Genomic DNA, 57,448 nt, shown 5'->3' with positions numbered 1-57,448 from the left:
CGAGCAATTTCAGGGCAGCTATGAAATGCGCGGGTATACCACGCGTAAAGAGAGCTTTGTCTGTTCTTTTGATGCGGAAGGGCAGTTTTTACACCTCTCCATGCGCTAACGCGCCTGCGTTATAGCTGACCAGTGCGCTTGCTGCACTGGCTTAACGTCTTATTTCCCAATTTTCCCTAAACAAACCCGTTTCGTACTGTATATCTTGCAGTCAGCGGGTATACTGATCGCTTCCATTCAAAACACACGTATCCAGCACGAAATACTATGCAAAAGTTTGATACCAAGACCTTCCAGGGCCTGATCCTGACATTGCAGGATTACTGGGCTCGTCAGGGCTGCACCATCGTTCAACCTTTGGACATGGAAGTTGGCGCCGGCACTTCACACCCAATGACCAGCTTACGTGCGTTGGGGCCAGAACCGATGGCAACAGCCTATGTGCAGCCATCTCGTCGTCCGACCGATGGTCGTTATGGCGAAAACCCAAACCGCTTACAACACTATTATCAGTTCCAGGTAGTGATTAAACCTTCTCCGGACAATATTCAGGAACTGTATCTCGGCTCCCTGAAAGAGCTGGGCGTGGATCCAACTATTCACGATATTCGCTTCGTGGAAGATAACTGGGAAAACCCGACGCTGGGTGCCTGGGGTCTCGGCTGGGAAGTGTGGCTGAACGGCATGGAAGTGACGCAGTTCACTTACTTCCAGCAGGTTGGCGGTCTGGAATGTAAACCGATCACCGGTGAAATCACCTACGGTCTGGAACGTCTGGCAATGTACATTCAGGGCGTAGACAGCGTTTACGACCTGGTCTGGAGCGACGGCCCGCTGGGTAAAACCACGTACGGTGACGTGTTCCATCAGAACGAAGTGGAGCAATCCACCTATAACTTCGAATACGCGGATGTGGACTTCCTGTTCACCTGCTTCGAGCAGTACGAGAAAGAAGCGCAGCAACTGCTGGCGCTGGAAACGCCACTGCCGCTGCCAGCCTATGAGCGTATTCTGAAGGCCGCCCACAGCTTCAACCTGCTGGATGCCCGTAAAGCCATCTCCGTGACTGAACGTCAGCGCTACATTTTGCGTATTCGCACGCTGACTAAAGCCGTTGCAGAAGCTTACTACGCATCCCGTGAAGCCCTTGGCTTCCCGATGTGCAACCGAAATAAATAAGAGGCGGCCATGTCTGATAAAACTTTCCTGGTGGAAATCGGCACTGAAGAGCTGCCACCAAAAGCCCTGCGCAGCCTGGCGGAATCCTTTGCTGCGAACGTAACGGCTGAGCTGGATAACGCTGGCCTGACGCACGGTAAAATCGAATGGTTTGCTGCTCCGCGCCGCCTGGCGCTGAAAGTGGCGAATCTGGCTGCTTCTCAGGCGGATCGCGAAGTTGAAAAACGCGGCCCGGCAATTTCCCAGGCGTTTGACGCCGAAGGTAAGCCGAGCAAAGCGGCAGAAGGCTGGGCGCGCGGTTGCGGTATCACCGTTGACCAGGCCGAGCGTCTGACAACCGATAAAGGTGAGTGGCTGCTGTATCGCGCGCACGTGAAAGGCGAAAGCGCAGAAGCGCTGCTGCCAAACATGATTGCGACGTCGCTGGCTAAACTGCCGATCCCTAAACTGATGCGCTGGGGTGCGTCCGACGTGCACTTTGTGCGTCCGGTTCACACTGTGACCCTGCTGCTGGGCGATACCGTTATTCCGGCAACGATTTTGGGAATTCAGTCCGACCGCGTGATTCGCGGCCATCGCTTTATGGGCGAGCCGGAATTCACCATCGACAATGCCGATCAGTATCCGCAAATCCTGCTTGAGCGCGGTAAAGTCATTGCTGACTACGAATTGCGTAAAGCAAAAATCAAAGCGGACGCTGAAGAAGCGGCACGCAAAATCGGTGGTAACGCCGATCTGAGCGAAAGCCTGTTGGAAGAGGTGACCTCTCTGGTCGAATGGCCAGTGGTTCTGACGGCGAAGTTTGAAGAGAAATTCCTCGCGGTTCCGGCTGAAGCGCTGGTTTACACCATGAAGGGTGACCAGAAGTACTTCCCGGTTTACGCGAATGACGGCAAACTGCTGCCGAACTTTATCTTCGTGGCGAACATCGAATCCAAAGATCCGATTCAGATTATCTCCGGCAACGAAAAAGTGGTGCGCCCGCGCCTGGCAGATGCGGAGTTCTTCTTTAATACCGACCGCAAAAAGCGTCTGGAAGATCACCTGCCGCGTCTGCAAACCGTGCTGTTCCAGCAACAGTTGGGTACGCTGCGCGACAAGACTGACCGCATCGCGGAGCTGTCCGGCTGGATCGCCCGTGAAATCGGTGCCGATGTGAATCACGCTACCCGCGCAGGCCTGCTGTCCAAATGCGACCTGATGACCAACATGGTGTTCGAGTTTACTGACACCCAGGGCGTGATGGGCATGCACTATGCGCGTCATGACGGCGAAGCAGAAGATGTGGCCGTTGCGTTGAACGAGCAGTATCAGCCGCGCTTTGCGGGTGATGACCTGCCGTCTAACCCTGTTGCGTGTGCTGTCGCGATTGCCGACAAAATGGACACCCTCGCGGGTATCTTCGGTATCGGTCAGCATCCGAAAGGCGACAAAGACCCGTTTGCGCTGCGTCGTGCCGCACTGGGCGTGCTGCGCATCATCGTTGAGAAAAACCTGTCTCTGGACCTGCAGACTCTCACCGAAGAAGCGGTGCGTCTGTACGGTGACAAGCTGACCAACGCAAAAGTAGTCGATGACGTGATCGACTTTATGCTGGGCCGCTTCCGCGCCTGGTATCAGGACGAAGGTTATACCGTCGACACCATTCAGGCGGTTCTGGCACGTCGTCCGACCCGTCCGGCAGATTTCGATGCGCGCATGAAGGCGGTTTCGCATTTCCGCACGCTGGAAGCCGCGTCAGCACTGGCTGCGGCTAACAAACGCGTATCCAATATTCTGGCGAAATCCGACGAAACGCTGAACGAGCGTGTTAACGCCGCGACCTTGAAAGAGCCGGAAGAAATTGCGCTGGCACTGCAGGTAGTGGTGCTGCGTGACAAGCTGGAACCGTTCTTCGCTGAAGGGCGTTATCAGGAAGCGCTGGTGGAACTGGCCGAACTGCGTGAAGTGATTGATGCCTTCTTCGAGAAAGTGATGGTGAATGTTGAGGATAAAGATCTTCGCATTAACCGTCTCTCTATGCTCGAGAAACTGCGCGAATTATTCCTGCGCGTCGCGGACATTTCGTTACTGCAGTAATTCGTGTCACGTTAAAAAACCCGCCTCTGATGGCGGGTTTTTTTATGATTAAACGCGTTGAGGCAAATCTGTATATCCTGGATTAACCGGCGAAATATGTGGTGTTATAAGACGTTATAAACACAAACCCCCGCAATTGCGGGGGAAGATAACAAGCATTTTTTTAAATCACTACGCGCTAAGCGTTGGGGTCGCCTGTATCAGACGCATCAGCTTTAACTCGGTCATAGAGGGTTTAACACGTTTCGATTCCCACTCTTTCACCGTCGCGACACTGACACCCATTTCTCTTGCGAAATCAATAGGCTTCAGCCCTGTCCCTTTGCGCAACTGCTCAAATTCTGTAAAGGGATTGGATTTTTGGGTCAGGATAACGGTTTGCGACAGATCCTTAAAAACGATTTGTTCCAGGCTGGTTAACAGCTCAAACATTGTATCTTTAGATTCCATTAAGAACTCCTCATAAATCACACAACAGGATCATGAACTTCATAGAGCTTGTTAAGAATAGCTCTTAAAGGAGGTGAGGGATCGTCACGGGTGTGATTAATCGTGCGGTAAGTATTGCCTTGCTCGTTTCAGCAAAGCGGATAGTTATGCTAATTACCTGATTAATCATAAGCAGGCTTCGTATGGTATTTTTTTGTAAATCGTCAGAAAGAAAGTGGCAATAGCCGTTTTGCATGAAAAGAGTATCTTGCGCGGCTGACCTGGACTATTCTTGTCAACGTCAGGCACGCCAGTGCCAGTGTGTGCTTTTTGGGTGAAAGGAGTAATAAAATGGCGACAGGAAAGTCCTGCTCTCGCTGGTTCGCGCCTGTTGCGGCGTTGTTGATGGTAGTTAGCCTGAGTGGGTGTTTTGATAAAGAAGGCGATCAGCGCAAAGCGTTTATCGATTTTCTTCAGAATAACGTGATGCGCAGTGGTGAGCATTTACCAACGCTGACTGCGGATCAGAAAAAACAGTTTGGCCCCTTCGTTTCCGATTACGCCATCCTTTATGGTTATTCACAACAAGTGAATCAAGCAATGGATTCAGGCCTTCGTCCCGTTGTGGATAGCGTCAATGCGATTCGTGTCCCGCAGGATTACATGACTCAGCGCGAGCCTCTTCGCCAGTCTAACGGTGCGCTTGGCGTGTTGAGCCAGCAATTGCAGAATGCAAAAATGCAGGCTGATGCGGCGCGATCTGCGCTGAAACAGGGTGAAGACCTGAAACCTGTATTCGATAAAGTGTATGAGAAAGTGGTGACTAAGCCTTCTGATGCGATGCAGCCGTTGATTCCAGCCGCGCAGATTTTTAGTCAGCAACTGGCACAGGTGGGTGATTTTATCTCTCAGCAGGGTACCCAGGTGAGTTTTGTCTCTAATGGCATCCAGTTCCCGACGTCTCAGCAAGCCAGTCAGTACAACACGCTGATTGGGCCGCTAGCCTCGCAGCACCAAGCCTTCAGCCAGGCATGGAGCTCGGCGGTCACGGCCACCGAATAAATAAAAGCCTCGCAGAATGCGGGGCTTTTTTTATTAATTACAAAAATAATGCTTGTCATTCGAGTACCACCCAAGTATAACTATGTTCGTCGGTTTGTTCACAGACCTAAAGCAGTTTAGTTAAGCAGTCCAGATGAGTTATCTTAGATACCCTTCGTAGTGACCCTTCCTCTATCGCTTAAAAATCTGTAACACATTCCATCATCGCGCCGGAAGGCAAAACAAATATTTAAAAGGTAAAATCTATGTCTGGTAAAATGACTGGTCTGGTAAAATGGTTCAACGCTGATAAAGGTTTCGGCTTCATCACTCCTGACGATGGCTCTAAAGATGTATTCGTACACTTCTCTGCTATCCAGAACGAAGGCTACAAATCTTTGGACGAAGGCCAGAAAGTTTCCTTCACCATCGAAAGCGGCGCTAAAGGCCCAGCAGCTGGTAACGTTGTAAGCCTGTAAGCTTCCAACTCAGCAGCAAAGAATTTAAAAACCCGCCTCTGGCGGGTTTTTTTCGTTTAGGCGTTAACGTGTGGATTCACACAGTTTTTCTCAACGTTGCCGTTGAGAGCGTTGATCAGATTATCCACGGCAGTAGCGGCCATGTTGTAGCGGGTTTCATGCGTGGCGGACCCAATGTGCGGCAGGGCAACGACATTCGACATTGTCAGCAGCGGGGAATCAACCGGCAGCGGCTCTTGCTCAAACACGTCCAGACCGGCGGCGTGGATCTCACCCTTTTGCAGTGCCTCAATTAACGCTTTCTCATCGACGACCGGCCCACGACCGGCATTAATGAAAATCGCCGATTTCTTCATTTTCTCAAATTCTGCTTTACCGATCAGATGATGCGTCTCGTCCGTCAGCGGCAGGATCAGGCAAACATAGTCAGCTTCCTTTAGCAGCGTCTCTAACTCGCAGTAACGCGCCTCGAAACGCTCTTCCGCTTCGCTGTGATGACGGCGGGCGTTGTACAGAATCGGCATGTTAAAACCGAAATGCGCGCGCTGGGCTAACGCCAGCCCAATACGCCCCATCCCGACAATCCCCAGCGTTTTGCCATGCACATCCACACCAAACCAGTCGGGACCAATACTTTTCGTCCATTCGCCCGCTTTTACACGCTCAGCAACTTCTACCACCCGACGCGCCGTGCTCAGAACCAGCGCCATCAGCGTATCTGCGACCGTTTCGGTCAGCGCATAAGGCGTGTGCATGAGCAGGATTTTGCGTGTGTTGAGGGCATCAACGTCAAAATTATCGTAACCGACTGAAATGGTGGACGTCGCACGAAGCTTCGGCATTTTTTCCAGCAATGCGGTATCCACTTTTTCGCTTGATCCCAGTAATCCTGCTGCGCTGGCGAACGCGTCAGCATGCTCCGCGACGGTCTCTGGATTAAGATTCTTCACCTGGGTGACGGTGAAGTGCTCCTCAAGACGTTTTTGCAGATCGTCGGGCAAGGCTTTATACAAAATGACGGACGGCTTCATGCTAATCTCCGTTGATGTTAAAGGGTTCAGGCGTGGCGTGCGCCAGCAGGGACATGTTGATTATTAGCAGGCTTAACAATCAAAGTAAGCCACACTGAAGCGAAAAGTGCCACCCCCATAAAAATGTACGAGGCGGACGGGCTGCCGGTCGAGCCGTTCAGATAACCCACAAACCACGAGCCAAAGAACGACCCCAGCGCACCCATGCTGTTGATGAGTGCCATCGCGCCGCCCGCAACGTTACGCGGAAGCATCTCGGGAATGATGGCAAAGAAAGGGCCGTAAGGCGCATACATCGCGGCGCCCGCAATCACCAGCAGGGTGTAAGAAATCCAGAAGTGATCAGGCCCAACCGCCCATGACCCAATAAAGGCAAATGCGGCAATCAGCAGCAGCGGCCAAACGAAAAGCTTACGGTTTTGCAGTTTGTCAGATGCCCATGACACCACAATCATCGCGATAGTCGCTGCCAGATAAGGCACGGATGACAGCCAGCCCACTTCCACCATGCCAAGGTTTTCTCCGCCGCTGCGAATGATGGACGGCAGCCACAGCACAAATCCGTAGACACCAATACTCCACGTAAAGTACTGCATACACAGTAGTATCACGTTGCGGGAGCGGAACGCTTCGCCGTAGTTACGTACCGGTTTCAGCCCCTGTTGCTCTTTCTCCAGTTCCGCCTGAAGCGCGGCTTTTTCACTTTCGGAGAGCCATGTCGCCTGAGACGGTTTATCTTTTACCAACACCCACCAACAGAAGGCCCAGATAATCGCGGGGATCCCTTCAATGATGAACATATGACGCCAGCCGAACGATTGAATCAGGTAGCCAGAGACCACGGACATCCACAGTACCGTGACCGGGTTACCGAGGATCAGGAAAGTATTGGCGCGCGAACGTTCGGATTTGGTAAACCAGTTGCTGATATAAATCAGCATTGCCGGCATCACGGCGGCTTCGACCACGCCAAGAATAAAGCGAATGGCGGCGAGTGCCGGAATGTTGTTAACCATGCCGGTTAGCGACGCACAGGCTCCCCACAGAATCAGGCACACGAAGATCAGTTTGCGTACGCTGCGGCGTTCGGCATAAATCGCGCCCGGGATCTGGAAGAAGAAATAGCCCAGGAAGAACAACGCGCCTAAGAGAGAAGAGACCCCTTTGGTTATGCCCAGGTCTTCGGTGATCCCTGCGGCGGAAGCGAAACTGAAATTCGCGCGATCGAGATACGCCAGGCTGTACGTGATAAACACGATCGGCATGATGTACCACCAGCGTTTGACTGCATTGGTCGATTTGTTCATAGACTTGCCTCTGTTGTTGAGGTGACTTCCGCCGCTGTATGTAGGGTACGCGGGGCTGTGTTTTTAATTAGCGGTGGTGAGGATTTATTCCCCTAATGCTTCCCGCGTCGGTAATCCTTCGCTGTCGCCCTGAACCTGAATGGCGAGCGAGCCAATTTTGTTACCGCGGGCGACGGCCTTAGGTAACGTTTTCCCTTCGAGTAACGCGCTTATCACCCCGACAGCGAAACCATCGCCAGCGCCGACGGTATCGACCACATTCTCGACGTTTATCGCGGCAACGGTCCCTTGTTCACCTTCTGCCGTCTTGAACCATGCGCCATCGGCTCCCGTTTTCAGCACCACGGCTTTCACACCTTGATTTAGATAAAAATCGGCGATGGCTTCGGGGGAATGCTCTCCGGTCAAAATCATCCCTTCTTTTACACCAGGCAAAACCCAGTCAGCCTGGAAGGCGAGGTGATTGAGTTTACTGATCATCTCGGCCTCACTTTTCCACAGCACCGGACGCAGATTGGGATCGAAGGAAATCGTCTTACCCTGCGCTTTCATGGTGCTGGCAGCCTTGTCGAGCAGTTCATACGAACTGCACGACAAGGCCGCCGCGACACCGCTCAAATGCAGGTGTCGTGCCGACGAGAAATAATTAGGGTGATAATCGGCAATAGAAAGATGGCTGGCCGCCGAGCCTTTACGGAAATACTCCACAATGGGATCGGTTCCATTTTCAACTTTGGATTTTAACTGGAAACCCGTGGCGAAACGGCTGTCGAGCGTGACGCCAGCCGCGTCGATACCCTCTTTTTTGAGCGAATCCACGACAAACTGACCGAAGCTGTCGTCGCCTACGCGGCTGACCCAGCCGACGTTCATACCCAGGCGCGCCAGTCCGGTCGCAACGTTGAGTTCGGCGCCTGCCACGCGTTTGATAAAGTGCTCAACGGCGCGCAACTCACCTGTTTCAGTGGCAACAAACATCGCCATGGCTTCACCGATGGTGATGACGTCCAAAGTCTTAGACATGGCGTGGCTCCTCGCGCAGCAGGTTGACATAATGGCGGGTCACCGCGGCTAAATCCGGACCTTCCAGCGGGAATTCGATACCGCGCGGCGCATCCGCGGGAAGTTGATCCAGAAGCGCCATCCAGCGTGCATCGGCGTTATCCGGCGCGACAGCGCGGTAGTGTTGATTATGCGGGATTGCCGCTTTGACGTGGATATAGCTCACGGCAGGGGCCAGAAGACGTGCGGCTTCTTCAGGCGAATCGCCCACCCACAACCAGTTACCCGTATCGAAGGTCAGCGTGACGGGCAATTGCATTACCCGACAGGCCGCTTTGAATCGCTGCATGGGTGCCAACTGGCCACAATCGGTTTGATCGTTTTCGACCACCAGCGCCATGCCGCTGTCATTGAGTAATTCACGTAGCGCTTCCAGCGGCTGTTTATCACGGAAATGGCCCAGAGAAACCTTTAACCACAGGGCATTCAACGTGTTGGCTTCAGCAAGATAACGCGGCAGATCCGGGTTAAGCGTTCCATCGGGCATGAGCAATGCGGCTGGCGCGGAGTAACAGGCCAGCAAGCCAAGCAGCTCGATAGATTGGGCCAGCATCGGAAGGGTTTGCAGCTCTTGCTCGCTGAACAATTCGCGACGTATTTCGACGCCATCTGCGCCACCCGCTGCGATGACGGGCAACATGGCCCGCTGACCGCCTGCCTGACGTACCTGATCCGCACCGTATGCAGCGGTCACGACGATAATTTTTCTGCCCATTGGCTAACTCTCCTTCGTAGCTGATAGTTATCACGCTAGATGGAACCGGTTCCAAAGGAAAGCCCAGGGTGTTGAATTTATGATCGCCATCACGAAGGGGATTTAGCGGGACGTGGAACCGCGCACGATCAGCTCGCCAGAGAAAACTTGCTCGCGAACGGCGTCCGTCATGCCTTCAATACGGCGCACCACCTGTTCTACGGCGGCATAGCCAATCTGCCAGGTCGGCTGTTTTAGCGTGGTGATTCCTACGCCCGCGAGCTCAGCCCATTCCAGTTCGTCAAAGCCTAGCAGGCCGATATCGCTGCCCCAGTGCAGGCCAATCCGTTTGAGGGAGCGCGCCACCTGGAGCGTGAGTGCGCCATTGGCAGAAATCACGGCTTTACGCATTCCGCGATGGCGGGTGTGAAATTGACGCAGCGTGTTATCCATCTGGTCGGCTTCATGCAGTGGGATTTCAGCATTCTCGGCGATCACGCCGGGATAACGCGCCAGGGTCGCACGAAAAGCGCTGAGGCGATCGCGACGGGTATTGACCATTCCCAACGGTTCGCTCATAAACAAAATCGCTTCAAAACCCTGCTCTATGAGGTGTTCCGTGGCGGTCGTGGCGGCCTGAGTGTTATCCAGCCCGACGACATCGCAGGCAAATTCCGGGATTTTGCGGTCAATGAGTACCATCGGAAGCGCAGACTGCTGAAGACGGTTTAGCCCCTCTTCGCGCATACCCACGGCATTAACCACGATACCTTCCACCTGATAGCTGCGCAGCAGGTCGAGGTAGTGCAATTCCTGATTCAGCTCGTTATTGGTATTACACACCAGCGGCGTGAAGCCCTTTTCACGACACGCGGCTTCGATACCGCTCAGGACATTGACGGAGTAGGGATTGGTAATATCGGCGATAATCAGGCCGATGAGGCGAGTACGACCATGCTTTAGCCCGCGAGCCATGAGGCTTGGTCGATAATCGAGTTCGGCAATAGCCTGTTCAATACGGGCCAGCAGCGCGTCGGAAAGCAGGTGTTTCTCGCCATTCAGATAGCGTGAAATACTGGTTTTACCGGTTTTTGCGGCTTTCGCCACATCGCTGATGGTGGACCGTGTTGATTTGCTCATCGCTGATTTCTCTGAATTAAGTGAGAACACCTTAACGTGAAAATCAGCGATGGCAAGTGCTTCATATCGGATGATACAGGCGGCGGAGGCCTCATCCGCCCCTCTCCCAACGGGAGAGGGAAAAACAGTAAACTTACTGAATCGGACTGAGGGTGATCTCGACGCGACGGTTCTGCGCTTTGCCTTCTGCCGTGTTGTTGCTGGCGATTGGATTTGCCGGACCCATCCCGCTGGTGCGGATGCGGTTGGCGGCCACGCCCTGGGTGATCAGCGAGCTGGCGACGGAGTCCGCACGCTGCTGAGACAGGCGCATATTCAGATCCTGGCTGCCGGTGCTGTCGGTGTATCCGATCACGTTCACCGCGGTTTTGCTGTACTCTTTCAGAACCATTGCGACGCCCGTCAGGGTATTCGCCCCTGCAGGTTTCAGCGTGGCGCTGCTGCTGTCAAAGGTCACATTGCTTGGCATGTTCAAAATGATGTTGTCGCCATTTCGCGTCACGCTCACGCCAGTTCCCTGCATTTTGTCACGCAGTTTTGCTTCCTGAACATCCATGTAATAACCGGCACCGCCGCCCAGTGCCGCACCGGCAGCTGCACCAATCAGCGCACCTTTGCCGCGATCTTTTTTGGACGAGGAGAGCGCGCCAACACCGGCACCAACCAGTGAGCCGATACCTGCGCCAATGCCGGATTTACCCGCTTCACGCTCGCCGGTGTAAGGGTTTGTTGTGCAGCCAGAAACAGCCAGTGCGCCACTCACCAGAGCGGCAATAACCAATACGCGTTTATTCATCTTATTTCCTTAATCCTTTTTATTCTTTGCCACGACGGACGTGGCGGTTGATTATGACGCCCAGTTATGCAGAAAATTCCGGGGATAACTCTGAAATTTGTGTCAAACCATAAACGACCTCAAAGAAGGCCGTGAAACCTGCAACAGGCAACCCAGGAGCGCACGCTTTGACCACCTCAATAAAAACCATTCTGACCGCAGCCCACTGGGGGCCGATGCTGGTTGAAACCGACGGCGAGAACGTGCTGTCTTCACGCGGGGCGCTGCCCACTCATCATCCCAACTCATTACAAACCGCGGTGCGCGATCAGGTACACAGTAAAACCCGCGTGCGCTGGCCGATGGTGCGTAAAGGTTTTTTAGCCTCGCCGGATAATCCGCAGGGCGTGCGTGGGCAAGATGAATTTGTGCGCGTGAGCTGGGACGATGCGCTGGCGCTCATCCACGGACAACATAAACGCATCCGCGACAGCTACGGCGCGTCGTCTATCTTTGCTGGGTCTTACGGCTGGCGCTCTAACGGCGTGCTGCATAAAGCGGCGACGCTGTTGCAACGGTATATGAGCCTGGCGGGCGGCTACACTGGGCATCTGGGCGATTATTCGACCGGGGCGGCTCAGGCGATCATGCCGTATGTCGTGGGGGGCAATGAGGTGTATCAGCAGCAGACGAGCTGGCCGCTGGTGCTGGAGCATACGGACGTCGTGGTGTTGTGGAGCGCCAACCCGCTTAATACGCTGAAGATCGCGTGGAACGCCAGCGATGAGCAGGGCATTGCCTATTTTGACGCGCTGCGTAAAAGCGGTAAGCGGGTGATCTGCATCGATCCTATGCGTTCCGAAACCATGGATTTTCTCGGGGAGAGCGCCGAGTGGATCGCGCCGCATATGGGCACAGACGTCGCGATGATGCTGGGTGTGGCGCATACGCTGGTGGAAAACGGCTGGCATGACGCCGAATTCCTGGCGCGCTGTACGACCGGATTTGAACAGTTCGCCGCTTACCTGACCGGTAAATCTGACGGAGTGGCGAAAACCGCTGAATGGGCCGCAGAGATTTGTGGCGTTGATGCCGCTAAAATCCGCGAACTGGCGGCGTTATTCCATCAAAATACCACCATGTTGATGTCTGGCTGGGGTATGCAGCGTCAGCAGTTTGGCGAGCAAAAACACTGGATGCTGGTGACGCTTGCCGCGATGCTCGGCCAGATTGGTACGCCGGGCGGCGGTTTTGGCTTGTCGTATCATTTTGCCAACGGTGGGAACCCGACTCGTCGTGCGGCGGTGCTTGCCTCGATGCAAGGATCTGTGCAAAACGGGATTGATGCTGTCGATAAAATTCCGGTCGCACGCATCGTAGAAGCACTGGAAAAACCAGGCGGTTTTTATCAGCACAACGGCATGGATCGGCATTTCCCGGATATTCGTTTTGTCTGGTGGGCGGGCGGCGCAAACTTTACCCATCATCAGGATACTAACCGCCTGATTCGCGCCTGGCAGAAGCCAGAGCTGGTGGTCATTTCAGAGTGCTTCTGGACCGCCGCGGCAAAGCACGCAGACATCGTGTTGCCAGCGACCACCTCATTTGAGCGTAACGATCTGACCATGACTGGCGATTACAGCAATCAGCACATGGTGCCGATGAAGCGTGTGGTCCCCCCGCGTGACGAAGCGCGTGACGATTTTGAGGTGTTTGCAGCGTTGAGTGAGTTGTGGGAGCCGGGCGGTCGCGAGCGCTTCACGGAAGGCAAAACGGATCTGCAATGGCTGGAGACGTTTTACCAGATTGCCGGGCAGCGCGGTGAATCACAGGGCGTAACGTTGCCGCCGTTTACAGAGTTCTGGGAAGCGAATGCCATTTTTGAAATGCCGGAGAGCGAGCAGAACGCGCAGTTTGTCCGTTTTGCGGATTTCCGCCGTGACCCGCAGAGTCATCCGCTAAAAACGGAAAGTGGCAAAATCGAGATCTATTCGCAGCGTATCGCCAGTTTTAACTATGCCGATTGCCCGCCCCATCCGATGTGGCTTGAGCCCGACGAGTGGCACGGCAATGCGCAGCCGAAACAGCTACAGGTGCTGTCCGCGCATCCGGCGCATCGTCTGCACAGCCAGCTTAACTACTCGTCATTGCGCGAACAGTATGCCGTAGCGGGACGTGAGCCAATCACCTTGCATCCGGATGACGCCAACGCGCGTGGAATTGCCGACGGCGATGTGGTGCGGGTCTGGAACGCACGCGGACAGGTGCTGGCGGGAGCGGTGGTCAGCACGGGAATTAAACCTGGCGTGATCTGTATTCATCAGGGCGCGTGGCCCGACCTGGATCGCGATGAGGGCGGGATCTGTAAAAATGGCGCGGTGAACGTGTTAACCAAAGATCTCCCCAGCTCGAAGCTGGGGAATGGTTGCGCGGGAAATACGGCGCTGGCCTGGGTGGAGAAATATCAGGGACCGGAACTTACGTTGACGGCGTTTGATCCGCCTGCCAGCTCATAATCCACGTCGGGTGCTGAGTCTCTTCCTGCCAGGCGCTGTCTTCAATGCGAAAACCCTGAGCATGGTAGAAATTCACCGCCCGACTGTTTTTTTGGTAAACCTCAAGGCTTAAGTACGGGTACGCCTGCTGAACATGCTGAATCAGCGCGTGCCCGATCCCTTTCCCCAGATGGGGAGTGGCGACAAACAGCGCACCGATAAACTGTAACTGCATGACGCTGATAAAGCCTCTGACTTCGCCAGACTCTTCCCAAACCCACGTTTCTGCTGACGGCAGGTAAGCATCACGGACCAGCGCTTCGCTTTCAACCCAGTACTGCGCATCGATAAACGGATGCGCATCGGTGGTACTTTCCAGCCATAAACTCAGCAGCGGCGCGGTGTCCTCACTTTGCCATTTGCGAATCATGTTGTCCTCCAGGATGGCAGAAGCAGCCCGTCACATGATCGTTGACCAAGCCGCACGCTTGCATGAAAGAGTAGCAAATTGTGGTGCCAACAAATTTGAATCCACGTTTTTTCAACGCTTTAGAAAGGGCATCGGATGCAGGCGTGGAGGTGTCGATTTCAGCCAGCGTCGCAGACTGGGTGATCTTCGGTGTATGGTCGACAAACGACCAGACAAAATCTGAAAAAGGTTCGCCGTTTTCTTCCATCGCCAGGTAAGCGCGTGCGTTGCCGATAATGGCCTGAATTTTACCGCGATGACGGATGATACCGGCGTCCAGCACCAGTCTTTCGACGTCTTCTTCCGTCATCGCTGCCACGCGTACCGGGTCGAAATGATGGAAGGCGTTGCGGTAATTTTCCCGTTTTTTCAATACGGTAATCCACGATAATCCCGCCTGTTGGCCCTCCAGGCAGATCATCTCAAAGAGATTCTTGCCGTCTTTTTCCGGCACGCCCCACTCTTTATCGTGATAATCGATATAAAGCTGATCCTGGCTTACCCATCCGCAACGTTGCATAGGTTATTTCCCTTATTGATTGTGAATCCGTAAATATTCAGCCAACCTGGCTTGACGTGAGTGTTAAAAAGACAATATTTAATTAAGGGTTATGCCCTCATACCTCTTCTTAAACAATGACAAATATCGCCGAACTCGGCTCTTTCTGGAGTCGCTTTGATGATGATAAAAAAAATCAGTGGTCGCCATGCTGCTTCTGGCCTGGTGGGTGTATCAGTCTGCGTGTTTTTTTGTAGCACAGCCTCTGCCTGGCAACAGGAATATATCGTTTCAGATGCGCAAAGTCATACGACAGAACGCTATACATGGGACGCCGATCACCAACCGCGGTATGACGATATTCTCGCGGAGCGAATTCGCTCTTCGCAGAACGTACCGGGGCTGGCCCTGAATATGCCGGATAATTACCCGGCGGAATCGGCGAGCACCTTGAGCGTGGGGTTGAATATGCCTGTCACCCGGAATACCACAACCGGGCCGGTGGCGGCGTGGCATTACGATGGCTCAACGCAAATGATGTACAACGAGTTTGGTGATAACGGCAGCCCAACGTCGCTCACCGATCCGCTCTGGCACGCCAGCGTCAGCACGCTTGGCTGGCGGGTGGATACCCGTGTGGGCGATTTACGGCCCTGGGCGCAGGTGAGCTATAACCAGCAGTTTGGCGATAATCAATGGAAATCCCAGTCCGGAATGAGCCGACTGCCTACGTCCATGCAGTATAACAACTGGATGGACGTGACGGTGGGGGCCGACGTGCTGCTGTATCCCCATCTGGCGGCGTATGCGTCGCTTTCCCAGGCGGAGAGTACGATGACCGGCGAGGACTATCTTTATACTCTTGGCGTGAGTGCGAGATTCTAAAATCATTACTTCTGCTAACGCTTCTTTAACATCTTAAGTACAATCACAGCAGGGACTGTGGCGATAGCAGTCACTAACAAATGCACGTTACGCAATCCGGCAAGGTCATTCATTCCTGATTTCAGGCATTTCATTCCGTCTCTACTGCATTTCATGCCGTTTCTCCCCTGGCAATAAAGGGATTTGTATATCGTTGTCTGCAGCGAATTCCCTTAATTTCTCTTGCAGGACAACTGCCATGAACACATCAACCTATAACCGTACTCGTTGGCTGACACTCTTCGGCACCATCGTGACGCAATTTGCGTTGGGATCGGTTTATACCTGGAGCCTGTTTAACAGCGCGCTGTCCGACAAACTGGGCGCACCAGTTAGTCAGGTGGCTTTTTCCTTCGGCTTGCTGAGTCTAGGGTTAGCGATTTCGTCTTCCGTCGCCGGTAAATTGCAGGAGCGTTTCGGTGTTAAGCGCGTGACCATGGCCTCCGGAATTATGCTGGGCGTGGGCTTCTTCCTGACCGCGCATTCCAACAGCCTGATGATGCTGTGGCTCAGCGCGGGCGTGCTGGTCGGTCTGGCGGACGGTGCGGGCTATCTGTTGACCCTGTCCAATTGCGTGAAATGGTTCCCGGAACGTAAAGGGTTAATCTCCGCATTCTCAATCGGTTCTTACGGGTTGGGTAGCCTCGGTTTTAAATTCATCGACTCGCATTTACTGGAATCTGTCGGTCTGGAAAAGACGTTCATGATCTGGGGCGCGATTGTGCTGGTGATGATTCTTTTCGGCGCTACGCTGATGAAAGATGCGCCTCAGCAGACCGTCAAAACGGTGAATGGCGTGGTGGAAAATGACTTCACGCTGGCACAGTCCATGCGTCAACCACAGTACTGGATGTTGGCCGTGATGTTCCTGACCGCCTGTATGAGTGGCCTGTATGTCATCGGTGTGGCGAAGGATATTGCGCAGGGGATGGTAAAACTGGATGTGGCAACCGCAGCCAATGCAGTGACGGTCATTTCCATTGCTAACCTGTCGGGCCGCCTGGTGCTGGGTATCCTGTCTGACAAAATCTCGCGTATCCGTGTCATTACCATGGGGCAGGTCGTATCGTTGGTCGGTATGGCCGCGCTGCTGTTCGCGCCTCTGAATGAAATGACCTTCTTTGCCGCTATCGCTTGCGTTGCCTTTAACTTTGGCGGAACCATTACCGTGTTCCCGTCTCTGGTGAGTGAGTTCTTTGGCCTGAACAATCTGGCGAAGAATTACGGCGTGATTTATTTAGGGTTTGGGATCGGCAGCATTTGCGGCTCGCTTATCGCGTCGCTGTTCGGTGGCTTCTATGTGACTTTCTGCGTGATATTTGCCTTGCTGATTATTTCGCTGGCACTGTCCACCACGATTCGCCAGCCGCAGCGCGAAGTCTATAATGAGGCGCATGCGTAAATAAACGCCGATAAAGGCCGGGCTTCCGGCCTTTTTTAACGATGAAACCTAAGGCAATCTTAAGGTTGTAGAGCTTTACTTCGTTTTTTTGTAAATATCCGCTTCAATCACACACTCTCCTGCCACTTTTTTCTTTCGCTGTGGTCTACTTACCACGCTTTAGACATTTCTGATATTGGATTCCTGAGCGCATATATAGTCTGTTCACTTTAGATACGAAGTGAAGCGGGGTTACTCTCCCTTTTTCCGGGTTGAATGCATGAAATACATCAAATCGATGACACAACAAAAGCTGAGTTTTTTGCTGGCGTTGTACATCGGCCTGTTTATGAATGGTGCTGTTTTTTTCCGTCGGTTTGACGGTTATGCACAAGATTTTACTGTTTGGAAAGGAGTCTCAGCAGTCGTTGAATTGGTCGGCACCGTTCTGGTGACGTTCTTCCTGTTACGCATGCTGTCGCTCTTTGGTCGACGCATGTGGCGCGTTCTCGCCTCGCTGGTGGTCGTCTTCTCTGCGGGTGCCAGTTATTACATGACTTTCATGAACGTGGTCATTGGCTACGGCATTATTGCCTCGGTCATGACGACGGATATTGACCTCTCGAAAGAGGTGGTTGGCCTGCACTTTATTCTCTGGCTGGTGTGCGTGAGCGCGCTGCCGCTGCTGTTCATCTGGAGCAATCGCTGCCGCTATACCTTGCTGCGGCAAATGCGAACGCCTGGGCAACGCATCCGCAGCGTCACGCTGGTGGTGCTGGCAGGTTTGATGGTCTGGGGACCGATTCGCCTGCTGGATGTGAAGCAAAAACACGATGAGCGTACCTCTGGCGTGGATATGCCGAGCTACGGCGGTGTCGTGGCTAACTCCTATCTTCCTTCAAACTGGATTTCGGCGCTCGGCCTTTACGCCTGGGCGCAAGTCGACGAGTCAGCCGACAATAAATCGTTGAAGAATCCTGCCAAACAATTTACTTACCAGGCGCCTAAAGACATCGATGATACCTATTTTGTCTTTATTATCGGTGAAACGACTCGCTGGGATCACATGGGCATCCTTGGCTACGATCGCGACACGACGCCGAAACTGTCGCAGGAAAAGAACCTGATCGCCTATCGCGGATACTCCTGTGATACCGCCACGAAACTCTCTCTGCGCTGCATGTTTGTGCGCGAGGGCGGGGCGGATGATAACCCTCAGCGTACCCTGAAAGAGCAGAACGTCTTCTCCGTGCTGCGCCAGCTTGGGTTTACGTCCGATCTGTACGCGATGCAGAGCGAAATGTGGTTCTACAGCAACACCATGGCGCAGAACATTGCTTACCGTGAGCAAATCGGTGCCGAGCCGCGTAACCGGGGTAAGAGCGTGGATGACATGCTGCTGATTGATGAAATGAAGAATTCGTTGAACGGCAATCCTGATGGCAAGCATATGATCATCCTGCATACCAAGGGTTCGCACTTCAACTACACGCAGCGTTATCCGCGTAACTTTGCTAAATGGACGCCGGAATGCGTAGGCGTGGATAAAGACTGCACCAAAGATGAGTTGGTTAACTCGTTTGATAATTCGGTGATGTATGTCGATCACTTTATTGATAGCGTGATTGATCAGGTGCGCGATAAGAAAGCGATTGTGTTCTATGCCGCAGACCATGGTGAGTCCATCAATGAGTTTGAGCACCTGCACGGTACCCCGCGCAAGATGGCTCCGCCAGAGCAATTCCGTGTGCCGATGATGGTCTGGATGTCAGATAAATATCTGGAGAACCCGGATAAAGCGAAAATGTTCGCCCAACTGAAAAAAGAGGCCGACATGAAGGTGCCACGTCGTCACGTTGAGCTGTACGACACGATTATGGGTTGCCTCGGTTATACCTCTCCGAACGGCGGGATTAACGAAAATAACAACTGGTGTCATATCCCTGATAGTGCAACAAAAGCCACTCAGTAACCGGTCTGGCGAGTTTATCGCCGATCGAATGGCTTTTTCATGATAAAGGATTGACGGGAGCGCACCCCAGCAGTAAGATGCGCTCCGCATTCGGCGAGTAGCGCAGCTTGGTAGCGCAACTGGTTTGGGACCAGTGGGTCGGAGGTTCGAATCCTCTCTCGCCGACCACATTTAAAAAAGGGCTAACCGTAAGGTTAGCCCTTTTTGCATTCTGCGAGCTGAAAAGGATGAGAACCTCCGGGGAAAGAGGTTCGACTCCAGCGGAGCGAGAGAACGTTGCGTTAGCAAAGGCCCGCAGGGCGAGCCACGAAGTGGCGAGTCATCCTCTCTTGCCGACCACATTTAGAAAAAGGCTAACCGCAAGGTTAGCCTTTTTTGCATTCTGCGAGCTGAAAAGCATTCGCTAAATGTGCAACTCGCCATCAAGCGATGGTTTTGCGTTAAGGACTTACCTATGGCAACCTGTTAAAACAGACCTTACCTCTCGTTTACCCCTGCCTGTTAACGCTTTTGTGACATAATCCATTGTATTTTTTTATATATAGATTGATCTTTTTTCGCGTTGCTTATGGATAACCTCAGCATTTTCCGCTGTGCGTTTTAACGTTCATGGCATTAAGTGCTCAGATATTCACCATTCTGTAAGAAAATTTACGCGATATGAATAAATGTTAATCACTGATTGTTGCGAAATATGAAGAGGTTTGTGCTGCAAGATGGCGAGTAGCATAAATTTCCCTGCTGAAAATAGATGCCTGGAGTTTTTTTAATCTTTGTTTACCGTTTCTCACCCTCAACGTAAATCCCCGTCACCTGTATTGACGTTTTCACATTCTATTGACAGATTGTAGGGCACGAGGGGCATTTCAGGGACGATCTGCGCTGCAACTCTGTCGCTCTTCTGAAAGGATTCTCCATCCCTTATAACGCCTTCGGGCATCACCGACCGGACCGGGTAAATAATAAATAAAGGTCAGGCGGCGTAACACAACAAAGCAAAACATCACATTGGAGCAGAATAATGAGTATTTCCTTGAAGAAGTCAGGGATGCTGAAGCTTGGTCTGAGCCTGGTTGCTCTGACCGTCGCAGCAAGCGTAAATGCGAAAACCCTGGTTTACTGTTCTGAAGGCTCGCCGGAAGGCTTTAACCCACAGCTCTTCACCTCTGGTACCACGTACGACGCAAGCTCTGTGCCTATCTATAACCGTCTGGTTGAATTCAAAATCGGTACTACGGAAGTCATTCCGGGTCTGGCGGAGAAATGGGAAGTCAGCGAAGACGGCAAAACCTATACCTTCCACCTGCGTCAGGGCGTGAAGTGGCAGGACAGCAAAGAGTTTAAACCGACTCGCGATCTGAATGCCGACGACGTTGTGTTCTCCTTTGATCGTCAGAAAAATGCCCAGAACCCGTATCATAAAGTCTCTGGCGGCAGCTACGAATACTTCGAAGGTATGGGCCTGCCAGACCTGATTACCGAAGTGAAAAAAGTTGACGACAAGACCGTTCAGTTTGTTCTGAGCCGTCCGGAAGCGCCATTCCTGGCTGACCTGGCAATGGACTTCGCGTCAATTCTGTCGAAAGAATATGCGGATAACATGCTGAAAGCGGGCACGCCGGAAAAAGTGGATCTGAACCCAATCGGTACCGGTCCATTCCAGCTGCTGCAATACCAGAAAGACTCACGCATTCTGTACAAAGCGTTCGAAGGTTACTGGGGTACTAAGCCGCAGATCGACCGTCTGGTCTTCTCCATCACGCCTGACGCCTCTGTGCGTTACGCAAAACTGCAGAAAAACGAGTGCCAGGTTATGCCGTACCCGAACCCGGCTGATATCGCTCGTATGAAGCAGGACAAAAACATCAATCTGCTGGAGCAGGCTGGCCTGAACGTAGGTTACCTGTCCTTCAACACCGAGAAGAAACCGTTTGATGACGTGAAAGTGCGTCAGGCGCTGACTTACGCGGTAAACAAAGAAGCGATCATCAAGGCGGTTTATCAGGGCGCAGGCGTTGCCGCGAAGAACCTGATTCCACCAACGATGTGGGGTTATAACGACGACGTTAAGGATTACACTTACGACGTTGAGAAAGCGAAAGCACTGCTGAAAGAAGCCGGTCAGGAGAAAGGCTTTACCGTTGAGCTGTGGGCGATGCCTGTACAGCGTCCATACAACCCGAACGCTCGCCGCATGGCTGAGATGGTTCAGGCTGACTGGGCTAAAATCGGCGTTCAGGCCAAGATCGTGACCTACGAGTGGGGCGAGTATCTGAAGCGTGCTAAAGCCGGTGAACACCAGGCGGTGATGATGGGTTGGACCGGGGACAATGGGGATCCGGATAACTTCTTCGCGACCCTGTTCAGCTGTGATGCAGCGAAACAAGGCTCCAACTACTCTCGCTGGTGCTACAAGCCGTTTGAAGACTTGATTCAGCCAGCGCGTGCGACCGAAGACCACAACAAACGTATCGAGCTGTACAAACAGGCTCAGGTTGTGATGCATGACCAGGCTCCGGCGCTGATCGTGGCTCACTCCACTGTGTACGAGCCAGTGCGTAAAGAAGTGAAAGGCTACGTGGTTGATCCACTGGGCAAACACCACTTCGAAAACGTATCGGTTGAATAATAAGTAGGGTGTCCCCCTCTCCCCTTGGGAGAGGGTCGGGGTGAGAGGGATTTAACCATTCCTCTCACCCTTATCGTCTCCCCTGAGGAGAGGATATTTACATTTGTGAGCAATAAAGACGTCACGCTTTTGATGGTGCGTCATTACAGAGAATCCGGGTTATGTTGCAGTTCATCCTCCGACGTCTGGGACTTGTCATCCCCACGTTTATCGGTATCACCCTTCTCACTTTTGCCTTCGTCCATATGATCCCCGGCGACCCGGTAATGATTATGGCAGGTGAGCGTGGTATCTCCCCTGAACGCCATGCGCAGCTGTTGGCCGAACTCGGCCTGAACAAGCCGTTGTGGCAGCAGTACCTCAATTATATTTGGGGCGTATTGCACGGTGATTTAGGGATTTCGCTGAAAAGCCGTCTTCCGGTGTGGGACGAGTTTGTGCCGCGTTTTAAAGCGACGCTTGAGCTCGGTGTCTGCGCCATGATGTTTGCCGTTGCTGTCGGGATCCCAGTCGGCGTACTGGCTGCCGTTAAGCGTGGCTCTATTTTCGATCACACCGCCGTTGGCCTCGCGCTGACCGGGTATTCCATGCCTATCTTCTGGTGGGGCATGATGATGATTATGCTGGTCTCGGTGCAATGGAACCTGACGCCGGTTTCCGGGCGCGTCAGCGATATGGTCTTCTTAGATGACTCGAATCCGTTAACCGGTTTTATGCTGATCGACACCGCCATCTGGGGTGAAGAGGGCAACTTCATTGATGCCGTCGCGCATATGATTTTGCCTGCGATAGTGCTGGGTACGATCCCGCTCGCGGTTATCGTGCGTATGACACGTTCGTCAATGCTGGAAGTGTTGGGTGAGGATTATATCCGTACCGCTCGCGCCAAAGGCCTGACCCGTATGCGCGTCATTATCGTTCACGCCTTGCGTAACGCGATGTTGCCCGTGGTGACCGTTATCGGTCTGCAGGTGGGGACGTTGCTCGCTGGCGCGATTTTGACCGAAACCATTTTCTCCTGGCCTGGCCTGGGGCGCTGGCTGATTGATGCGCTGCAACGCCGTGACTATCCGGTAGTGCAGGGCGGCGTGTTGCTGGTGGCGACGATGATTATCCTCGTCAACCTGCTGGTCGATCTGCTTTACGGCGTGGTGAACCCGCGTATTCGTCATAAGAAGTAAGGGGCCATCATGTCACAAGTTACTCAAAATAAAGTTGTTGCTGCCCCGGTGCCTATGACACCGCTGCAGGAGTTCTGGCACTACTTCAAGCGTAACAAAGGCGCAGTGGTTGGTCTGGTGTATGTCATCATCATGCTGATCATTGCGGTTTTCGCGAATTTCCTGGCACCGTATAACCCGGCGGATCAGTTCCGTGACGTGCTGCTTTCCCCGCCAGCCTGGCAGGACGGCGGCACCTTTGCGCATCTTCTGGGAACGGATGATGTAGGCCGTGATGTGCTATCTCGCCTGATGTACGGTGCGCGTCTGTCGCTGCTGGTCGGCTGTCTGGTGGTGGTACTGTCGCTGATTCTGGGCGTTATTCTCGGACTGGTTGCCGGTTACTTCGGTGGTTTGATCGACAACATCATCATGCGTGTGGTTGACATTATGCTGGCGCTGCCAAGCCTGTTGCTGGCCCTGGTGCTGGTGGCGGTGTTCGGACCCTCGATAGGTAACGCGGCGCTGGCGCTGACGTTCGTCGCGTTACCGCACTATGTGCGATTAACCCGAGCGGCGGTGCTGGTCGAAGTGAACCGCGATTACGTCACCGCGTCTCGCGTAGCGGGCGCGGGCGCAATGCGTCAGATGTTCGTCAATATTCTCCCGAACTGCCTTGCGCCGCTGATCGTTCAGGCGTCGCTTGGTTTCTCTAACGCCATTCTCGATATGGCTGCTCTTGGCTTCCTGGGCATGGGTGCGCAACCGCCAACACCGGAGTGGGGCACAATGCTCGCCGATGTGTTGCAGTTCGCGCAAAGCGCCTGGTGGGTCGTCACCTTCCCGGGTGTTGCGATCCTACTGACGGTGCTGGCATTTAACCTGATGGGTGATGGTCTGCGTGATGCACTTGATCCCAAACTGAAGCAGTAAGAGGCACGAGATGGCGTTATTAAATGTAGATAAATTATCGGTGCACTTCGGTGACGTTGGATCCGAATTTCGTGCCGTAGACCGTATCAGCTACAGCGTGAATCAAGGTGAAGTGGTTGGCATTGTCGGTGAGTCTGGTTCCGGTAAATCGGTCAGCTCGCTGGCGATCATGGGACTGATTGATTATCCAGGCCGCGTCATGGCGGAAAGTCTGGAGTTTAACGGCCAGGATCTGAAGCGTATCTCCGAGAAGCAGCGCCGCCAGTTGGTGGGTGCTGAAGTGGCGATGATCTTCCAGGACCCAATGACCAGCCTGAACCCTTGTTACACCGTCGGTTTCCAGATTATGGAAGCGATTAAAGTGCATCAGGGCGGCAATAAGAAAACCCGTATCCAGCGTGCGATTGACCTGCTCACGCAGGTGGGGATTCCCGACCCGGCCTCGCGTTTGGATGTTTATCCGCATCAGCTCTCGGGCGGGATGAGTCAGCGCGTGATGATCGCCATGGCGATCGCATGTCGACCAAAACTGCTGATTGCCGATGAACCGACGACGGCGCTGGATGTAACCATTCAGGCGCAAATCATTGAACTTCTGCTGGAGTTACAGCAGAAAGAGAATATGGCGCTGGTTCTGATTACGCATGATTTGGCACTGGTCGCGGAAGCCGCACACAAGATCATTGTGATGTATGCCGGGCAAGTGGTGGAAACCGGAAGCGCGAACGCGATATTCCGCGCGCCGCGTCACCCGTATACGCAGGCGCTATTGCGTGCGCTGCCGGAGTTTGCTCAGGATAAAGCGCGTCTGGCGTCACTGCCGGGTGTCGTCCCGGGCAAATATGACCGCCCGACGGGTTGTCTGCTGAATCCGCGCTGTCCGTATGCAACGGATAAATGTCGTGCCGAAGAGCCAGAACTCTTCACGCTGAATGACGGTCGTCAGTCTAAATGTCATTACCCACTCGATGATGCCGGGAGGCCTACACTATGAGTACGCAAGAGGCCGCCAAACAACAACTTTTGTTGAAGGCCATCGACCTGAAAAAGTATTACCCGGTGAAGAAGGGGATTTTCGCCCCTGAGCGCTTGGTCAAAGCATTGGACGGGGTGTCATTTACCCTCGAGCGCGGCAAAACGCTGGCCGTGGTGGGTGAGTCCGGCTGTGGTAAGTCAACGCTAGGTCGTCTGCTGACGATGATTGAAATACCTACCGGTGGCGAGCTGTATTATCAGGGTCAGGATCTGCTCAAGCATGACCCGGTAGCGCAGAAACTGCGTCGCCAAAAAATCCAGATCGTGTTCCAGAACCCGTACGGTTCGTTGAACCCACGTAAAAAAGTGGGACAGATTCTGGAAGAGCCGCTGCAAATTAACAGCACGCTCAATAAAGAGCAGCGCCGCGAAAAAGCATTAGCGATGATGGCGAAAGTGGGGCTCAAAACCGAGCACTACGATCGCTACCCGCATATGTTCTCGGGTGGACAGCGCCAGCGTATCGCGATTGCACGTGGGTTGATGTTGGATCCCGATGTAGTCATTGCGGACGAACCTGTTTCTGCACTCGACGTGTCCGTACGTGCGCAGGTACTGAACCTGATGATGGATTTGCAGCAGGATCTGGGTCTGTCGTACGTGTTCATCTCCCATGACCTGTCTGTGGTCGAGCATATCGCCGATGAAGTGATGGTGATGTATTTGGGCCGTTGCGTGGAGAAGGGGACGAAAGATCAGATCTTCAATAATCCTCGTCACCCGTATACGCAGGCGCTACTCTCGGCAACACCGCGCCTGAATCCGGATGAGCGCCGCGAGCGTATCAAGCTGACCGGCGAGCTGCCAAGCCCGCTGAATCCGCCACCGGGATGTGCGTTCAACGCCCGTTGCCGTCGTCGCTTTGGACCGTGCACGCAGTTGCAGCCACAGTTGAAAGAGTATGGCGGTCAGTTGGTTGCCTGCTTTGCGGTCGACCAGGATGAAAACGCCGAGAAGCCGCAAGCATAATGCGTAAACAAAAAAACCGGCGATAATCGCCGGTTTTTTTATGTCTGCACATTTGCTATTTCCGCAACCGCACCTGGTCAACGGCGTGATTCTCACTCTTGGTCAGAATCAGGCTGGCGCGCTCACGTGTCGGCAGGATGTTCTCTTTCAGGTTCACGTAGTTGATCTCATTCCAGAGCGCGGTAGCGACATTGACGGCTTCGGCTTCGGAAAGCTGAGCGTAGTTATGGAAGTAAGAATCAGGATCGGTGAATGCCCCTTCGCGGAACTTCAGGAAGCGGTTGATATACCAGTTTTGCAGCAGATTCTCGGGTGCGTCGACATATATAGAGAAGTCGACGAAATCGGAGACAAAGACATGGTGCGGGTCATGGGGATAATCCATGCCGCTTTGCAAAACATTTAACCCTTCCAGAATCAGAATATCTGGCTGGGCAACAGTTTTATCCCCATCGGGGATACGATCGTAAATAAGGTGAGAGTAAACCGGTGCCGTGACGTTCGGCACGCCTGACTTCAGATCGGAAACGAATTTCACCAGTCGGTGCATATCATAAGAAAGCGGAAAACCTTTCTTCTTCATTAGACCGCGTTCTTTTAACACCTCGTTCGGGTGCAGGAAGCCATCGGTCGTTATCAACTCCACGCTGCGATGTTCTGGCCAACGGCTCAACAGTGCCTGCAAGACGCGTGCGGTGGTGCTTTTACCTACCGCCACGCTGCCTGCAATGCTAATGATATAAGGAATACGTTGCCCATTGGTACCGAGGAACTGTTCCAGTACGGCCTGGCGGCGCAGGTTGGAGCTTATATAGAAGTTAAGCAAGCGGGACAGGGGCAGATAAATCTCGGCAACTTCTTCCAGCGACAGATCTTCGTTTATCCCTTTTAAACGCGCGATTTCACCTTCCGTCAGCGTCATGGGAACCGAATCACGCAGGGCGGCCCACTGGCTGCGGTTAAATTGAAGATAAGGTGTCATTAACGATTGCTCTTTTTTGCTCATAAGCAGGCTTCAGTGAACCATTTATCTGCGCATTCACGAACTGTCGCAGGTAATAGCCCATCACTTAGTAGTTAATTTTGGACAATGGGCAGGAGGTTAACACCAGATGACGCGAATAATAAGAAAAAATATAGGCGAGTAACGCCGAACGCGGAGGGCATCACGGTACGCTTTAACGGTGTATTTGGGCTCGCAGTGCTGAAGATTTAGCCTGCTTTGCATGAAATAACAGCGTTTTTCCCTGTTTGCGCACAAAATGTGAGCGAATGAACAATTTATGCAATTTTTTAGTTGCATGACTGCCCATGTCTCCATAAAATGCGCGCTACTTGATGCCGACTTAGCTCAGTAGGTAGAGCAACTGACTTGTAATCAGTAGGTCACCAGTTCGATTCCGGTAGTCGGCACCATCAAGTCCGGTGGGGTTCCCGAGCGGCCAAAGGGAGCAGACTGTAAATCTGCCGTCACAGACTTCGAAGGTTCGAATCCTTCCCCCACCACCACTTTCTGGCAGCGTAATCGCCGCCTGAGCTGGCTAAAATATTAATCAGCTCAAACATAAAAAGAGAGAAATCTCTTTTTTGTTACAGAAAGAACTGGGTAGCCGAGTTTCAGGATGCGGGCATCGTATAATGGCTATTACCTCAGCCTTCCAAGCTGATGATGCGGGTTCGATTCCCGCTGCCCGCTCCAAGACGTGCTGATATGGCTCAGTTGGTAGAGCGCACCCTTGGTAAGGGTGAGGTCCCCAGTTCGACTCTGGGTATCAGCACCACTTCACTTCTCCCTCCCGTTTCTCTCTGTTAACTTTTAAAAAACATTCAACAGTTCAGGCATTTTGCTTGGTTGATGTGGTGATATCACCGATTTATCCGTGTCTTAGAGGGACAATCGATGTCTAAAGAAAAGTTTGAACGTACAAAACCGCACGTTAACGTCGGTACTATCGGCCACGTTGACCATGGTAAAACAACGCTGACTGCTGCAATCACTACCGTTCTGGCGAAAACCTACGGTGGTTCTGCTCGTGCATTCGATCAGATCGATAACGCACCAGAAGAAAAAGCTCGTGGTATCACCATCAACACTTCCCACGTTGAATATGACACCCCGTCCCGCCACTACGCACACGTAGACTGCCCGGGCCACGCCGACTATGTTAAAAACATGATCACCGGTGCTGCTCAGATGGATGGCGCGATCCTGGTTGTTGCTGCGACTGATGGCCCTATGCCACAGACGCGCGAGCACATCCTGCTGGGTCGTCAGGTAGGCGTTCCTTTCATCATCGTGTTCCTGAACAAATGCGACATGGTTGATGACGAAGAGCTGCTGGAACTGGTTGAAATGGAAGTGCGTGAACTTCTGTCTCAGTACGATTTCCCAGGTGATGATACTCCAATCATCCGTGGTTCTGCTCTGAAAGCGCTGGAAGGCGAAGCAGAGTGGGAAGCTAAAATCGTTGAACTGGCTGGCTACCTGGATTCTTACATTCCGGAACCAGAACGTGCTATCGACAAGCCATTCCTTCTGCCAATCGAAGACGTATTCTCCATCTCTGGTCGTGGTACTGTTGTAACCGGTCGTGTAGAGCGCGGTATCGTCAAAGTTGGCGAAGAAGTTGAAATCGTTGGTATTAAAGAGACTGCTAAGTCTACCTGTACTGGCGTTGAAATGTTCCGCAAACTGCTGGACGAAGGCCGTGCTGGTGAGAACGTTGGTGTTCTGCTGCGTGGTATTAAACGTGAAGAAATCGAACGTGGTCAGGTACTGGCTAAGCCAGGCTCAATCAAGCCGCACACCAAATTCGAATCTGAAGTTTATATTCTGTCCAAAGATGAAGGCGGCCGTCATACTCCGTTCTTCAAAGGCTACCGTCCACAGTTCTACTTCCGTACAACTGACGTGACCGGCACCATCGAACTGCCAGAAGGCGTAGAGATGGTAATGCCTGGCGACAACATTCAGATGGTTGTTACCCTGATCCACCCAATCGCGATGGATGACGGTCTGCGTTTCGCAATCCGTGAAGGCGGCCGTACTGTAGGCGCTGGCGTTGTAGCTAAAGTTATCAGCTAATCGCTGATAACATTTGACGTAATGCGCATTAAAAGGGCATCATTTGATGCCCTTTTTGCACGCTTTCGAACCAGAACCTGGCTCATCAGTGATTTTTTTTGTCATAATCATTGCTGAGACAGGCTCTGTAGAGGGCGTATAGTCCGAAAAGCTGCAGTGCATTTCGGCTTGGCTCGCCTCGCAATCGCGGGGTGAAAATGTTTGTAGAATTCTTCTGACAGGTTGGTTTATGAGTGCGAATACCGAAGCTCAAGGGAGCGGTCGCGGCCTGGAAGCGATGAAGTGGGTTGTTGTGGCCGTGCTGCTGATCGTGGCTATCGTTGGCAACTTCCTTTATCGTGACATGATGCTGCCGCTGCGTGCGCTGGCCGTAGTAATTCTTATTGCTGCAGCGGGTGGTGTCGCGCTGTTGACGACAAAAGGTAAAGCGACAGTTGCTTTTGCCCGCGAAGCGCGAACCGAAGTTCGCAAGGTCATTTGGCCTACTCGCCAGGAAACATTGCACACCACGCTGATCGTGGCAGCGGTGACTGCTGTAATGTCACTGATCCTGTGGGGACTGGATGGTATTCTGGTTCGCCTGGTCTCCTTTATCACTGGCCTGAGGTTCTAAGATGTCTGAAGCCCCTAAAAAGCGCTGGTACGTCGTTCAGGCGTTCTCCGGTTTTGAAGGCCGCGTAGCCACTTCGCTGCGTGAGCATATCAAATTACACAATATGGAAGAGTTGTTTGGCGAAGTCATGGTCCCGACTGAAGAAGTGGTCGAGATACGTGGTGGCCAGCGCCGCAAAAGCGAGCGCAAATTCTTCCCAGGTTACGTGTTGGTCCAGATGGTGATGGACGACGCAAGCTGGCACCTCGTGCGCAGCGTACCACGCGTAATGGGCTTTATCGGCGGCACATCCGACCGTCCAGCTCCAATCAGCGATAAAGAAGTTGATGCGATTATGAACCGCCTGCAGCAGGTTGGTGATAAGCCGCGTCCTAAAACGCTGTTTGAGCCGGGTGAAATGGTTCGTGTTAGTGATGGTCCGTTTGCTGACTTCAACGGCGTGGTTGAAGACGTGGACTATGAAAAGTCCCGCCTGACAGTTTCCGTTTCTATCTTTGGTCGTGCGACCCCGGTAGAACTGGACTTTGCCCAGGTCGAAAAAGCCTAGTAGCCGAGTAAAAAAGCGACGATTTAATCGTTGCACAGGGCGCGAGATTGGAATACAATTTCGCGCCTTTTGTTTTTATGGGTTACGCCCGTAAAACGAATTTTATCACGGGGAGCCTCATCGAGGCGCTATAACCCAATTAGAGGATTTTAGAATGGCTAAGAAAGTACAAGCCTACGTTAAGCTGCAGGTTGCAGCTGGTATGGCAAACCCGAGTCCACCAGTTGGTCCAGCACTGGGTCAACAGGGCGTTAACATCATGGAATTCTGTAAAGCGTTCAACGCCAAAACAGAATCCCTGGAAAAAGGCCTGCCAACTCCGGTTGTCATCACCGTTTACGCTGACCGTTCTTTCACCTTCATTACCAAGACCCCGCCGGCAGCAGTTCTGCTGAAAAAAGCGGCTGGTATCAAGTCTGGTTCCGGTAAGCCGAACAAAGACAAAGTTGGTAAAATTTCCCGCACTCAGCTGCAGGAAATCGCGCAGACCAAAGCTGCCGACATGACTGGTTCCGACATTGAAGCGATGACTCGCTCCATTGAAGGTACTGCACGTTCCATGGGCCTGGTAGTGGAGGATTAAGAAATGGCTAAACTGACCAAGCGCATGTCCGTAATTCGTGACAAAGTTGATGCGACCAAACAGTACGACATCACCGAAGCAATCGCACTGCTGAAAGAACTGGCTACTGCTAAGTTCGTAGAAAGCGTTGACGTTGCTGTTAACCTCGGCATCGATGCTCGTAAATCTGATCAGAACGTTCGTGGTGCAACTGTACTGCCAAACGGTACTGGCCGTTCCGTACGCGTAGCTGTATTTGCTCAGGGTGCAAACGCTGAAGCTGCTAAAGCTGCAGGCGCTGAACTGGTAGGTATGGAAGATCTGGCTGATCAGATCAAGAAAGGCGAAATGAACTTTGACGTTGTTATTGCTTCCCCGGATGCAATGCGCGTTGTTGGCCAGCTGGGCCAGGTTCTGGGTCCACGTGGCCTGATGCCAAACCCTAAAGTTGGTACTGTAACCCCTAACGTTGCTGAAGCGGTTAAGAACGCTAAAGCAGGTCAGGTTCGTTATCGTAACGACAAAAACGGTATCATCCACACTACCATCGGTAAAGTGGACTTCGACACCGAAAAATTGAAAGAAAACCTGGAATCCCTGCTGGTTGCGCTGAAAAAAGCGAAACCTACTCAGGCTAAAGGCGTGTACATCAAGAAAATTAGCCTGTCCACCACTATGGGCGCAGGCGTTGCAGTAGATCAGGCTGGCTTGACTGCTGTAGCAAACTAATACCTTTACGTGGGCGGTGGATTTGTCTACAATCTTCCCCCCATGTTTGCTAACAAAAGTTAGCAGGTAAAAGAATTGTTCGTTGGAGCCTGGCCTGATCCAGGCCTCCGTCGAAGACCGCAGGTGTCTCGCAAGAGGCTTAATCCCCTGCGTAGACGGTGACAGAACGCTAAGATTATTTCTGATACTCTGGCTTGTTTCTGCTCACCGTATTAAGACGCTCTTTTCTTTGAGAAGAGTGAAGTGAGTTCCAGGGCATGAGCCCTGGCAAACATCCAGGAGCAAAGCTAATGGCTTTAAATCTTCAAGACAAACAAGCGATTGTTGCTGAAGTCAGCGAAGTAGCCAAAGGCGCGCTGTCTGCAGTAGTTGCGGATTCCCGTGGCGTTACTGTGGACAAAATGACTGAACTGCGTAAAGCAGGTCGCGAAGCCGGCGTATACATGCGTGTTGTTCGTAACACCTTGCTGCGCCGTGTTGTTGAAGGTACTCAGTTTGAGTGCCTGAAAGACGCGTTCGTTGGTCCGACCCTGATTGCATATTCTATGGAACACCCGGGCGCAGCTGCTCGTCTGTTCAAAGATTTCGCGAAAGCGAATGCAAAATTTGAGGTCAAAGCCGCAGCCTTTGAAGGTGAGTTGATCCCGGCATCGCAAATCGATCGCCTGGCTACACTGCCGACCTACGAAGAAGCAATTGCACGCCTGATGGCAACCATGAAAGAAGCTTCGGCTGGCAAACTGGTTCGCACTCTGGCTGCTGTTCGCGATGCGAAAGAAGCGGCTTAATAGCCGTTATCTTTATAAAGCATTCGCTTACGTATAAACTTATTCTGATTTTCAGGAACAATTTAAATGTCTATCACTAAAGATCAAATCATTGAAGCAGTTGCAGCTATGTCCGTAATGGACGTTGTAGAACTGATCTCTGCAATGGAAGAAAAATTCGGCGTTTCTGCTGCTGCTGCTGTAGCTGTTGCTGCTGGCCCAGCTGAAGCTGCTGAAGAGAAAACTGAATTCGACGTTATTCTGAAAGGTATTGGCGCGAACAAAGTTGCAGTTATCAAAGCTGTACGTGGCGCAACTGGCCTGGGTCTGAAAGAAGCTAAAGACCTCGTTGAATCTGCTCCAGCCGCTCTGAAAGAAGGCGTGAGCAAAGATGACGCAGAAGCACTGAAAAAATCTCTGGAAGAAGCTGGCGCTGAAGTTGAAGTTAAATAAGCCAACCCTTCCGGTTGCAGCCTGAGAAATTAGGCTGATGGCTGGTGACTTTTTAGTCACCAGCCTTTTTGCGCTGTAAGGCGCCAGTAGCATTTCACACTGTTTGACTGCTGGCTGTCCTGACAATGCTTGTTTCTATCGACGTCTTAATATACTGCGACAGCCTGACAGGCTGTGTAAATTGCAACGAAATGGTTTAAGCGTGATAGCAACAGGTATTGCGGAAAGTATTCAATTTTCCGATCAACAAAATGGTGTTGCACAAACTGTCCCTCCGTCGGGCAGATGGGTCGACTTGTCAGCGAGCTGAGGAACCCTAATGGTTTACTCCTATACCGAGAAAAAACGTATTCGTAAGGATTTTGGTAAACGTCCACAAGTTTTGGATATACCTTATCTCCTTTCTATCCAGCTTGACTCGTTCCAGAAGTTTATCGAGCAAGATCCTGAAGGGCAGTATGGTCTGGAAGCAGCTTTCCGTTCCGTATTCCCAATCAAAAGCTATAGCGGTAATTCTGAGCTGCAATATGTCAGCTACCGTCTTGGCGAACCGGTATTTGACGTTCAGGAATGTCAGATCCGTGGTGTGACCTATTCTGCACCGCTGCGCGTGAAACTGCGCCTGGTTGTCTATGAGCGTGAAGCGCCGGAAGGCACCGTTAAAGACATCAAAGAACAAGAAGTCTACATGGGTGAAATTCCACTCATGACTGACAACGGTACTTTCGTTATCAACGGTACTGAGCGTGTTATCGTTTCCCAGCTGCATCGTAGCCCGGGCGTCTTCTTTGACAGCGATAAAGGTAAAACACACTCATCCGGTAAAGTACTGTATAACGCACGTATCATCCCTTACCGTGGTTCATGGCTGGACTTCGAATTCGATCCGAAAGACAACCTGTTTGTCCGTATCGACCGTCGTCGTAAACTGCCAGCAACCATCATTTTGCGTGCGCTGCAATACACCACTGAGCAGATTCTTGATCTGTTCTTTGAGAAAGTTATCTTCGAAATTCGCGACAACAAGCTGCAAATGGAGCTGTTGCCGGAGCGTCTGCGTGGTGAAACCGCCTCGTTTGATATCGAATTCGACGGCAAAGTGTATGTGGAAAAAGGTCGCCGTATTACTGCGCGCCACATTCGTCAGCTCGAAAAAGATGACATCAAACTGATCGAAGTTCCGGTTGAATACATTGCCGGGAAAGTTGCCGCAAAAGATTACGTTGACGCTTCAACTGGCGAACTGATCTGCCCAGCCAACATGGAGCTGAGCCTGGATCTGTTGGCTAAGCTGAGCCAGTCTGGCCACAAGCGCATCGAAACGCTGTTCACCAACGACCTGGATCATGGTGCGTATATGTCTGAGACTATACGTGTCGACCCAACCAGCGATCGTTTGAGCGCACTGGTCGAAATCTACCGCATGATGCGTCCTGGTGAGCCGCCAACTCGCGAAGCAGCTGAAAACCTGTTTGAGAACCTGTTCTTCTCTGAAGACCGCTACGATCTGTCTGCGGTTGGTCGTATGAAGTTCAACCGTTCTCTGCTGCGCGATGCGATTGAAGGTTCCGGTATCCTGAGCAAAGAAGACATCATCGAAGTGATGAAGAAGCTCATTGATATCCGTAACGGCAAAGGCGAAGTGGATGACATCGACCACCTCGGCAACCGTCGTATCCGTTCCGTTGGCGAAATGGCGGAAAACCAATTCCGCGTTGGCCTGGTACGTGTAGAGCGTGCGGTGAAAGAGCGTCTGTCTCTGGGCGATCTGGATACCCTGATGCCTCAGGATATGATCAACGCCAAGCCAATTTCTGCAGCAGTGAAAGAGTTCTTCGGTTCCAGCCAGCTGTCACAGTTTATGGACCAGAACAACCCGCTGTCTGAGATTACGCACAAACGTCGTATCTCTGCACTCGGCCCAGGCGGTTTGACCCGTGAACGTGCAGGCTTTGAAGTTCGAGACGTACACCCGACTCACTACGGTCGCGTATGTCCAATCGAAACGCCTGAAGGTCCAAACATCGGTCTGATCAACTCCTTGTCCGTGTACGCACAGACAAACGAATACGGCTTCCTCGAAACGCCGTATCGTAAAGTGACTGACGGTGTTGTTACCGACGAAATCCATTACCTGTCTGCTATCGAAGAAGGTAACTACGTCATCGCTCAGGCGAACACCAACCTGGACGAAGAAGGTCGTTTCGTTGACGATCTCGTTACCTGCCGTAGCAAAGGCGAATCCAGCTTGTTCAGCAATGATCAAGTGGATTATATGGACGTTTCGACCCAGCAGATCGTTTCTGTTGGTGCGTCTCTGATCCCGTTCCTGGAACACGATGACGCCAACCGTGCATTGATGGGTGCGAACATGCAACGTCAGGCGGTTCCGACTCTGCGCGCTGATAAGCCGCTGGTTGGTACCGGTATGGAACGTGCTGTTGCTGTTGACTCCGGTGTAACTGCAGTTGCGAAACGTGGCGGTACCGTTCAGTACGTAGATGCTTCCCGTATCGTTATCAAAGTTAACGAAGACGAGATGTACCCAGGCGAAGCGGGTATCGACATCTACAACCTGACCAAATACACCCGTTCTAACCAGAACACCTGTATCAACCAGATGCCATGTGTGTCTCTGGGTGAGCCAGTTGAGCGCGGCGACGTGCTGGCTGATGGTCCGTCTACCGATCTCGGTGAACTGGCACTCGGTCAGAACATGCGCGTAGCGTTCATGCCGTGGAATGGTTACAACTTCGAAGACTCCATCCTCGTCTCCGAGCGTGTGGTTCAGGAAGATCGTTTCACCACGATTCACATTCAGGAACTGGCATGTGTGTCCCGTGACACCAAGCTGGGGCCTGAAGAGATCACTGCTGATATCCCGAACGTGGGTGAAGCTGCGCTCTCTAAACTGGATGAATCCGGTATCGTTTACATCGGTGCAGAAGTGACCGGCGGCGACATTCTGGTTGGTAAGGTAACACCGAAAGGTGAAACCCAGCTGACGCCAGAAGAGAAATTGCTGCGTGCGATCTTCGGTGAGAAAGCGTCTGACGTTAAAGACTCTTCTCTGCGTGTACCAAACGGTGTTTCCGGTACGATCATCGACGTTCAGGTCTTTACTCGCGATGGCGTAGAAAAAGACAAACGTGCGCTGGAAATCGAAGAGATGCAGCTGAAGCAGGCTAAGAAAGACCTGTCTGAAGAATTGCAGATCCTCGAAGCTGGCCTGTTTAGTCGTATCTACGCGGTGCTGGTCTCTGGTGGTGTTGAAGCTGAGAAGCTTGACAAACTGCCACGCGATCGCTGGCTGGAACTGGGCCTGACCGACGAAGAGAAACAAAATCAGCTGGAACAACTGGCTGAGCAGTATGACGAACTGAAACACGAGTTCGAGAAAAAACTCGAAGCGAAACGCCGCAAAATCACTCAGGGCGACGATCTGGCACCAGGCGTGCTGAAGATTGTTAAGGTCTATCTGGCCGTTAAACGTCAGATTCAGCCTGGTGATAAAATGGCAGGTCGTCACGGTAACAAGGGTGTAATTTCTAAGATCAACCCGATCGAAGATATGCCGCACGATGCTAACGGTACGCCGGTAGATATCGTACTGAACCCGCTGGGCGTACCGTCTCGTATGAACATTGGTCAGATCCTCGAAACCCACCTGGGTATGGCTGCTAAAGGTATCGGCGAGAAAATCAACGCCATGCTGAAGCAGCAGGAAGAAGTCGCGAAACTGCGCGAGTTCATCCAGCGTGCGTACGATCTGGGCACAGATGTTCGTCAGAAAGTTGACCTGAACACCTTCAGTGATGATGAAGTTCTGCGTCTGGCTGAGAACCTGAAAAAAGGTATGCCAATCGCAACGCCAGTCTTTGACGGTGCGAAAGAGTCTGAAATCAAAGAGCTGTTACAGCTGGGTGGCCTGCCGACTTCCGGTCAGATCACTCTGTTCGATGGTCGTACTGGTGAGCAATTCGAGCGCCAGGTTACCGTTGGCTATATGTATATGCTGAAACTGAACCACTTGGTTGATGACAAGATGCATGCGCGTTCTACCGGTTCTTATAGCCTCGTTACTCAGCAGCCGCTGGGTGGTAAGGCTCAGTTCGGTGGTCAGCGCTTCGGTGAGATGGAAGTGTGGGCGCTTGAAGCATATGGCGCGGCATACACCCTGCAGGAAATGCTTACCGTTAAGTCTGATGACGTGAATGGTCGTACCAAGATGTATAAAAACATCGTGGACGGCAATCATCAGATGGAACCGGGCATGCCGGAATCCTTCAACGTACTGTTGAAAGAGATCCGTTCCCTGGGTATCAACATCGAGCTGGAAGACGAGTAACTCTCGCTCAAACAGGTCACTGGTGCCGGCGTAATACCCGGCACCAGATTGTGCTAACTCCGACGGGAGCAAATCCGTGAAAGATTTATTAAAGTTTCTGAAAGCGCAGACTAAAACCGAAGAGTTTGATGCGATCAAAATTGCTCTGGCCTCGCCAGACATGATCCGTTCATGGTCTTTCGGTGAAGTTAAGAAGCCGGAAACCATCAACTACCGTACGTTCAAACCTGAGCGTGACGGCCTTTTCTGTGCGCGTATTTTCGGGCCAGTAAAAGACTACGAGTGCCTGTGCGGTAAGTACAAGCGCCTGAAACACCGTGGTGTGATCTGTGAGAAGTGCGGCGTTGAAGTGACCCAGACTAAAGTGCGTCGTGAACGCATGGGGCACATTGAACTGGCGTCTCCGACTGCTCACATCTGGTTCCTGAAATCTCTGCCGTCCCGTATCGGCCTGCTGCTGGATATGCCGCTGCGCGATATCGAACGTGTTCTGTACTTCGAATCTTATGTGGTTATCGAAGGCGGTATGACGAATCTGGAACGTAATCAGATTCTGACCGAAGAACAGTATCTGGACGCGCTGGAAGAGTTCGGTGACGAATTCGACGCGAAGATGGGTGCGGAAGCGATCCAGGCCCTGTTGAAAAACATGGATCTGGAGCAAGAGTGCGAGCAGCTTCGTCAGGAGCTGAACGAAACTAATTCCGAAACCAAGCGTAAAAAGCTGACCAAGCGTATCAAACTGCTGGAAGCGTTTGTCCTGTCTGGCAACAAGCCAGAGTGGATGATCCTGACCGTTCTGCCGGTTCTGCCGCCAGATCTGCGTCCATTGGTTCCGCTGGATGGTGGTCGTTTTGCGACGTCTGACCTGAACGATCTGTATCGTCGCGTCATTAACCGTAACAACCGTCTGAAACGCCTGCTCGACCTAGCTGCGCCTGACATCATTGTACGTAACGAAAAACGTATGCTGCAGGAAGCGGTTGATGCCCTGCTGGATAACGGTCGTCGTGGTCGTGCGATTACAGGTTCTAACAAGCGTCCTCTGAAATCTTTGGCCGATATGATCAAAGGTAAGCAGGGTCGTTTCCGTCAGAACTTGCTCGGTAAGCGTGTTGACTACTCTGGTCGTTCTGTTATCACTGTAGGTCCATACCTGCGTCTGCATCAGTGCGGTCTGCCGAAGAAAATGGCACTGGAGCTGTTCAAACCGTTCATCTACGGCAAGCTGGAACTGCGTGGTCTTGCTACCACCATTAAAGCTGCGAAGAAGATGGTTGAGCGTGAAGAAGCTGTCGTTTGGGATATCCTGGACGAAGTTATCCGCGAACACCCGGTACTGCTGAACCGTGCACCAACTCTGCACCGTTTGGGTATCCAGGCATTTGAGCCAGTACTGATCGAAGGTAAAGCTATCCAGCTGCACCCGCTGGTTTGTGCGGCTTATAACGCCGACTTCGATGGTGACCAGATGGCAGTACACGTTCCACTGACGCTTGAAGCTCAGTTGGAAGCGCGTGCGCTGATGATGTCTACCAACAACATCCTGTCACCTGCGAACGGCGAGCCAATCATCGTTCCGTCTCAGGACGTTGTATTGGGTCTGTACTACATGACCCGTGACTGTGTTAACGCCAAAGGCGAAGGCATGGTGCTGTCTGGCCCTAAAGAAGCTGAGCGTATCTATCGCGCAGGTCTTGCCTCACTGCATGCGCGTGTCAAAGTGCGTATCACTGAATATGAAAAAGATGCTAACGACGAGTTCGTTGGTAAAACCAGCATTATCGACACTACCGTAGGTCGTGCGATTTTGTGGATGATCGTACCGAAAGGTCTGCCTTACTCTATCGTCAACCAGGCGCTGGGCAAGAAGGCAATCTCCAAAATGCTGAACACCTGTTACCGTATTCTGGGTCTGAAGCCTACGGTAATCTTTGCTGACCAAACGATGTATACCGGCTTTGCTTATGCAGCGCGTTCAGGTGTCTCCGTTGGTATCGATGACATGGTCATCCCAGCCAAGAAAACTGAGATCATCTCTGAAGCGGAAGCGGAAGTTGCTGAGATTCAGGAGCAGTTCCAGTCTGGTCTGGTAACCGCAGGTGAGCGTTACAACAAAGTTATCGATATCTGGGCAGCGGCGAACGATCGTGTTTCCAAAGCGATGATGGATAACCTGCAAACTGAAACCGTAACTAACCGTGACGGCGTAGAAGAGCAGCAGGTTTCCTTCAACAGCATCTACATGATGGCCGACTCCGGTGCGCGTGGTTCAGCAGCACAGATTCGTCAGCTGGCAGGTATGCGTGGTCTGATGGCTAAGCCAGATGGCTCAATCATCGAAACGCCAATCACCGCGAACTTCCGTGAAGGTCTGAACGTACTCCAGTACTTCATCTCCACGCACGGTGCGCGTAAAGGTTTGGCGGATACCGCACTGAAAACGGCTAACTCCGGTTATCTGACTCGTCGTCTGGTTGACGTCGCGCAGGATCTGGTTGTGACCGAAGATGACTGTGGAACTCACGAAGGCATCCTGATGACTCCGGTTATCGAAGGTGGCGACGTCAAAGAACCACTGCGCGACCGCGTTCTGGGTCGTGTAACGGCTGAAGATATCATCAAGCCGGGTACGGCTGATATCCTGGTAACACGTAACACGCTGCTCGATGAGCAATGGTGTGACCTGTTAGAACTCAACTCTGTTGATAGCGTGAAAGTACGTTCCGTAGTAGGTTGCGAAACTGACTTTGGCGTCTGTGCACACTGCTATGGTCGCGACCTGGCTCGTGGTCACATCATCAACAAAGGTGAAGCAATCGGGGTTATCGCGGCACAGTCCATCGGTGAGCCGGGTACACAGCTGACGATGCGTACGTTCCACATCGGTGGTGCGGCATCTCGTTCCGCTGCTGAATCCAGCATCCAGGTGAAAAACAAAGGTAGCATCAAGCTCAGCAACGCGAAGTCTGTTGTGAACTCTGCCGGTAAACTGGTAGTGACTTCTCGTAACACCGAGCTGAAACTGATCGACGAATTCGGTCGTACCAAAGAAAGCTACAAAGTGCCTTATGGTGCGGTAATGGGCAAAGGCGATGGCGAGCAGGTTGCAGGCGGCGAAACCGTTGCAAACTGGGATCCACACACCATGCCAGTTATCACCGAAGTGAGTGGTTTCATTCGCTTCACCGATATGATCGACGGCCAGACGATTACTCGTCAGACCGACGAACTGACCGGTCTGTCTTCGTTGGTTGTTCTGGATTCTGCAGAACGTACCGCGGGCGGTAAAGATTTGCGTCCAGCGTTGAAAATCATTGATGCCAACGGTAATGATGTTCTGATCCCAGGCACCGATATGCCTGCTCAGTACTTCCTGCCAGGTAAAGCGATTGTTCAGCTCGAAGATGGTATCCAGATCAGTGCGGGTGACGCTCTGGCGCGTATTCCTCAGGAATCCAGCGGTACCAAGGATATTACCGGTGGTCTGCCACGCGTTGCTGACCTGTTTGAAGCACGTCGTCCGAAAGAGCCTGCAATCCTGGCGGAAATTACCGGCATCATTTCCTTCGGTAAAGAAACCAAAGGCAAACGTCGTCTGGTGATCACTCCGTTAGACGGTAGCGAGCCTTACGAAGAGATGATTCCGAAATGGCGTCAGCTCAACGTGTTTGAAGGTGAACGTGTAGAACGTGGTGATGTGGTTTCCGATGGTCCAGAAGCTCCACACGACATTCTGCGTCTTCGTGGCGTACACGCGGTAACGCGTTATATCACCAACGAAGTACAGGACGTTTACCGTCTGCAAGGCGTTAAGATTAACGATAAGCACATTGAAGTTATCGTTCGTCAGATGCTGCGTAAAGCAACCATCGATAGCACGGGAAGCTCTGACTTCCTGGAAGGCGAGCAGGTGGAATACTCTCGCGTCAAGATTGCGAACCGCGATCTGGAAGCGAACGGCAAAGTGGCGGCGTTGTTCTCCCGTGACTTGCTGGGTATCACCAAAGCGTCTCTGGCAACCGAGTCCTTCATCTCTGCTGCATCGTTCCAGGAGACCACTCGTGTCCTGACCGAAGCTGCTGTTGCGGGCAAACGTGATGAACTGCGCGGTCTGAAAGAGAACGTTATCGTGGGTCGTCTGATCCCAGCGGGTACGGGTTATGCGTACCACCAGGATCGTATGCGTCGTCGTGCTGCGGGCGAACTGCCAGCTGCACCTCAGGTCACTGCGGAAGATGCTTCTGCAAGCCTGGCAGAACTGCTGAACGCAGGTCTGGGCGGCTCAGACAACGATTAATCGTGCTTTGAGCTAATAAAAAACCCGCTTCGGCGGGTTTTTTTATGTCTGAAAAAGGGATAAATAGATTATTTGAGCAGCGGCAACCGGCGATAGAGCTCGATCATGTCACCCGCCAAATCCTGAATCACCATCGCATTCATCAGGTGGTCCTGAGAGTGGACGGTAATCAAATTTACCGGAAGTTTCCCTGTTCCCTCATCCAGCCCAATAAGTTGTGTCTGGATAACGTGCGCATGTTTGACATATTCGCGCGACTCTTCCATCGCTTTTTCGGCTTCGTCAAACTCGCCTTTGCGTGCCAGTTGCAATGCCGTCAGCGCAGCACTGCGTGCAGCGCCAGCGTTTACCAGCAACTCCATGATGGTTGTTTCTAAATCTTCCATTCATTGCTCCAGCAGTTTAAGCGCTTTTTCAAGGACGACATCGCCTTTCATCATGCCGTAATCCATCATATCGATCACCGCGACCTGTTTACCCAGCGGTTCAGCCTGAGCCTGAAGCTTTGCCAGTTCGTATTTTACCTGTGGCCCCAGTAATACGATGTCGGCTGTGGCGATATAGTCTTTAAACTCAGCTACCGGAACGGCTTTGATAGTGACTTCAACACCTTTTTTTTGCGCGGCGTCTTTCATACGCTGAACCAGCATGCTGGTAGACATCCCGGCAGCACAACACAAAACGATATTCTTCATAGTCAGCCTCGATCTATATGTGTTTAATGATAATTATCCCGTGCAGACGGCTTCAACAACCGCTTTACCCCGATTGTGTGTCAGGCATCACAAAGAAATCTGAATTCTATGAAACCGGTTTCAATTTTAGCCCGGCAGGAAATTTATCTTCTGTTACTGGCTTAGCATAAGGTGAGTTAGTCACGCGTAATCAGGGGCTGGATGGTATGCATTTATCCTATTTTGACTATAATCAAAGACCTTGATGAAGCTTGGTTGAATAAATTGCTTTCTGACTACTGTCAAAAAAAACATGTTATTAAAAACAGTATTGACTTGGTTTTGGAAATGCGTAATTTAGTACTCAACAGCAGAGAAATGGTAGTTTGCTGTTAATCCAGAAAGTATGAGTTGAGTATTACTGGGGATTGCGATGAAGGCCACGAAATATTGTTTTTTGGGATAGCTGATGTGAGATGAACCAATATTCTTGCTTCGCTAGTGCTTTAAAGGCCACGTAGTTGATAGATGAAATCGCAAAGCAGTGAAGAAAGCGCGACGATGTAAGGCCATGTTTTATAGTACTATTTGCGGTGTTTTTTTTGATAAAGTATCGCAACAGCAGTAAGGCCACGCATCAAAGAGTATATGTCGCGATGGGGAGTGTACTTGTTTAAGAAGCCGCCCTTGAGTTCTATTATCAGGCTGGCGGAATATGTATCACGGTAAATAGAGGAGCATTTTCGTTAGTATCAGTATCCAATATTATCTGTAATAAACGTGTACATTTGTAAGTAGTACCATTAGCAGTAAATACACTTAAGTCAATTAATGTTAAATCTGAAGTTCGTAGTACCATAAAAGCCCTGGCTGCAACGGTCAGGGCTTTTATCTGTACATTCAATAAGATCCCGCCTTTGAAAAACATGTCTTCCGTTTCGCTTGCCAGCGGCTTTGTGTTGTACGCTTCTAGATCAGCTGAAAATTAATCCTTGCTTAATAAATCAAACCAAGCCTACTATGCGTCATCGGTTTGGAACACAGACCTTATGAAAGCAGTTTTAGTAAAGCAGTCCTCAGTTCAAGCGTTATCCTAGATACCCCTTCTTCATGAGCCTCCTCCTAAGTGCCGCATAAGTTAAATTCTGAAAAACAGGCCAAGTTCGCCGCGTGAGTGGCCCTCAATAAGAAAGGAAATATCTATGTCTAACAAAATGACTGGTTTAGTAAAATGGTTTAACCCTGAAAAAGGTTTTGGCTTCATCACTCCTCAGGACGGCAGCAAAGATGTATTCGTACATTTTTCAGCAATCCAGAGCAGCGATTTCAAAACCTTAGACGAAGGCCAGAAAGTGGAGTTCTCAATCGAGAACGGCGCTAAAGGCCCGTCAGCGGTTAACGTTATCGCGCTGTAATCGCCGATAATCTCGCTAACGCTTACAATAGCGATGAAGGCCAGAGCCTGAGCAGATAAGTGACAGTGAATAAAAAACCCGCCATGGCGGGTTTTTTCGTTTCTGGCGTCCGTTACGCGGAGGCAGGGCGAAACGAGGAAGAACTTTTCGCCCTGGTCAGCATCCGTTGCTGACGGTATAAGAGTAGAAAATCTCACGTCGTCGGACAATCACTTGCTCGCGGCCTTACGAGTCGCTTTGTAAAATTTCTCCGCCGTTGCACAGCGTTTCAACGAAGCTGCGAGGCGCGCCCCAGCCAGCTATCCCAGTCTTTCCACACTGGCTGTAACCCTTGTGCCATAAGCGCCTGTGCAACATCTTCAGGACGACGGCCATCATGAGGGGAAAATTGCTCCAGCTCAGGATGCTCATCGGCGTAGCCCCCCGGTTGTGTTTTCGAAAACGCGCTGACGTTATTAATCGCCAACGGAATGACCCGATCCCGAAATTCGGGCGATTCCCGCGTGGATAACGATAATTCGACATCCGGTGCCAGCAAACGAAATGCGCAAATGGCCTGTACCAGCTGTCGTTCATCCATGATCGATGCCGGCTCAATACCGCCAGTGCAAGGGCGTAGGCGAGGAAATGAGATCGAATAGCGGCTCTGCCAGTAATGTTGCTGAAGCCATAGCAAATGCTCCGCCACCATATAGCTGTCCACCCGCCAGCTGTCTGACAACCCCGTCAATGCGCCGAGACCGATTTTATCGATTCCTGCGCGCCCGAGCCGGTCAGGCGTCTCCAGTCGGAAAAAGAAATCCTGCTTTTTACCCTTCAGGTGATGCTGAGCGTATATTTTTTCGTGATACGTCTCCTGATAGACCATCACGCCGTCGAGGCCTAACGTTTTAAGCTCTGCATATTCATCCTCAGACAGCGGCTGGACTTCCATCTGCAATGAAGCAAACTGGCGGCGAATAGCCGGGAAATGACGCCGAAAATAGTCCATCCCAACTTTTGCCTGATGTTCCCCTGTCACCAATAAAAGATGCTCAAAACCCATTTCGCGGATCGCCGCGCACTCACGTGCGATCTCGACGTCATCAAGAGTTTTACGCTTGATACGGTTGCTCATCGAAAAACCGCAATAGGTACAGTCGTTGGCGCAAAGATTGGAAAGATAGAGCGGCACGTAAAAACTGACCGTATTGCCAAAGCGTTGCCGAGTCAGCTGCTGGGCACGTTGCGCCATCGGTTCCAGATATGCACCGGCGGCGGGGGAGAGCAGAGCCATCATGTCTTCGCGGGTGGGATGACGCGCATGCAGCGCACGCTCAACATCTGCAGGGTTTTTGCTGTTGATCCGCAGGCGAATATCATCCCAGTTGAGTTGCCGCCAACGTTCCACAAAGGTGCTCATGAGTACGCCTCCAGAAATCCGGTTAGTGGGCTGCTGGCCTGCGCCTGAGCGCGGCGAGACCCTGGGCCTGATTGCCGCGCCAATGCGCCCGCTTCCACAGCCAGACGGAAGGCGCGCGCCATCATCACTGGATCGTCCGCCACCGCAATCGCTGTATTAACCAATACCGCGTCTGCTCCCATCTCCAGCGCCTGTGCCGCGTGGCTTGGCACGCCGATACCGGCATCGACCACCACAGGAATGGTGGCTTGTTCGATAATGATTTCCAGCATCGCTCGGGTTTCCAGCCCCTGGTTTGAACCGATAGGCGCGCCGAGCGGCATGACCGCCGCGCAGCCCACTTCTTCGAGGCGCTTACACAGAACGGGGTCCGCACCGCAGTAAGGCAAAACGGTGAATCCCTGTTTGACCAGCAACTCAGCGGCTTTCAGCGTCTCGATAGGATCGGGCATCAACCAGCGCGCATCCGGGTGGATTTCCAGCTTCAGCCAGCTCGTGCCCAGCGCCTCGCGCGCCAGGTGTGCGGCAAAAATCGCCTCTTCAGCGGTCTTTGCACCAGACGTATTGGGTAGCAACGTCACTCCGGCCTCCAGCAGTGGCGCAAGGATGGCATCGTTATGATTGCGCAGATCCACGCGCTTCATTGCCAGCGTCACCAGTTGGCTGCCGCTCTCGCGGATGGCGCTCACCATCAACTGTGGAGAGGCGAATTTTCCTGTACCGGTAAAGAGATGAGAATCAAAGGTTTTATCAGCAATACATAACATGTCAGCCTCCCGCAATGACCTGAAAAAGCAGGATCTGATCGCCGTCGCGCACCTGCTGAAGTCCCCACTGCTCACGCGGCAGGATCTGTTGATTGAGTGCCAGCGCCACGCCAGGTTTTAGCTGCTGCAACTGGTCAAGCAGTGTGGCGACGGTTAACCCGTCCACACACTGCATCGGTTCGTCGTTAAACAGAATTCGCATGATGCCCCCCGCAGACACGACATCCGCTGGCGCGTTGCAACGCCAGTTGACGCCAGCTCCCGACGCGGGCATCAAAAAGCCGCAGCGTATTGCGTGGGGTTTCCATACCGCTCAGCAGCTTGATGGCCTCAAGCGCCTGCAAGGTCCCCATCACGCCGACCACCGGGCCGAGAATACCTGCCGTGCGGCAGTTACGCTGCGGCTCGTCGTCATCTGACCACAGGCAGCGATAACAGCCTTGCGTCCACGGGGGCGTCAGCACCATGAGCTGCCCGCCAAAACCGACTGCGCTGGCGGTAATCAGCGGCGTGTTGAGGGCAACGCAAGCGGCGTTTATCGCCTGACGTGCGGTCATATTGTCGGTGCAATCCAGCACCACGTCGGCACGTACAACTTCGTGGCGAAGGGCTTCGCCTTCGAGTTTTGCCTGTAAGGCGATAAGCTGAATATCAGGATTCAGTTGGGCGAGCCGCTGCTTTGTCACCTGTGCTTTTGGCTGGCCGAGATCGTCCATCGTGAACAGGGTTTGCCGTTGTAAATTGCTCAAATGGATATCGTCATCGTCGGCTAAGACCAGTGTTCCAATACCCGCCCCCGTCAGATATTGCGCCGCCGGTGCGCCTAACCCGCCAAGGCCGATAAGCAACACCCGGCTGGCGAGCAATTTTTGCTGTCCGTCGATGGCGATATCTTCCAGCATGATCTGACGGCTGTAGCGCATAAAGTCGCTGTCATTCATCGCCCGCTCCTGCCAGTTGCAATAACTGTGCTGTGGCTACCTGCCAGTCGGCGGCCTGCGTAATCGCGCTGACCACCGCTACACTCCCGACGCCGGTTTTCAGTACCGCAGGGACACGTTCAAGGCTGATGCCGCCGATGGCGACGGTTGGATAATCAGCCAGGCGTTCAATGTGGCGCGTCAGTTGCTCAAGACCCTGCGGAGCAGAAGGCATCTGCTTGGTTTGTGTTGGAAAAACATGGCCGAGCGCGATATAGGATGGGCGCGCCGCTAGCGCCACGTCGATCTCCATATCGTCATGCGTAGACACGCCCAGACGTAAACCGGCGTTGCGAATGGCGCTCAGATCGGTGGTTTCCAGATCCTCCTGACCCAGATGCACGCCATAAGCCTGATGCTTGATCGCCAGTTGCCAGTAATCGTTGATAAATACGCGAGCGCCATAACGGCGTCCCAGCGCAATGGCATTTGCCACGTCGGGCTCAACGTCTTCATCGCATTTGTCTTTGATGCGTAGCTGGAGCGTTTTCACACCGGCCTGAAGCAGTCGCTCAATCCACACCACGCTGTCTACTACGGGGTAAAGACCTAAGCGAAAAGGGACGGGCGGAAAATTGGGCTGATACATTATGCCTTCTCCTTTTTAAGGTAGATTTCGCCACCTTTCGCGCGGAAGTTTTGTGACATATCGGCCATACCCACTTCGATAGCCTGTTTCGCGGCGTAATCGCGCACTTCCTGGCTGATTTTCATCGAGCAGAATTTTGGCCCGCACATCGAGCAGAAGTGCGCCACTTTGCCAGATTCTTGAGGCAGGGTTTCGTCGTGATACGCACGGGCGGTGAGGGGGTCGAGCGCCAGGTTAAACTGATCTTCCCAGCGAAATTCGAAACGCGCTTTAGACATGGCGTTATCGCGGATTTGCGCGCCCGGATGGCCTTTCGCCAGGTCGGCGGCGTGAGCGGCAATTTTATAAGTAATTAATCCCTGTTTGACATCTTCTTTGTTGGGTAAGCCCAGGTGTTCTTTTGGCGTGACGTAACAGAGCATCGCGCAGCCAAACCAGCCGATCATCGCGGCACCAATCCCTGATGTGAAGTGGTCGTAGCCCGGCGCGATATCGGTCGTTAGCGGTCCCAGCGTGTAGAACGGCGCTTCGTGGCAGTGCTCCAGCTCTTCGGTCATGTTGCGGCGAATCATCTGCATCGGAACGTGACCGGGACCTTCGATCATCACCTGCACGTCATATTCCCAGGCGATTTTAGTTAGCTCACCCAATGTGTGCAGTTCGGCAAATTGCGCTTCATCGTTGGCATCGCGAATGGAGCCAGGACGCAACCCGTCGCCCAGCGAAAGAGACACATCGTAGGCCGCACAGATTTCACAAATTTCACGGAAGTGTTCGTAGAGGAAATTTTCCTGATGATGGGACAGGCACCACTTCGCCATAATGGATCCGCCACGCGAGACAATTCCGGTCAGGCGTTTGGCGGTCATCGGCACGTAGCGCAGCAGTACGCCTGCGTGAATGGTGAAGTAATCGACGCCTTGTTCCGCCTGCTCAAGTAACGTGTCGCGGAACGCTTCCCAGGTCAGATCTTCTGCGATCCCGTTGACCTTCTCCAGCGCCTGATAGATCGGCACGGTTCCGATAGGAACGGGGCTGTTTCGCAAAATCCACTCGCGGGTTTCGTGGATGTAACGCCCGGTCGAAAGGTCCATGACCGTGTCCGCCCCCCAGCGTGTAGACCACACCAGCTTTTCGACCTCTTCTTCGATGGATGATGTTACGGCAGAGTTGCCGATATTGGCGTTGACCTTTACCAGGAAATTACGGCCAATAATCATTGGCTCCGATTCTGGATGATTAATATTGGCGGGGATGATGGCGCGACCAGCGGCCACTTCATCACGTACAAACTCCGGCGTGATGTTCTCCGGTAGACGCGCGCCAAAACCTTCGCCCGGATGCTGGTGGCGAAGCACTTCGCTGCGAATCCGTTCACGGCCCATATTTTCGCGAATGGCGATAAATTCCATTTCCGGGGTCACAATGCCCTGGCGCGCATAATGCAGCTGCGTCACGCATTTGCCTGATTTCGCCCGCTTTGGCGTCAGCAGACCGGTAAAGCGCAGTTCATCAAGACCATCATCTGCGAGGCGTTCTTTGGTGTAGGCGGAGCTGCGAACGGTGAGCGCTTCGCTGTCATTACGCGCGTCAATCCACGGCTGCCGCAGTTTTGCCAGCCCTTGCTGAACGTTGATGGTAACGTCGGTATCACCATAGGGACCGGAGGTGTCATAAACCGGCACCGCTTCGTTATCCTCAAACTGCGGATTTTCTTTGCTGCCGCCGAGAAGCGTAGGGCTGAGCTGGATCTCACGCATGGGTACGCGGATATCAGCCTGTGAACCAGAAGTATAAATACGTTTTGAGTTCGGGAAAGCGGTGCCTTCGAGCGTATCGATGAAGTGTTGTGCTTGTGCGCGCTGTTCGCGGCGGGTCAATTTTGCAGACATAGCTCATTCCAAAATAGTAAAGGAAGTGGCTTGTCAGACGACGGATGAAGCAAGAGGTGATCGCCCAGAGGCGATACAACAGCAGATTGACTCTTGTTCCCTTCGCAGGTATTAGCCTGATCAGGTTCCGCGGATCCCGAATTAACGGTCTCAGCCCGGCTTACGCACTGGGCACTCCGACAAGAAATTTACACTCCATCCTTCAAGCTGCCTCGTTATTGGCTGCCTTCATTCACCCCGGTCACTTACTGGTGCAAGCTTCCTGGGATTCACTCAGTTGCCGCCGCGATGCAGCATGAATGATTTCGTGTAATACCCCCTCGTGAGAGGGGCGAATATTTGTAAACTACGCGTTAACGATGAATAACTCAAGCTGGCCGCGCGACGTTATCTTCGTTGCTGGCCTTCAAATTGTTGTCCAGCGCGAGGGCAATCAGTTTGTCTTCCAGCGTAAAGCGTCCTTCCAGGGCTTCGCCGAGATCGGACAGCGCCTGCTGCAATTCCAGATAGTTATCCTGGTCGATCGCATTTTCGAGCGTGGAGTCGTAATAATCCATAATCTGCTGGGTGTTTGCTTCCAGCTGCGGGTAGAGTTTTGTCGCCGTTAAATAAGGATTCGTCCCTTCCATTTCACGGATAATACGTTCATAAATATTGAAATGGCCGTCGGAAAGGTAATCCACCAGACTCTGACAGAAATTATCCAGCGCTTTTTCGTTCAGGCGCATATAGGATTCTTTGCCAGGCTTAATGCCAACCAGATTATAGTAAGCAACAAGCAATTGTTTGCGCACGTGCAGCCAGCGATCGACCAGTTTATTACTTCCTCCAACGCGCTCTGTCAGGCTTTCTAGCTGGTTTAGCATGTTTGACTCCGCAAGGTTAAGGTTAAAAGCTGCCCGCCTAAATTTGTAAGAATATTGTTATCAACATGCCTGTGAAGCGAAGGTAGTGCAATAGATATGGATCGTATAATTGAAAAATTAGATCGTGGCTGGTGGATCGTCAGCCATGAACAAAAATTATGGTTGCCCGCAGGGGAGTTACCTCATGGCGATGCCGAGCAATTCGATCTTGTGGGGCAACCCGCATTAAAGATCGGTGAATGGCAGGGCGATGCAGTGTGGTTGATCCAACAGAATCGCCGTCAGGATATGGGATCGGTGCGTCAGGTGATGGATCTTGATGCAGGCCTGTTTCAGCTGGCCGGGCGCGGTGTGCAGTTAGCTGAGTTCTATCGCTCGCATAAGTTCTGCGGCTACTGCGGTCACGCCATGCATCCGAGCAAAACCGAGTGGGCGCTGCTGTGCGGCCACTGCCGTGAGCGCTATTACCCGCAAATTGCACCCTGCATCATCGTTGCGATTCGTCGCGATGATTCGATTTTACTGGCGCAGCACGTCCGCCATCGTAACGGTATTCACACGGTATTGGCTGGATTTGTTGAGGTCGGCGAAACGCTGGAGCAAACCGTCGCGCGTGAAGTGATGGAAGAGAGCGGGATTAAAGTCAAAAATCTGCGTTACGTTACCTCTCAGCCATGGCCTTTCCCAATGTCACTGATGACGGCCTTTATGGCTGACTATGACAGCGGCGACATCGTCATCGACCCGAAAGAGCTGCTGGAAGCAAACTGGTATCGCTACGACGATTTACCACTGTTACCGCCACCGGGCACCGTGGCGCGTCGCCTGATTGAAGATACTGTGGCAATGTGTCGGGCCGACTATGAAGTCTGAATGACGTGATACACTAGCGGCAAGATGCTTAAGGAACCTGCAAAATGACCGAACTGAAGAACGATCGTTATCTGCGTGCGCTGCTGCGCCAACCCGTTGATGTCACCCCGGTGTGGATGATGCGCCAGGCAGGCCGCTATCTTCCGGAATATAAAGCGACGCGAGCGCAGGCGGGCGATTTTATGTCGCTGTGCAAAAACGCAGAGCTGGCCTGTGAAGTGACGCTTCAGCCGCTGCGCCGTTTCCCGCTTGATGCGGCGATCCTTTTTTCAGACATCCTGACCATCCCGGATGCGATGGGTCTTGGTTTGTATTTCGAAACGGGCGAAGGCCCGCGCTTTACCTCGCCGATCAAGAGCAAAGCCGATATTGATAAGCTGCCGATTCCGGATCCGGAAGGTGAACTGGGTTACGTGATGAACGCGGTGCGCACCATTCGCCGCGAGCTGAAGGGCGAAGTGCCGCTGATTGGTTTTTCCGGTAGCCCGTGGACGCTGGCGACCTATATGGTCGAAGGCGGCAGCAGCAAAGCCTTTACCGTCATCAAAAAGATGATGTATGCCGAGCCGATGGCCCTGCACGCGTTGCTGGATAAGCTGGCGAAAAGCGTCACGCTGTATCTCAATGCGCAGATTAAAGCGGGCGCGCAGTCGGTGATGATCTTCGATACCTGGGGCGGCGTGCTCACAGGGCGTGATTATCAGCAGTTCTCTCTCTATTACATGCACAAAATTATCGATGGCCTGCTGCGTGAAAACGAAGGTCGTCGTGTGCCGGTGACGCTGTTCACCAAAGGCGGCGGACAGTGGCTCGGAGCGATGGCGGCCACCGGTTGTGATGCGCTGGGCCTTGACTGGACCACCGATATTGCCGATGCACGTCGTCGCGTGGGCGATACCGTCGCGCTGCAGGGTAACATGGACCCGTCTATGCTTTACGCGCAGCCTGCACGTATCGAAGAAGAGGTAGCGTCTATACTTGCAGGTTTCGGCCAGGGCGAAGGCCATGTCTTCAACCTGGGCCACGGTATTCATCAGGATGTACCGCCAGAGCACGCTGGCGCGTTTGTGGAGGCGGTGCACCGACATTCTGCCCAGTATCATCTGTAAGGAGTTGTTATGGATCTCGCGTCGTTACGCGCTCAGCAAATCGAACTTGCCTCGTCAGTGATCCTTGAGGATCGTCTGGATAAGGATCCGCCGCAGCTGATCGCCGGTGCCGACGTTGGATTTGAACAGGGGGGTGAGGTGACGCGGGCAGCGATGGTGCTCTTGAAGTATCCATCGCTGGAACTGGTTGAATATAAGGTGGCGCGAATCGCCACCACCATGCCGTACATTCCAGGCTTTCTCTCCTTTCGTGAATATCCCGCGCTGCTGGCAGCGTGGGAGCAACTCTCGCAAAAACCCGATCTGCTGTTTGTGGATGGTCATGGGATCTCCCACCCGCGTCGTCTGGGCGTCGCCAGCCATTTTGGTTTGCTGGTGGATGTCCCAACAATTGGCGTGGCGAAAAAGCGCCTGTGTGGGAAATTTGAACCCCTTTCCGCTGAGCCGGGCGCGCTGGCACCGTTGATGGATAAAGGCGAGCAGCTGGCGTGGGTCTGGCGCAGCAAAGCGCGATGCAATCCGCTGTTCGTAGCGACTGGGCATCGCGTGAGCACAGACAGTGCCCTGGCGTGGGTGCAGCGTTGTATGAAAGGTTACCGTTTACCAGAGCCGACGCGCTGGGCTGATGCGGTCGCATCGGCGCGCCCGGCTTTTATTCGTTGGCAGGAAATTCAACCTTGATTCAGGTAAACTGCCGCTAATTTCCGATTCGAGACATCATCATGTTACAAAACCCGATTCATCTGCGCCTTGAGAAGCTGGAAAGCTGGCAGCACGTGACCTTTATGGCTTGCCTGTGCGAGCGCATGTATCCCAATTATGCGACGTTCTGTAAGGAAACCGAATTTGGTGAAGGCCAGATTTATCGCCGTATTCTTGATCTGATTTGGGAAACACTGACGGTTAAAGACGCGAAGGTGAACTTTGACTCTCAGCTCGAAAAGCTGGAAGAGGCAATCCCGTCGGCGGATGACTACGATATGTATGGTGTCTATCCGGCGATCGACGCCTGCGTGGCATTGAGTGAACTGGTGCATTCGCGTTTAAGCGGTGAAACTCTGGAGCATGCCATCGAAGTGAGTAAGGCGTCGATTACGACCGTTGCGATGCTGGAAATGACGCAAGAAGGTCGTGAAATGACCGACGAAGAGCTGAGAGTGAACCCGGCAGTTGAGCAAGAATGGGACATTCAGTGGGAAATATTCCGACTTTTGGCCGACTGCGAAGAACGCGATATTGAACTGATAAAAGGCCTGCGCGCGGACTTACGCGAGGCGGGTGAGAGTAATATTGGTATAATTTTTAACCAGTGAGACAATAAAACGTGATTTAACGCCTGTTTTGTCGCACCTCTACTCTTCCCTTCTGCCCCCCGTCTGGTCTACATTTGGGGGGCGAAAAAAAGTGGCTATCGGTGCGTGTATGCAGGAGAGTGCTTTTTTGGCATTTTCGTCGCACTCGATGCTTAGCAAGCGATAAACACATTGAAAGGATAACTTATGAACAAGACTCAACTGATTGATGTAATTGCGGACAAGGCTGATCTGTCTAAAGTGCAGGCTAAAGCTGCACTGGAATCCACCCTGGCTGCTATTACTGAGTCTCTGAAAGAAGGCGATGCTGTACAACTGGTTGGTTTCGGTACCTTCAAAGTGAACCACCGCGCTGAGCGTACTGGCCGCAACCCGCAGACCGGTAAAGAAATCAAAATTGCTGCTGCTAACGTACCAGCATTTGTTTCTGGTAAAGCACTGAAAGACGCAGTTAAGTAAGCCGCGTGGCAGTGAACAGTTTTAACAAGGGGGCGGTTTCGCCCCTTTTGTCTGTCTGGCGCTCAACGTTGGCGCTGGCAGGCGTGCTGTTGCTTTCGGCCTGCAGCCATGATTCCGCTTTGCCGCCCTTCACCGCGAGTGGATACGCGGCCGATCAGGGTGCGGTGCGAATCTGGCGTAAAGACGTCAATGGTGAAGTCCATCTCCTTTCTGCATTCAGTCCGTGGCACAAGGGCAATACCTCTACAGCGGAATACCGCTGGCAGGATGATGCGCTGTCGCTGATTGAACTCAATATCTACAGTAAAACGCCTGAACACATTCGTGTCCGGTTTGATGGTCGCGGCGAGCTGAGCTTTATGCAGCGCGAAGTTGACGGCCAAAAGCAGCAGCTCTCAAGCGATCAAATCGCTTTATACCGCTATCGCGCCGAACAAATCCGCCAGACCAGCGATGCGCTGCGTCAGGGACGCGTTGTGCTGCGCCAGGGGCGCTGGCATGCCGATGGCACGGTGACCACCTGTGAAAGTCAAACGATCAAACCTGATTTGGACGCGTGGGCAAGGGAGCGTATCGAAAGACGCCAACGTCATTCGTCAATGGAAGTGAGTGTGGCCTGGCTTGAAGCATCTGAAGGTTCGCAGCTGTTGCTGGTGGCAAATGAAGATTTTTGTACCTGGCAGCCGACAGAAAAACACTTCTGATTGAAAACCCCCTCCAGACGGAGAGGGCCAACATGAATTACTCGCCTTGCTCGCGTGCAATAGCACGGTAACCAATATCGCTGCGGCTAAAGCTGCCGTCCCAGTGAATATCAGCCATCAGTGCATACGCACGTTTCTGCGCTTCAGCAACCGTATTTCCCAGCGCCGTTGCGCACAGTACGCGCCCGCCATTGGTCAATACACGATCGTCGTCTGCGAGTTTCGTCCCGGCGTGGAACACTTTACCGCCATCGACTTCTTCGAGCGGCAGGCCGTGGATCTCGTCACCGTTGCGGTAATCACCCGGATAACCGCCCGCAGCGATCACCACGCCCAGAGAAGCGCGATCGTCCCACTCGGATGTTTTCTCATCCAGCTTGCCTTCGCATGCTGCCAGACACAGTTCAACCAGATCGGACTTCATACGCAGCATAATTGGCTGAGTTTCTGGGTCACCGAAGCGGCAGTTGAATTCGATAACTTTTGGATTGCCCTGCTTGTCGATCATCAGACCGGCGTACAGGAAACCGGTGTAGGTATTGCCTTCTGCTGCCATGCCTTTGACGGTTGGCCAGATGATGCGGTCCATGGTGCGCTGGTGGACTTCATCAGTCACAACTGGTGCCGGAGAGTAAGCGCCCATTCCGCCGGTATTCGGCCCGGTATCCGCATCGCCAACGCGTTTGTGATCCTGGCTGGTGGCCATCGGCAGAACGTGCTCGCCGTCAACCATGACAATAAAGCTGGCCTCTTCACCGTCGAGGAACTCCTCAATCACGATACGATGACCCGCATCGCCAAAAGCGTTGCCCGCCAGCATATCCTGAACCGCGGCTTCGGCTTCTTCGAGCGTCATCGCGACGATAACACCTTTCCCGGCCGCCAGACCGTCGGCTTTAATGACGATCGGTGCACCTTTTTCACGCAAATAAGCCAGCGCAGATTCAACTTCAGTGAAGTTCTGATATTCGCCCGTCGGGATTTTATGACGCGCGAGGAAATCTTTAGTGAATGCTTTAGAGCCTTCCAGCTGTGCAGCGCCTTCTGTAGGACCAAAGATTGTCAGGCCAGCGGCGCGGAATGCATCAACCACGCCAATGACCAGCGGTGCTTCTGGACCGACGATGGTGAGATCGATTTTCTCGCTCTGAGCAAAATCCAGCAGCGCCGGAATATCGGTCACACCGATAGCCACATTCTGCAGAGTGGGTTCCAGTGCCGTACCAGCGTTACCCGGCGCGACAAAAACGGTGCTCACCCGCGGCGACTGCGCAGCTTTCCATGCCAGAGCGTGCTCGCGCCCGCCGTTACCAATGACTAATACTTTCATTTTTGACTCCGGGATTAATGGCGGAAGTGACGCATGTCGGTGAAGATCATGGCGATGCCGTGTTCGTCAGCGGCGGCGATGACTTCATCATCACGAATGGATCCGCCCGGCTGGATAACACAGGTCACGCCAACGGCTGCTGCTGCATCAATACCGTCGCGGAACGGGAAGAAGGCGTCAGATGCCATTGCGGAGCCTTTTACTTCCAGGCCTTCATCGCTGGCTTTAATACCGGCGATTTTGGCAGAGTAGACGCGGCTCATCTGGCCTGCGCCTATGCCGATCGTCATATTCTCTTTCGAATACACAATCGCGTTGGATTTAACAAATTTGGCGACCTTCCAGCAGAACAGCGCGTCACGCAGTTCTTGTTCGGTTGGCTGACGTTGAGTCACGACACGCAGGTCGCCCGCGGTCACCATGCCCAAATCACGATCCTGAACCAGCAGGCCGCCATTAACACGTTTGAAATCCAGACCTGGAACGCGCTTAGCCCACTGACCACAAACCAGCACGCGAACGTTTTGTTTGGCTGCGGTGATTTTCAGGGCTTCTTCTGTTGCGGAAGGCGCGATGATCACTTCGACAAACTGACGGGAGATGATTGCCTGTGCCGTCTCGGCATCAAGTTCACGGTTAAACGCGATAATGCCGCCGAACGCGGACGTCGGATCGGTTTTGTAAGCCCGGTCGTAGGCTTCAAGAATAGACGTGCTGACGGCAACGCCACACGGATTGGCATGTTTCACGATGACGCATGCCGGCTCGCTGAACTCTTTCACACACTCCAGCGCCGCGTCGGTATCAGCGATGTTGTTATAAGAGAGCGCTTTGCCTTGAACCTGTTGAGCGGTCGCGACGGACGCCTCTTTAATTTCTTCTTCTATATAGAAGGCTGCGTTCTGGTGGCTGTTTTCGCCGTAACGCATATCCTGCTTCTTAATGAAGTTCAGATTGAGGGTACGCGGGAAACGACCTGAAGGTTCGTTGCTTTCGCCGTGATAGGCCGGAACCAGGCTACCAAAGTAGTTGGCGATCATGCTGTCGTAAGCGGCGGTGTGTTCAAACGCTTTGATGGCGAGGTCGAAACGGGTCGCCAGCAGAAGAGAACCTTCGTTGGCATCCATTTCTTTAATAATGACGTCGTAGTCACTGCTCTTTACTACGATGGCAACATCTTTATGGTTCTTCGCTGCGGAGCGCACCATGGTCGGGCCACCGATATCAATGTTCTCAACGGCGTCTTCCAGTGAGCAGTTTTCGCGTGCGACGGTTTGGGCGAACGGATAAAGGTTAACGACCACCATATCGATCGGGGCGATGTCGTGTTGTTCCATGATGCCGTCGTCCTGGCCGCGACGACCGAGAATGCCGCCGTGTACTTTCGGATGCAGGGTCTTTACGCGTCCATCCATCATTTCCGGGAAACCGGTGTAATCGGACACTTCGGTTACCGGCAGACCTTTATCTGCTAACAGGCGAGCGGTGCCGCCGGTAGATAGCAGCTCTACACCACGAGTAGAAAGTGCCTGAGCGAATTCGACGATACCGGCTTTGTCAGAAACACTGAGCAGAGCGCGGCGGACTGGACGACGTTGTTGCATGGTAAATCCCCTGGATTTCACGATGACAGAGAGTGTTAGATGAATTTTTCGCAAAAAACTCATCTAACACCCCTAACGGGGCATCCTTGTTTAGCGCGTGCATTTTAACGAAAACGTTTGCGCAACGCTCGCGAATTTTCAAATTTTCGCAGCATTGTGGATAAGTCTGTGTGAAAACAGGTATAAGGCGGGGTTTTGCTGTGGAATGCAGCAGTCAGTCATTTTTCTGTCATTTAAGTATTGCGGACGCTCGAGAACTCCCTATAATGCGCCTCCATCGACACGGCGGATGTGAATCACTTCACACAAACAGCCGGTTCGGTTGAAGAGAAAAATGCTGAAATAAAGGATTGACTCTGAAAGAGGAAAACGTATTATACGGGAC

The 57,448-nt window shown here is 52.6% G+C and carries 51 protein-coding genes, 5 tRNA genes, 1 other RNA gene and 1 riboswitch (1 of these 58 cut by a window edge); of the genes, 36 read left to right on the top strand and 21 right to left on the bottom strand.

Translation table 11 applies throughout. The features are described 5' to 3' along the window. The 3 genes from AC07RN_RS19130 to glyS form a co-directional block, all read left to right on the top strand. A protein-coding gene (locus tag AC07RN_RS19130) for a YsaB family lipoprotein (RefSeq protein WP_011915427.1) crosses the window boundary here: on the top strand, positions 1-109 show its final stretch. 158 nt of this gene lie to the left of the window's left edge; 109 of the gene's 267 nt are visible here — the last part of the coding sequence; its start codon lies off the left edge, out of view; the stop codon is at positions 107-109. A 158-nt stretch (positions 110-267) separates the two neighbouring features. Further along, positions 268-1,179, top strand: coding sequence for a glycine--tRNA ligase subunit alpha (glyQ, locus tag AC07RN_RS19125; protein ID WP_011915428.1), 912 nt, complete (start codon positions 268-270; stop codon positions 1,177-1,179). Between the two features lie 9 nt (positions 1,180-1,188). Next, on the top strand, positions 1,189-3,258 hold the full coding sequence (glyS, locus tag AC07RN_RS19120; protein ID WP_449555323.1) for a glycine--tRNA ligase subunit beta: 2,070 nt from the start codon (positions 1,189-1,191) through the stop codon (positions 3,256-3,258). A gap of 171 nt (positions 3,259-3,429) precedes the next feature. Here the strand turns inward: glyS and AC07RN_RS19115 are convergent, their stop codons facing one another. Then, positions 3,430-3,708 carry an HTH-type transcriptional regulator gene (locus tag AC07RN_RS19115; RefSeq protein ID WP_011915430.1) on the bottom strand — a complete coding sequence of 93 codons (279 nt, stop codon included), beginning with the start codon at positions 3,706-3,708 and terminating at the stop codon, positions 3,430-3,432. A gap of 330 nt (positions 3,709-4,038) precedes the next feature. Between AC07RN_RS19115 and AC07RN_RS19110 the strand changes: the two genes are divergently transcribed. After that, positions 4,039-4,749 (top strand): DUF3053 domain-containing protein, encoded by a 711-nt coding sequence (locus AC07RN_RS19110; RefSeq protein ID WP_478337054.1) that lies wholly within the window; start codon positions 4,039-4,041, stop codon positions 4,747-4,749. Positions 4,750-4,994: 245 nt separating this feature from the next. After that, complete coding sequence (gene cspE / locus AC07RN_RS19105) at positions 4,995-5,207, top strand: transcription antiterminator/RNA stability regulator CspE (RefSeq protein WP_006177792.1); 213 nt, start codon at positions 4,995-4,997, stop codon at positions 5,205-5,207. A 56-nt stretch (positions 5,208-5,263) separates the two neighbouring features. On the opposite strand, the gene ghrB is transcribed toward cspE (AC07RN_RS19105), so the two are convergent. The 6 genes from ghrB to AC07RN_RS19075 form a co-directional block, all read right to left on the bottom strand. Beyond that, a complete protein-coding gene (ghrB, locus tag AC07RN_RS19100) occupies positions 5,264-6,238 on the bottom strand; it encodes a glyoxylate/hydroxypyruvate reductase GhrB (RefSeq protein ID WP_235134468.1) in 975 nt (324 codons plus the stop codon). Positions 6,239-6,264: 26 nt separating this feature from the next. Further along, positions 6,265-7,545: an MFS transporter gene (locus tag AC07RN_RS19095; RefSeq protein ID WP_449555321.1), complete on the bottom strand. Its 1,281-nt coding sequence runs from the start codon at positions 7,543-7,545 to the stop codon at positions 6,265-6,267. A gap of 84 nt (positions 7,546-7,629) precedes the next feature. Beyond that, entirely contained in the window at positions 7,630-8,568 is a 939-nt protein-coding gene (locus AC07RN_RS19090) for a sugar kinase (RefSeq protein WP_478337053.1), read from the bottom strand. Further along, positions 8,561-9,322: a sugar phosphate isomerase/epimerase family protein gene (locus tag AC07RN_RS19085; protein ID WP_478337052.1), complete on the bottom strand. Its 762-nt coding sequence runs from the start codon at positions 9,320-9,322 to the stop codon at positions 8,561-8,563. Before AC07RN_RS19085 ends, AC07RN_RS19090 begins: the two co-directional genes overlap by 8 nt. Before the next feature lie 102 nt (positions 9,323-9,424). Further along, a complete protein-coding gene (locus AC07RN_RS19080; protein ID WP_011915436.1) occupies positions 9,425-10,441 on the bottom strand; it encodes a LacI family DNA-binding transcriptional regulator in 1,017 nt (338 codons plus the stop codon). A 133-nt stretch (positions 10,442-10,574) separates the two neighbouring features. Then, positions 10,575-11,237 carry an OmpA family lipoprotein gene (locus AC07RN_RS19075; RefSeq protein ID WP_011915437.1) on the bottom strand — a complete coding sequence of 221 codons (663 nt, stop codon included), beginning with the start codon at positions 11,235-11,237 and terminating at the stop codon, positions 10,575-10,577. Between the two features lie 167 nt (positions 11,238-11,404). Here AC07RN_RS19075 and AC07RN_RS19070 point away from each other — a divergent pair, with 167 nt between their 5' ends. Then, complete coding sequence (locus AC07RN_RS19070) at positions 11,405-13,732, top strand: molybdopterin guanine dinucleotide-containing S/N-oxide reductase (RefSeq protein WP_478337051.1); 2,328 nt, start codon at positions 11,405-11,407, stop codon at positions 13,730-13,732. Here the strand turns inward: AC07RN_RS19070 and AC07RN_RS19065 are convergent. Beyond that, a complete protein-coding gene (locus AC07RN_RS19065; RefSeq protein ID WP_478337050.1) occupies positions 13,695-14,141 on the bottom strand; it encodes an N-acetyltransferase in 447 nt (148 codons plus the stop codon). The two genes, AC07RN_RS19070 and AC07RN_RS19065, sit on opposite strands and share 38 nt — an antisense overlap. After that, the gene (gene tag, locus AC07RN_RS19060) at positions 14,119-14,700 is read right to left on the bottom strand and encodes a DNA-3-methyladenine glycosylase I (RefSeq protein WP_011915440.1); all 582 of its coding nucleotides are present in this window, start codon (positions 14,698-14,700) and stop codon (positions 14,119-14,121) included. The genes AC07RN_RS19065 and tag overlap by 23 nt, the downstream gene beginning before the upstream one ends. Before the next feature lie 159 nt (positions 14,701-14,859). Here tag and AC07RN_RS19055 point away from each other — a divergent pair, with 159 nt between their 5' ends. The 10 genes from AC07RN_RS19055 (at position 14,860) to dppF (ending at position 25,682) form a co-directional block, all read left to right on the top strand. Then, a complete protein-coding gene (locus tag AC07RN_RS19055) occupies positions 14,860-15,564 on the top strand; it encodes an autotransporter domain-containing protein (RefSeq protein ID WP_407438995.1) in 705 nt (234 codons plus the stop codon). A gap of 238 nt (positions 15,565-15,802) precedes the next feature. Next, positions 15,803-17,005 carry an L-lactate MFS transporter gene (locus tag AC07RN_RS19050; RefSeq protein ID WP_478337049.1) on the top strand — a complete coding sequence of 401 codons (1,203 nt, stop codon included), beginning with the start codon at positions 15,803-15,805 and terminating at the stop codon, positions 17,003-17,005. 259 nt (positions 17,006-17,264) lie between these two features. Beyond that, on the top strand, positions 17,265-18,956 hold the full coding sequence (eptB, locus tag AC07RN_RS19045) for a kdo(2)-lipid A phosphoethanolamine 7''-transferase (protein WP_478337048.1): 1,692 nt from the start codon (positions 17,265-17,267) through the stop codon (positions 18,954-18,956). Between the two features lie 91 nt (positions 18,957-19,047). Next, positions 19,048-19,124, top strand: a tRNA-Pro gene (locus AC07RN_RS19040). Between the two features lie 38 nt (positions 19,125-19,162). After that, positions 19,163-19,295: non-coding RNA, RtT sRNA (locus AC07RN_RS19035), on the top strand. A gap of 682 nt (positions 19,296-19,977) precedes the next feature. Then, a complete protein-coding gene (gene dppA, locus AC07RN_RS19030; RefSeq protein ID WP_011915449.1) occupies positions 19,978-21,585 on the top strand; it encodes a dipeptide ABC transporter periplasmic-binding protein DppA in 1,608 nt (535 codons plus the stop codon). A gap of 161 nt (positions 21,586-21,746) precedes the next feature. Next, the gene (dppB, locus tag AC07RN_RS19025) at positions 21,747-22,766 is read left to right on the top strand and encodes a dipeptide ABC transporter permease DppB (protein ID WP_011915450.1); all 1,020 of its coding nucleotides are present in this window, start codon (positions 21,747-21,749) and stop codon (positions 22,764-22,766) included. A gap of 9 nt (positions 22,767-22,775) precedes the next feature. Beyond that, a complete protein-coding gene (gene dppC, locus AC07RN_RS19020; protein ID WP_449555313.1) occupies positions 22,776-23,678 on the top strand; it encodes a dipeptide ABC transporter permease DppC in 903 nt (300 codons plus the stop codon). 10 nt (positions 23,679-23,688) lie between these two features. Beyond that, the gene (dppD, locus tag AC07RN_RS19015; RefSeq protein WP_011915452.1) at positions 23,689-24,672 is read left to right on the top strand and encodes a dipeptide ABC transporter ATP-binding protein; all 984 of its coding nucleotides are present in this window, start codon (positions 23,689-23,691) and stop codon (positions 24,670-24,672) included. Continuing rightward, positions 24,669-25,682, top strand: coding sequence for a dipeptide ABC transporter ATP-binding subunit DppF (gene dppF, locus AC07RN_RS19010; protein ID WP_478337047.1), 1,014 nt, complete (start codon positions 24,669-24,671; stop codon positions 25,680-25,682). Before dppD ends, dppF begins: the two co-directional genes overlap by 4 nt. A gap of 55 nt (positions 25,683-25,737) precedes the next feature. Here the strand turns inward: dppF and coaA are convergent, their stop codons facing one another. After that, a complete protein-coding gene (gene coaA, locus AC07RN_RS19005; RefSeq protein ID WP_449555311.1) occupies positions 25,738-26,688 on the bottom strand; it encodes a type I pantothenate kinase in 951 nt (316 codons plus the stop codon). Between the two features lie 334 nt (positions 26,689-27,022). Between coaA and AC07RN_RS19000 the strand changes: the two genes are divergently transcribed. From AC07RN_RS19000 to rpoC, 13 genes are all read left to right on the top strand, one after another. Beyond that, positions 27,023-27,098: transfer RNA gene (locus tag AC07RN_RS19000), tRNA-Thr, on the top strand. Between the two features lie 8 nt (positions 27,099-27,106). Beyond that, positions 27,107-27,191, top strand: a tRNA-Tyr gene (locus tag AC07RN_RS18995). Positions 27,192-27,306: 115 nt separating this feature from the next. Continuing rightward, a tRNA-Gly gene (locus tag AC07RN_RS18990) sits at positions 27,307-27,381 on the top strand. A gap of 6 nt (positions 27,382-27,387) precedes the next feature. After that, positions 27,388-27,463, top strand: a tRNA-Thr gene (locus AC07RN_RS18985). Between the two features lie 119 nt (positions 27,464-27,582). After that, positions 27,583-28,767: an elongation factor Tu gene (gene tuf, locus AC07RN_RS18980; RefSeq protein WP_011915455.1), complete on the top strand. Its 1,185-nt coding sequence runs from the start codon at positions 27,583-27,585 to the stop codon at positions 28,765-28,767. A 229-nt stretch (positions 28,768-28,996) separates the two neighbouring features. Continuing rightward, positions 28,997-29,380 carry a preprotein translocase subunit SecE gene (secE, locus tag AC07RN_RS18975; RefSeq protein ID WP_011915456.1) on the top strand — a complete coding sequence of 128 codons (384 nt, stop codon included), beginning with the start codon at positions 28,997-28,999 and terminating at the stop codon, positions 29,378-29,380. A 1-nt stretch (position 29,381) separates the two neighbouring features. Further along, entirely contained in the window at positions 29,382-29,927 is a 546-nt protein-coding gene (gene nusG / locus AC07RN_RS18970) for a transcription termination/antitermination protein NusG (RefSeq protein WP_011915457.1), read from the top strand. A gap of 154 nt (positions 29,928-30,081) precedes the next feature. Next, positions 30,082-30,510 carry a 50S ribosomal protein L11 gene (rplK, locus tag AC07RN_RS18965; RefSeq protein ID WP_011915458.1) on the top strand — a complete coding sequence of 143 codons (429 nt, stop codon included), beginning with the start codon at positions 30,082-30,084 and terminating at the stop codon, positions 30,508-30,510. A 3-nt stretch (positions 30,511-30,513) separates the two neighbouring features. Then, the gene (rplA, locus tag AC07RN_RS18960; protein WP_011915459.1) at positions 30,514-31,218 is read left to right on the top strand and encodes a 50S ribosomal protein L1; all 705 of its coding nucleotides are present in this window, start codon (positions 30,514-30,516) and stop codon (positions 31,216-31,218) included. A gap of 290 nt (positions 31,219-31,508) precedes the next feature. Then, positions 31,509-32,006, top strand: a complete 498-nt coding sequence (gene rplJ, locus AC07RN_RS18955; protein WP_007704673.1) for a 50S ribosomal protein L10 — start codon at positions 31,509-31,511, stop codon at positions 32,004-32,006. A gap of 66 nt (positions 32,007-32,072) precedes the next feature. Then, a complete protein-coding gene (rplL, locus tag AC07RN_RS18950) occupies positions 32,073-32,438 on the top strand; it encodes a 50S ribosomal protein L7/L12 (protein WP_011915460.1) in 366 nt (121 codons plus the stop codon). Between the two features lie 319 nt (positions 32,439-32,757). Beyond that, positions 32,758-36,786 carry a DNA-directed RNA polymerase subunit beta gene (gene rpoB / locus AC07RN_RS18945; protein WP_011915461.1) on the top strand — a complete coding sequence of 1,343 codons (4,029 nt, stop codon included), beginning with the start codon at positions 32,758-32,760 and terminating at the stop codon, positions 36,784-36,786. A gap of 76 nt (positions 36,787-36,862) precedes the next feature. Beyond that, positions 36,863-41,086, top strand: coding sequence for a DNA-directed RNA polymerase subunit beta' (gene rpoC / locus AC07RN_RS18940; RefSeq protein WP_011915462.1), 4,224 nt, complete (start codon positions 36,863-36,865; stop codon positions 41,084-41,086). A 68-nt stretch (positions 41,087-41,154) separates the two neighbouring features. On the opposite strand, the gene AC07RN_RS18935 is transcribed toward rpoC, so the two are convergent. Beyond that, positions 41,155-41,472: a PTS lactose/cellobiose transporter subunit IIA gene (locus AC07RN_RS18935; protein WP_011915463.1), complete on the bottom strand. Its 318-nt coding sequence runs from the start codon at positions 41,470-41,472 to the stop codon at positions 41,155-41,157. Next, positions 41,473-41,781 (bottom strand): PTS sugar transporter subunit IIB, encoded by a 309-nt coding sequence (locus tag AC07RN_RS18930; RefSeq protein ID WP_011915464.1) that lies wholly within the window; start codon positions 41,779-41,781, stop codon positions 41,473-41,475. Positions 41,782-42,962: 1,181 nt separating this feature from the next. Here AC07RN_RS18930 and cspE (AC07RN_RS18925) point away from each other — a divergent pair. Next, positions 42,963-43,175, top strand: coding sequence for a transcription antiterminator/RNA stability regulator CspE (gene cspE / locus AC07RN_RS18925; protein WP_011915465.1), 213 nt, complete (start codon positions 42,963-42,965; stop codon positions 43,173-43,175). Positions 43,176-43,443: 268 nt separating this feature from the next. Here the strand turns inward: cspE (AC07RN_RS18925) and thiH are convergent, their stop codons facing one another. From thiH to rsd, 7 genes are all read right to left on the bottom strand, one after another. After that, positions 43,444-44,577, bottom strand: a complete 1,134-nt coding sequence (thiH, locus tag AC07RN_RS18920) for a 2-iminoacetate synthase ThiH (protein ID WP_478337046.1) — start codon at positions 44,575-44,577, stop codon at positions 43,444-43,446. Further along, positions 44,574-45,344 (bottom strand): thiazole synthase, encoded by a 771-nt coding sequence (gene thiG, locus AC07RN_RS18915; RefSeq protein ID WP_011915467.1) that lies wholly within the window; start codon positions 45,342-45,344, stop codon positions 44,574-44,576. Before thiG ends, thiH begins: the two co-directional genes overlap by 4 nt. Position 45,345: 1 nt before the next feature. Next, positions 45,346-45,546, bottom strand: a complete 201-nt coding sequence (thiS, locus tag AC07RN_RS18910; protein ID WP_011915468.1) for a sulfur carrier protein ThiS — start codon at positions 45,544-45,546, stop codon at positions 45,346-45,348. Further along, on the bottom strand, positions 45,530-46,285 hold the full coding sequence (locus AC07RN_RS18905; protein WP_478337045.1) for a HesA/MoeB/ThiF family protein: 756 nt from the start codon (positions 46,283-46,285) through the stop codon (positions 45,530-45,532). The genes thiS and AC07RN_RS18905 overlap by 17 nt, the downstream gene beginning before the upstream one ends. Beyond that, the gene (gene thiE / locus AC07RN_RS18900) at positions 46,278-46,913 is read right to left on the bottom strand and encodes a thiamine phosphate synthase (protein WP_478337044.1); all 636 of its coding nucleotides are present in this window, start codon (positions 46,911-46,913) and stop codon (positions 46,278-46,280) included. The genes AC07RN_RS18905 and thiE overlap by 8 nt, the downstream gene beginning before the upstream one ends. After that, positions 46,913-48,805: a phosphomethylpyrimidine synthase ThiC gene (thiC, locus tag AC07RN_RS18895; protein WP_478337043.1), complete on the bottom strand. Its 1,893-nt coding sequence runs from the start codon at positions 48,803-48,805 to the stop codon at positions 46,913-46,915. Before thiC ends, thiE begins: the two co-directional genes overlap by 1 nt. 80 nt (positions 48,806-48,885) lie before the next feature. Further along, a riboswitch (TPP riboswitch) is annotated at positions 48,886-48,994 on the bottom strand. Between the two features lie 179 nt (positions 48,995-49,173). Then, positions 49,174-49,671: a sigma D regulator gene (rsd, locus tag AC07RN_RS18890; RefSeq protein ID WP_478337042.1), complete on the bottom strand. Its 498-nt coding sequence runs from the start codon at positions 49,669-49,671 to the stop codon at positions 49,174-49,176. Positions 49,672-49,767: 96 nt separating this feature from the next. On the opposite strand from rsd, the gene nudC reads away from it, so the two are divergent. The 6 genes from nudC (at position 49,768) to AC07RN_RS18860 (ending at position 54,129) form a co-directional block, all read left to right on the top strand. Further along, positions 49,768-50,544 carry an NAD(+) diphosphatase gene (nudC, locus tag AC07RN_RS18885; RefSeq protein ID WP_449553362.1) on the top strand — a complete coding sequence of 259 codons (777 nt, stop codon included), beginning with the start codon at positions 49,768-49,770 and terminating at the stop codon, positions 50,542-50,544. Positions 50,545-50,588: 44 nt separating this feature from the next. Further along, complete coding sequence (gene hemE / locus AC07RN_RS18880; RefSeq protein WP_478337041.1) at positions 50,589-51,653, top strand: uroporphyrinogen decarboxylase; 1,065 nt, start codon at positions 50,589-50,591, stop codon at positions 51,651-51,653. Positions 51,654-51,662: 9 nt separating this feature from the next. Then, complete coding sequence (gene nfi / locus AC07RN_RS18875; protein WP_011915475.1) at positions 51,663-52,334, top strand: deoxyribonuclease V; 672 nt, start codon at positions 51,663-51,665, stop codon at positions 52,332-52,334. 41 nt (positions 52,335-52,375) lie between these two features. After that, positions 52,376-52,966, top strand: a complete 591-nt coding sequence (locus AC07RN_RS18870) for a YjaG family protein (protein WP_011915476.1) — start codon at positions 52,376-52,378, stop codon at positions 52,964-52,966. A gap of 186 nt (positions 52,967-53,152) precedes the next feature. Continuing rightward, positions 53,153-53,425 carry a nucleoid-associated protein HU-alpha gene (gene hupA, locus AC07RN_RS18865; protein WP_002445246.1) on the top strand — a complete coding sequence of 91 codons (273 nt, stop codon included), beginning with the start codon at positions 53,153-53,155 and terminating at the stop codon, positions 53,423-53,425. A gap of 11 nt (positions 53,426-53,436) precedes the next feature. Then, on the top strand, positions 53,437-54,129 hold the full coding sequence (locus AC07RN_RS18860; RefSeq protein WP_041689582.1) for a DUF1481 domain-containing protein: 693 nt from the start codon (positions 53,437-53,439) through the stop codon (positions 54,127-54,129). A gap of 37 nt (positions 54,130-54,166) precedes the next feature. On the opposite strand, the gene purD is transcribed toward AC07RN_RS18860, so the two are convergent. Both purD and purH read right to left on the bottom strand, forming a co-directional pair. Continuing rightward, positions 54,167-55,459 (bottom strand): phosphoribosylamine--glycine ligase, encoded by a 1,293-nt coding sequence (purD, locus tag AC07RN_RS18855; RefSeq protein WP_478337040.1) that lies wholly within the window; start codon positions 55,457-55,459, stop codon positions 54,167-54,169. Between the two features lie 14 nt (positions 55,460-55,473). Beyond that, the gene (gene purH, locus AC07RN_RS18850) at positions 55,474-57,063 is read right to left on the bottom strand and encodes a bifunctional phosphoribosylaminoimidazolecarboxamide formyltransferase/IMP cyclohydrolase (RefSeq protein WP_478337039.1); all 1,590 of its coding nucleotides are present in this window, start codon (positions 57,061-57,063) and stop codon (positions 55,474-55,476) included. Positions 57,064-57,448: the final 385 nt, after the last annotated feature.

It is taken from the genome of Lelliottia sp. GFLA7, from assembly GCF_056490165.1.
The sequence above is the reverse complement of the archived record's forward strand: the minus strand, read 5'-3'. Positions and strand labels throughout refer to the sequence as shown.

What these genes read in the sequence shown, in the direction of transcription:
- cspE (WP_006177792.1), top strand. Translation starts at nt 4,995, where the DNA reads ATGTCTGGTAAAATGACTGGTCTGGTAAAATGGTTCAACGCTGATAAA.
- dppA (WP_011915449.1), top strand. Translation starts at nt 19,978, where the DNA reads ATGAGTATTTCCTTGAAGAAGTCAGGGATGCTGAAGCTTGGTCTGAGC.
- AC07RN_RS19065 (WP_478337050.1), bottom strand. Translation starts at nt 14,141, where the DNA reads ATGATTCGCAAATGGCAAAGTGAGGACACCGCGCCGCTGCTGAGTTTA.
- purH (WP_478337039.1), bottom strand. Translation starts at nt 57,063, where the DNA reads ATGCAACAACGTCGTCCAGTCCGCCGCGCTCTGCTCAGTGTTTCTGAC.
- rplJ (WP_007704673.1), top strand. Translation starts at nt 31,509, where the DNA reads ATGGCTTTAAATCTTCAAGACAAACAAGCGATTGTTGCTGAAGTCAGC.
- dppC (WP_449555313.1), top strand. Translation starts at nt 22,776, where the DNA reads ATGTCACAAGTTACTCAAAATAAAGTTGTTGCTGCCCCGGTGCCTATG.
- thiH (WP_478337046.1), bottom strand. Translation starts at nt 44,577, where the DNA reads ATGAGCACCTTTGTGGAACGTTGGCGGCAACTCAACTGGGATGATATT.
- AC07RN_RS18935 (WP_011915463.1), bottom strand. Translation starts at nt 41,472, where the DNA reads ATGGAAGATTTAGAAACAACCATCATGGAGTTGCTGGTAAACGCTGGC.
- rplA (WP_011915459.1), top strand. Translation starts at nt 30,514, where the DNA reads ATGGCTAAACTGACCAAGCGCATGTCCGTAATTCGTGACAAAGTTGAT.
- hemE (WP_478337041.1), top strand. Translation starts at nt 50,589, where the DNA reads ATGACCGAACTGAAGAACGATCGTTATCTGCGTGCGCTGCTGCGCCAA.
- AC07RN_RS19085 (WP_478337052.1), bottom strand. Translation starts at nt 9,322, where the DNA reads ATGGGCAGAAAAATTATCGTCGTGACCGCTGCATACGGTGCGGATCAG.
- rpoB (WP_011915461.1), top strand. Translation starts at nt 32,758, where the DNA reads ATGGTTTACTCCTATACCGAGAAAAAACGTATTCGTAAGGATTTTGGT.
- rsd (WP_478337042.1), bottom strand. Translation starts at nt 49,671, where the DNA reads ATGCTAAACCAGCTAGAAAGCCTGACAGAGCGCGTTGGAGGAAGTAAT.
- glyS (WP_449555323.1), top strand. Translation starts at nt 1,189, where the DNA reads ATGTCTGATAAAACTTTCCTGGTGGAAATCGGCACTGAAGAGCTGCCA.
- AC07RN_RS18930 (WP_011915464.1), bottom strand. Translation starts at nt 41,781, where the DNA reads ATGAAGAATATCGTTTTGTGTTGTGCTGCCGGGATGTCTACCAGCATG.
- rplL (WP_011915460.1), top strand. Translation starts at nt 32,073, where the DNA reads ATGTCTATCACTAAAGATCAAATCATTGAAGCAGTTGCAGCTATGTCC.
- cspE (WP_011915465.1), top strand. Translation starts at nt 42,963, where the DNA reads ATGTCTAACAAAATGACTGGTTTAGTAAAATGGTTTAACCCTGAAAAA.
- AC07RN_RS19075 (WP_011915437.1), bottom strand. Translation starts at nt 11,237, where the DNA reads ATGAATAAACGCGTATTGGTTATTGCCGCTCTGGTGAGTGGCGCACTG.
- dppF (WP_478337047.1), top strand. Translation starts at nt 24,669, where the DNA reads ATGAGTACGCAAGAGGCCGCCAAACAACAACTTTTGTTGAAGGCCATC.
- AC07RN_RS19050 (WP_478337049.1), top strand. Translation starts at nt 15,803, where the DNA reads ATGAACACATCAACCTATAACCGTACTCGTTGGCTGACACTCTTCGGC.
- AC07RN_RS19080 (WP_011915436.1), bottom strand. Translation starts at nt 10,441, where the DNA reads ATGAGCAAATCAACACGGTCCACCATCAGCGATGTGGCGAAAGCCGCA.
- AC07RN_RS19055 (WP_407438995.1), top strand. Translation starts at nt 14,860, where the DNA reads ATGATGATAAAAAAAATCAGTGGTCGCCATGCTGCTTCTGGCCTGGTG.
- AC07RN_RS18905 (WP_478337045.1), bottom strand. Translation starts at nt 46,285, where the DNA reads ATGAATGACAGCGACTTTATGCGCTACAGCCGTCAGATCATGCTGGAA.
- AC07RN_RS19095 (WP_449555321.1), bottom strand. Translation starts at nt 7,545, where the DNA reads ATGAACAAATCGACCAATGCAGTCAAACGCTGGTGGTACATCATGCCG.
- AC07RN_RS19110 (WP_478337054.1), top strand. Translation starts at nt 4,039, where the DNA reads ATGGCGACAGGAAAGTCCTGCTCTCGCTGGTTCGCGCCTGTTGCGGCG.
- thiS (WP_011915468.1), bottom strand. Translation starts at nt 45,546, where the DNA reads ATGCGAATTCTGTTTAACGACGAACCGATGCAGTGTGTGGACGGGTTA.
- nusG (WP_011915457.1), top strand. Translation starts at nt 29,382, where the DNA reads ATGTCTGAAGCCCCTAAAAAGCGCTGGTACGTCGTTCAGGCGTTCTCC.
- dppD (WP_011915452.1), top strand. Translation starts at nt 23,689, where the DNA reads ATGGCGTTATTAAATGTAGATAAATTATCGGTGCACTTCGGTGACGTT.
- thiC (WP_478337043.1), bottom strand. Translation starts at nt 48,805, where the DNA reads ATGTCTGCAAAATTGACCCGCCGCGAACAGCGCGCACAAGCACAACAC.
- AC07RN_RS19115 (WP_011915430.1), bottom strand. Translation starts at nt 3,708, where the DNA reads ATGGAATCTAAAGATACAATGTTTGAGCTGTTAACCAGCCTGGAACAA.
- AC07RN_RS19090 (WP_478337053.1), bottom strand. Translation starts at nt 8,568, where the DNA reads ATGTCTAAGACTTTGGACGTCATCACCATCGGTGAAGCCATGGCGATG.
- secE (WP_011915456.1), top strand. Translation starts at nt 28,997, where the DNA reads ATGAGTGCGAATACCGAAGCTCAAGGGAGCGGTCGCGGCCTGGAAGCG.
- coaA (WP_449555311.1), bottom strand. Translation starts at nt 26,688, where the DNA reads ATGAGCAAAAAAGAGCAATCGTTAATGACACCTTATCTTCAATTTAAC.
- thiE (WP_478337044.1), bottom strand. Translation starts at nt 46,913, where the DNA reads ATGTATCAGCCCAATTTTCCGCCCGTCCCTTTTCGCTTAGGTCTTTAC.
- tag (WP_011915440.1), bottom strand. Translation starts at nt 14,700, where the DNA reads ATGCAACGTTGCGGATGGGTAAGCCAGGATCAGCTTTATATCGATTAT.
- AC07RN_RS18870 (WP_011915476.1), top strand. Translation starts at nt 52,376, where the DNA reads ATGTTACAAAACCCGATTCATCTGCGCCTTGAGAAGCTGGAAAGCTGG.
- eptB (WP_478337048.1), top strand. Translation starts at nt 17,265, where the DNA reads ATGAAATACATCAAATCGATGACACAACAAAAGCTGAGTTTTTTGCTG.
- dppB (WP_011915450.1), top strand. Translation starts at nt 21,747, where the DNA reads ATGTTGCAGTTCATCCTCCGACGTCTGGGACTTGTCATCCCCACGTTT.
- tuf (WP_011915455.1), top strand. Translation starts at nt 27,583, where the DNA reads ATGTCTAAAGAAAAGTTTGAACGTACAAAACCGCACGTTAACGTCGGT.
- ghrB (WP_235134468.1), bottom strand. Translation starts at nt 6,238, where the DNA reads ATGAAGCCGTCCGTCATTTTGTATAAAGCCTTGCCCGACGATCTGCAA.
- nudC (WP_449553362.1), top strand. Translation starts at nt 49,768, where the DNA reads ATGGATCGTATAATTGAAAAATTAGATCGTGGCTGGTGGATCGTCAGC.
- rplK (WP_011915458.1), top strand. Translation starts at nt 30,082, where the DNA reads ATGGCTAAGAAAGTACAAGCCTACGTTAAGCTGCAGGTTGCAGCTGGT.
- thiG (WP_011915467.1), bottom strand. Translation starts at nt 45,344, where the DNA reads ATGTTATGTATTGCTGATAAAACCTTTGATTCTCATCTCTTTACCGGT.
- purD (WP_478337040.1), bottom strand. Translation starts at nt 55,459, where the DNA reads ATGAAAGTATTAGTCATTGGTAACGGCGGGCGCGAGCACGCTCTGGCA.
- glyQ (WP_011915428.1), top strand. Translation starts at nt 268, where the DNA reads ATGCAAAAGTTTGATACCAAGACCTTCCAGGGCCTGATCCTGACATTG.
- hupA (WP_002445246.1), top strand. Translation starts at nt 53,153, where the DNA reads ATGAACAAGACTCAACTGATTGATGTAATTGCGGACAAGGCTGATCTG.
- nfi (WP_011915475.1), top strand. Translation starts at nt 51,663, where the DNA reads ATGGATCTCGCGTCGTTACGCGCTCAGCAAATCGAACTTGCCTCGTCA.